This window comes from Dolichospermum heterosporum TAC447, assembly GCF_024584745.1.
Classification (GTDB): domain Bacteria; phylum Cyanobacteriota; class Cyanobacteriia; order Cyanobacteriales; family Nostocaceae; genus Dolichospermum; species Dolichospermum heterosporum.
This window is the reverse complement of the sequence record NZ_CP099464.1, coordinates 1,038,087-1,095,757: the sequence shown is the minus strand read 5'-3', so window position 1 is coordinate 1,095,757 and position 57,671 is coordinate 1,038,087. Positions and strand designations below refer to the sequence as shown.

The window sequence follows — 57,671 nt, the reverse complement described above, 5'->3', positions numbered from 1 at the left end:
GTGAGAACGACTAATCTTATGTTCTGTGTGGGTTTAGAAGTTATCCTTGTGGCTAAATAAGGAAAAAAAGTGGATTTTAAGACATTTATTTTCAGATTTAAGTTCCTCAACTCTTAATCATTACTGATTTTTTCGCACAATTCCGGAAACAACGGGAAAATAAAATTGAATAACAAGAATAACAATATCCCCGACTTCTTAGAGAAGTCGGGGATATAAAGAAATTTTGATTTAAGGAATTAGCAAATAAATTCCCCAAATAGCCATAGCGCGGAGATAGGTACTAGCGCGGAAAGTGCCATTAGCGGTGATAGCTTCCGGGGTGCGGAATTGTAAGCCATTGTCGTAAATTTGCTTAACTACAGCCTCAGTTAACCGCATGGCTTCATTTTTCATGTCCATTTGCACCAAGAAGGCTGCTAGACCAAAATTGATGCCTGTCCAAACTTCCAAAGGATGGGTAGAATTGGGATTTTCTGGTAAACCATTGGGAAGAACACCGTTAGCAGCGCCAAATTTACCATTTTGGAACTTGAGAAAACAGGCATCATATACTTTTGTTAAGGAGGATAAAGCGCGATCGCTGGGGACAATATCTGGTAAACTCAATAAACGAGCGTAGAATTGCCCACACAATTGGTCAGCCATAACTACATCAGAACCACTTTCACTATCCAACCGGTAATACTCACCATTCCAAAGCTTCTCCTGATAAATTGGTTTTGATTGATTTAACCAACCTTGATAAATAGACCCTTGTACCTCTACCTCTGTGTCCTCTGCGCCTCTGTGGTTCGTTAAAATCTTAGAAATAGCAATAGCAGCTTCCAAAGCAGCTAACCACAAACCACCACAATAAGCGCTGACACCTTGCAAGCGCCAATCATCGAAAGTTTGGTCAGGTGCGCCAGAATTTTCTGGTATACTGTCGCCGTCGAGATCAAAAGTTTTCACATAATCGAGAGTTTGGACAATAGCATCCCAACAATCTGCTAAAAACTGGGTATCATTTGCACCGGTAAACAGAAAATCTCGATATACCTGCAAAACAAAGTCACAACCTAAATCTTTCCAGAGGTTGCAGTCTTGATAACTAGTATAATTAGTTTTTTCCCAAACGTGTTCATTGGGTGCGCCTAAATCGTGGGGTGTTGCACCGGCAATTTTCCGAACTGCGTTAGGACTTTCCGATTTGATAGTCAGATAATAACCGATAATTCTAGTTTTGTCATCGCTTTGGGGAATTGCTCTAGCAAAGGCGCGAATTACGGACTTTTCCAATTCTGGGAATAACATCAATAATCCAAAAGAACCGTATAACCGCACATCGAGACTTTCGTACCAACGGTAATCTAAACATTCTAACACGGCAAATTGACCAACGGGATCAATTTCCGAGGCGGCACTCCAGAGAGTTCCCCCGCTGGTTAAATCGTAGAGTTCGTTGAATAAAGCCATTTTGAACCAGTCAGGTAAGTCTGATTTTTCTAAAATGGGGTTTTGCCAATTTTCGATGAGCGATCGCCAATTCTGATATTCTTTAAGAGCAGTAGTGGCAATCTGCCAAGCATTCTCACCATTACAACCAAAAAAGTCTGTATATCTGCGGTAATAGTTCACCCCCGCTGCAAATTCCGTAACGGGGAAATCCCAACTTAATACAAAAGGAACGTCCAAACTTTCCCCAGGTTGCAAAGTAAAACGCACCGCAATTGCTGCACCTAAACGAGTATTTTCATCTGCGGGAGTTTCATCTAGATAATTAGGTAAAGAACCATTTGCAGAGAAACTTTGCCAAATATCTTCACCATTACCCACAGGATTAAATCGGGAATGATGAAATATTTCCACTTGGGGATTTTTAGTAGTCGCAATACACCAAGTTCCATCTCCTTCTTGAACAGTTCGACTATTAGAAACTTGACCTAAAACGCAACCAAAATATTGATGATCTTCTGCTAAACAATTATAATTTCCTTGACTTTCTCCCCAACGTGGTAGATATTCATAAACTGGACTACCATCATCTCTAACTCTAACTTCGGGAGATTTCAAAGTATTGGTAAACCAACCCACCATATTTTCCCAAGTTAGCATAATGCTAATAGTAATTGGTGCATTTGTAGGGTTGTGCGCTTTCCACAAAAAAACCGCAACCGGATAACTTGCTTCTTGATAATTATCTGCCCAAATTGGCGAAAATTGCTCACAAGTTAATTGAGTTTTCAAAACATTTTCATAAACAAACCAACTGCGGGGATAAAGTGCATGATATGTACCTGACCCCAATCCGTCCAGAGAGAGGGGAGACTGTGGATACCATTGCCAAGATTGCAGTGTATGATCTTCTGGGGGTTGGGTAGATAATGCGTAAGCTTGTCCCGATTCAAAAATACTAAATTGACAAGCGGGAACGGTTTTGAAAGTATGTTCTCCCCCGTCAATGTGCCACAGGTTAAAGTCTCCCCGTGAAGAACGTCCTATACACCCTGCACCAAAGCCACCAAGAGGCATTCCGTGCCAGGGACCATCATCTATATTACTGGGATAACGGACGGTGTAGGGTTTCTCCCAGCCTAAGCCAATGGGACGTTTCCAGGTACAGGGGGGTATTTGGGGGTGGTTTGTCATGGTTTGAGTTTCACGGGTTGACGCTATGAAGACTAGCGCGATGTGTGATTTTTCTCAAGTCAATCATGAAAATATTTTTATTTCGCTGAAAATTTCCTAATGTTACTAGGAGGTTAGGAAATAAGTAAATTGTCTGATAACATAGCGTGGCGCAAGCTATATTAGGGTATCCACCGATTAGAGGATTAACAGGATGTTTTTTAGGAAATATAGGTTTTTGTGAATGATAGAAAATATATTTTCCTCTGAATCATAATCTATAATCATTAACTATTCACAGAAAATCTATAAATAACAATCCTGTACATCCTAAAATCCTGGTTATCCTGATTCTGACAACCACCACAAACAATCTCCAAATAAGAAGCCAGGGAATTAATTCCCTGTCTAAAAGCTCAAGTCGGTTTAAACCGACTATTGGGAATGATGGAATATTACATTTATTTTCATCAGGTAAAAAGGGCGATCGCTAATAAAATTCTATAAATCTTAACATCATCTAGACGATAATTTTAACTATTTTCAAGTATTATGTTATAATCAATTCAGAGTTAGAAGAGTAAAAATATCATGATTTTAGCTATTAAAAATGCTCTTTCCACAATTGCACCTAAGTTAACTTATGATGTGTTGATTGAAAATCAAGCAGATGGTACTGTGAAAGCGACATTATTAAGTTTACCAGAATGTCAAGGTTTAGGGAATACAGAAACGGAAGCAATAGAAGAATTAGATAAGATTTTACAAGTTCGTTTAGGAAATGCTAAGATTGTCACTTTAGAAATTAAATCTCCTCAAATTGAAAATCCTTGGATGAAAATAGCAGGTAAGTATAAAGATGATCCACACTTTGATCAAATGTTGGAATATATAGAAGAATATCGTCGTGAATTAGATGCAAATAATGAATAAAGATAAGTAAAGCAGTGAATAATTTAAGAATACTAGACACTGATCATCTATCATTATTGCAAAGAGGAAATACATTGATCAGACAAAGATTAAATATGTTTAATCCTCAAGATATTGCCATAACTATTGTTACAGTTAGTGAACAAATAAGAGGACGGATGAATATTATTAGTAGGGCTGATTCATCAAGTGAATTAGTATTAGCTTATGCTAGGTTAGAGGATACATTAGAAGATATTAATAGTCTGAATGTCCTGCAATTTAGCGAAGCTGCTGGCAATATTTACAGTGAATTAAAGACAAAAATCCGCGTTGGTACTCAAGATTTACGCATTGCTGCAATTACATTATCAGTCAATGGGATTTTAGTAACTCGTAATTGGAAAGATTTTGAAAAAGTGCCTAATTTGCGTTTGGAAGATTGGAGTATATCTTAATTTATATAAGTATTAAAATGTCAGAATCAGGATTTACAGGATGTTATTTTGTCTGAATCAGGATATCCAGGATGAGAGGATTTACAGGATGTTTTTTATGAAATAAAGGTTTTTATGCAGGATCAAGAATATGCTTTTATCTGAATCAGAATTTATCATCATTAAATATTCACAGAAAATCTACAAATAACAATCCTGTACATCCTTAAATCCTGGTTATCCTGATTCAGACAACCACAACCAACAATCTCCAAATAAGAAGCCAGGGAATTAATTCCCTGTCTAAAAGCTCAAGTCGGTTTAAACCGACTATTGGGAATGATGGAATATTACATTTATCTTCATTAGGTAAAAAGTCAATCAAATCCTGTACATCCTTAAATCCTGGTAATCCTGATTCTGACAATCACGTTAATACACTTTCTTTAATTTCCAATTTATTGATAATACTTTCTTCCAAGAGATGATAGAGAAAATGAGGAGTGTTTAAATTAGCTGAATGTAATAAGTAGTGAGACAGAATTAATTACACAATGTCATTGCAAATGGAACGAAGTGAAATGAAGCAATCGCAAGGGTTGTGATTGCTTCCCTTCGCTCGCAATGACTGTAAATATTTTTGTTCAATTACTTAGATTTTGATAAACTCGACACGCTGATACATCATTTAAAATCCGGCTGTGAATAATTCTTGTCCATTCAGGTGCTGTTACCATTAATTGTGGAACGACTTCAATAAATGCTGTAATTTGTTTTTCCATATCAAAAGATTCCAGAAAATGAATTAAGCTAAACATCACTTCTGGCTGTTGACATTGATCATCTAAAATTAGATGATAGGCAGATAATTTATTTTCATCAGGATTTTCAGCTATTTCAGCTAAAGCATTTTCAAAATTTGTAACTTGTTCTTCTGTTTGCATTAAGCGATTTTCTTGCAAGGTTGCCAATAAATTATTTTGATTCATTGTTTTGTCCATAAAATTGGCGATCGCTAATAAAATTCTATAAATCTTAAAATCATGCAGATGATAATTTTAACTATTTTTAAGTATTATGTTATAATCATTTTAGAGTTAGAAGAGTAAAAATATCATGATTTTAGCTGTTAAAAATGCTCTTTCCACAATTGCACCCAAGTTAACTTATGATGTGTTGATTGAAAATCAAGCAGATGGTACGGTTAAAGCTACACTGTTAAGTTTACCAGAATGTCAAGGTTTAGGTGCGAATAAAGAAGAAGCTTTAAATAATCTGATTCAACTTTTTCAAGCCCGAAAACCAGAAATAGTAACTTTAGAAATTGAACCAGATAAAACAGAACATCCCTGGCTGAAATTTGCAGGGATGCACAAGGATAATCCTCTTTTTACTGAATCACTAGAAGATATAGAAAATGAAGGTAATGCTTGGGATGTGCTAGAGGCATTAACAGGAACTATTGAAGCACCAAGTGATTGGTCAAGTCAACATGATCACTATTTATATGGTAATCCTAAACATGACAATGAGATCAGAGAATGAATCAGGAAAGACTATTTTTAGATACGGTATTTATTCAGGCTCTATTAAACAAGAATGATCAATACCATACTCAAGCAAAAGCATTATTACCAAGGGTGAAAAATGCCGTTGAAGTATGGATAACAGAAGCAGTTTTAATAGAAGTTGGTAATGCTTTAAGTGCAGTGAACCGCACAGCATCAGTTCAGTTTATTAATCAGTGTTATCAAACAGATAATATCAAAGTTGTCAGTGTAGATACACCGCTTCTTATGGGTGCGCTGGAACTTTATCACAGTCGTCAAGATAAAAATTGGGGTTTAACAGATTGTATCTCATTTATTGTGATGCAAGAACAGGGTTTAATTTATGCTGTAACGGCTGATATTCATTTTGTTCAAGCTGGTTTTGTGGCTTTATTAAGCAAGTCGGGGAATAAGTAAATTGTCTGAATCAGGATATCCAGGATTAGAGGATTAACAGGATGTTTTTTACCACTTATGGTTTTTGTCCGAGAGAGAATATATGTTTATTATTCAATAAATATCATCATTAAATATTCACAGAAAATCTATAAATAACAATCCTGTACATCCTTAAATCCTGGTTATCCTGATTCTGACAACCACAACCAACAATCTCCAAATAGTGAAAATGTAATTTTACCTATTTGTTAATAACTAAAAACTTGAGAGGAATCTTATTAGCTTCCCAGTATTCTTTGGCTAAATTTAAAATATCCAATGCTATTTGGTACTGTGTCGGTTCAGCTTGAGCAAAGATATCAGCATGATCATATAATATGACATATCTTTGAGCCGGACACCATGTTAAATCGGTGATACATTCATCAAAAGCATCCCAGTTATTGCCGAAGTATGTAGGAAATTCCATTGCTTCAGCAGCTTGTTTTAAAAATGTTTGTTTGCTATTTATTTTTTTACCATCAAGATAAAAAACTTTATGATTCATAGATTTATGGTGAGGAAATAGGTTAGTAAAATTGTCAGAATCAGGATGTCCAGGATTAAAGGATTTACAGGATGATAAAATAGACGATTGCTAACAAAATCCTATTAATGACTACTTTAACCGCCAAATCTTGATAGTGTCGTCACTACTCCCACTAGCCAAGGTTTGACCATCGGGGCTGTATGCTATTGACTCAACAAACCAAAAATGACCTTCAAGGGTTTGCAGTAGCTTTCCTGTGGTTTGCAGTAGCTTTCCTGTTTTTACATTCCACAGTTTGATAGTATTGTCAATACTCCCACTAGCCAGAGTTTGACCATCGGGGCTGTATGCTACTGAAGTAACCGAGCTAGAATTACCTTTAGCCAGGGTTTGACCATCGGGGCTGTATGCTACTGAAGTAACCGAGCTAGAATTACCTTTGAGGGTTTGCAGTAGCTTCCCCGTTTTTATATTCCACAGTTTGATAGTGTCGTCATAACTACCACTAGCCAGGGTTTGACCATCGGGGCTGTATGCTACTGAACTAACCGAGCTAGAATGACCTTTGAGGGTTTGCAGTAGCCCTCCCGTTTTTACATTCCACAGTTTGATAGTGTCGTCATAACTACCACTAGCCAGGGTTTGACCATCGGGGCTGTATGCTACTGACCAAACCCAGTTAGAATGACCTTTGAGGGTTTGCAGTAGCCCTCCCGTTTTTACATTCCACAGTTTGATGGTGTTGTCAATACTCCCACTAGCCAGGGTTTGACCATCGGGGCTGTATGCTACTGACCTAACCGAGTCAGAATGACCTTTGAGGGTTTGCAGTAGCCCTCCCGTTTTTACATTCCACAGTTTGATGGTGTTGTCAATACTCCCACTAGCCAGGGTTTGACCATCGGCGCTGTATGCTACTGACCTAACCGAGTCAGAATGACCTTCAAGGGTTTGCAGTAGCTTTCCCGTGTTTACATCCCACAGTTTGATAGTCTTGTCATTACCTCCACCACTAGCCAGGGTTTGACCATTGGGACTGTATGCTACTGAACTAACCGAGTCAGAATGACCTTCAAGGGTTTTTTCTAAAGAGATACTACTAGGTAAATTTGCAATTATAGATATGGGATTGACTGGAAACACGCGATAACGTGCATAGCCATAGATTTGAGTTCCCATTAATCCCAGTATGGCGGCAGTTCTTAGTAATGGAAATAGAAACTCCGGGTCGATATTCTTTGCAAAAGACTTTATTTGAAGCGTTTGAGTGATGACAGTTTGAATTAGACGTTTATAAACTGGTGTTTGAGAGACTTGATGAGATAGATTTCCAGACTGATTAGTTGGCGAAACTTGAGATTGATTTTGCTGAACTAAAGATGAAGTATTTGTAGTAGATGTTGCTGTTACTTGGGTGATGACAGGTTGACTCGGAGGTTTAGAAATTGGTGGTGGCGAAACCTGAGATTGAGGTTGCTGAACTGAAGATGAAGTATTTGTAGTAGATGTTACTGTTACTTGGGTGATGACAGGTTGACTCGGAGGTTTAGAAATTGGTGGTGGCGAAACCTGAGATTGAGTTTGCTGGACTGAATATGGAGTAGCGATAGATGCTGCAACCTGCCAAATCTTGATAGTCTTGTCATCACTCCCACTAGCCAAGGTTTGACCGTCGGGATTATATGCTACTGAAATAACCGAGTTAGAATGACCAGTGAGGGTTTGCAGTAGGTTTCCCGTCTTCACATTCCACAGTTTGATAGTCTTATCCCCACTCCCACTAGCGAGAGTTTGACCATCGGTGCTGTATGCTAATGACCTAACCCAGTTAGAATGACCAGTGAGAGTTTGCAGCAGCTTTCCCGTTTTCACATTCCACAGTTTGATAGTGTTGTCATCACTCCCACTAGCAAGAGTTTGACCATCGGGGCTGTATGCTACTGACCTAACCCAGCTAGAATGACCAGTGAGGGTTTGCAGTAGGTTTCCCGTTTTTACATTCCACAGTTTGATAGTTCTGTCACTACTCCCACTAGCCAGGGTTTGACCGTTAGGTCTGTATGCTACTGAAATAACCGAGTTAGAATGACCAGTAAGGGTTTGCAGTAGGTTTCCCGTCTTCACATTCCACAGTTTGATAGTGTTGTCACTACTCCCACTAGCCAGAATTTGACCATTGCGGCTGTATGCTACTGACCAAACCTGGTTAGAATGACCAGTGAGGGTTTGCAGCAGGTTTCCCGTCTTCACATTCCACAGTTTGATAGTGTTGTCACCACCTGCACTGGCGAGGATTTGACCGTCGGGGTTATATGCTAATGAATTAACCCAGGCAGAATGACCAGTGAGGGTTTGCAGTAGGTTTCCCGTCTTCACATTCCACAGTTTGATAGTCTTGTCATCACTCCCACTAGCCAGGGTTTGACCATCGGGGCTGTATGCTACTGAAATAACCGAGTAAGAATGACCAGTGAGGGTTTGCAGTACCTTTCCTATGAACTCATTGTCAATAATTTGCACCTGTGATGTTGATTCAATAACAACAGATGAATTTGCTTTCACAACACCAGGAAAAATATCAACACCAAGATTTGTAGAGCGATCGCACCAATAACAATTACCAAAAGTTCTACTATAATAATGACTATCTACCCTGCCACAAATAGTTAAATTATCATTCCCTGTTCTTAAAGCCTCCAACCACTCCCTAGCTGTGGGGCGTAAATTGGGATTTTTATGACCATCATTAAAGCATTTGAGAAAACATTCCCGAATTGCTGGATGAACAATTATCATGGGAATTGTTCTCGCTACAGGTTCAATCAAACTATTTGGTGAATACAGCCATAAACCCCGACGAATAATTTCATCAGGTTCTGGAGGTTCCCCCGCACCTGTCCATTTTCCCTGAAAATGATTATTACCACCAAATAATAATTGATAGATAATTACCCCTAACCGGAATCTATCATGTATTTCCGTTTGTTCAATAATATCAAAATCTTTTCCCATTAATTCCGGTGGTGTATAACCTGGTGAACCAACTAAACAACGATAAACCTTACCATTTTTCGGATTTTTTACCTGAAAAGAATCTGTATCAATAATTGAAGGTAAAGCCCGATTATTAACTAAAATATTTTGTGGTTTAATATCTCCCAATACATAACCAGCAGCGTGCAGTGCTTCAATAATTGAGACAATATTCAGCGCCGTTGTGTGCAGAAACCGCCAATCAATCTCAAGTTTCAAAGCTTTGCGACGACGGGGATTATAAACATCAAGAAGTTCTTTTCCATCCTTAATTTCTGGCATCAAAAAGCCCACACAATCACCCTGAGCATTTTTCAACGCCGACTTAGGCCAAGCAAAAGAAACATGATGAAGATGGGAATTTGGTTCTGTGGGTGGATTTGCTATCATTACCGCTAACTTCCGCACCCGTTCAGGTGTTGGAGAATGGTAAATTTTCGCTAAATAACCATTTTGATTAGTTCGCCAAACTTTCGCTTCACCACTATTAGCAATCTCTTCACCCAACAGAGTAATTGATTTTCCCGTACTGGCACAGGTAAGAACTGTCATATAATTTTAATTAGATAGGTTAAATTAAATATCAAATGGTATTTGAAAAGTTGCAAAATCAATTTTTAACCCCTCTCCAAACCTCTCCCCTTGCAGGGGAGAGGCTTTAAAATGCCCTGTATGAAAACTCATTTTCTCTTGTTCCCTCTCCTCTTAGGAGAGGGTTAGGGAGAGGTTCTTGAAAAATACCCATACAAGGACAGAGGCTTTAAAACCCCTGCATGAAAACTAATTTTTTCATGTCCCCTCTCCTCGTAGGAGAGGGTTAGGGAGAGGTTTTCAGAGTGATAGGTTAATTTTCAAAACAACACAAAAGCAAAGTTTTATCATCATCAGTACGAGAATTTAACCTTTCAGAATTGAGAAAATCCATAATATAATTATCATCATTTCCTCCTGGTTTATCTGTTTCTCGCAAATATTCCTCCAAAGGTTTAAAAAATGGCGCATGAGGTTTCCAACCACTCAAACGAATTGCCACTTTTTCTAATCCATCAGTAGAAGCACAAATAAACTCTTGTTTTCCTGAAATTACCTGTACCTGCATTTCCTCCAGCGCATTAGCTGAAGTTACAAAAGTTGTCTCGTTGAAAAATTCCCCCTTATCTGGTTCAAACAATAATTTATATTCTGCATCTTGGGAACGCACCACCATAAATCCATCCCCAATTTGCATAGCTGCAACCCATTCAGGAGTCGCTATAAAAACTAAAAGAGTACAAGCTAAATCATGAACAGAATAATCATTATTATCTGCTTTTTTGTTTAATGCAGTAATAACATCCTTGACAAACTTAGTAAAAACTTCCTTAGCTTCCATTTCCGAAAGTGGTTGAGTAAAACCTTGTTTATCGGGAAGTTCATTAATATCAGCAAAGCATTTAATTACAGTTTCTACCGCCAATTCAGCACCAAAATGAGAATATTTAGCACTTCCAGCACCATCAGCAACTGCGCCCACAATCACATCCTTAAAAATGCGACAATTTCCGCAGTCTTGACAACGTATTTTTTGCTCTTGATGACTCGTTCCCACAGCAGAACGCGCTATAGCTTTCCAACCCACAATAAATAAATCCTCAAAATCTAATCTTTCTCCAAAAACCCTCCTCTATCTCCCCCTACCTACAAAGGAATGGGGGTTTCAAAGCCTCTCCCCGTTGCGGGGAGAGGTTTGGAGAGGGGTTAATTAAAGTATTGAAAACATTTCAGACACCCTCTAAGTAGTAATTTGCCCCCATCCCACCGGCGGTAATGCTACAGCTTCCCCTACTTTGCCACTAGAAACCCGTTTCATGGAAGTGGAAAGCCAAACAAATAAAGAACGAAAATCTAAGCCATTCAGGGTCACTGGAGGACGTTCTGGAGGGGCAATTTGTCTGAGTTTATTCATATCTGCACCCTGAACACCAACAGTAAAAAACAACATTCGGCGCTGTGCTTCTTCTTCACTCACCCTTTGCGCTGCACCTTGCCAATAATCTGTAGGCGCACCATCGGTAATTAAAAACACCCAAGGACGATAATAATGGACACCGTTATCTTTATAAGTCTGTTTGCGGGTTTCTAATAAATCCAAAGCGTATTCAATGGCTTCACCCATTGGTGTGACACCTTCTGTTTCTAGCTTGGGCGGTGTAAAATGGTCTATAGTGACAAAATCTTGCGTCAGTTTCACCGGTCCAAAGGTGACAATAGCCACTTCTACACTTAAAGAGGCTTGAGCATCTTTCATCACATCTTCCTTGAAAGCCGCCAAACCTCTATTTAACTCCTGGATAGGTTCTCCTGACATTGAGCCGGAAGTATCTAGCAAGAGAATTACCGGACAACGATTTTCTGGGTTTTCCACAAATTCAGGCAACCCTACTGGCATTTTTGATACTCCTGGTTAATCAAGGTGAGATGCAAAATGTATAAACTAGATGTTACTTGTTACTACATAGCTTAACATGGATGTTTGTACGGAATCAATACCCATAATGTCTAAATATTTAGTTTCATATTTATTTTTTCCCAATATCATGGATAACGTTGCTAATAGCATTTTCACAAATCATCAGTCATCTTATTTGATACGAACCACAGAGGCGCAGAGGACGCAGAGGTGGAGAGAAAGGAGATAAATATAGAACGCAATTTACCATAACATACTAGATATAGCCCGGCATCCTGTGGTATGATGAATTGGGTATTTTATGATTATTTTAACTGAAAATACAATTAAAAATGCCCATAATCACTAAAATCCAACGTCTCATTTTCTCTTTTATCTCCCTTGGTGCTGTCCTCACTTGCCAAGCTGTATCAGCTACTGTCACCGTACCCCTCCACACTAAAAAAGGGATGGTTGTTTCCGCCAATCCCTTAGCCAGTGAAGCCGGACTTTTAATGTTAAAAAAAGGCGGAAATGCGGTAGATGCAGCAGTAGCTACAACCTTCGCTATTTCGGTTGTTGAACCTTTTTCTGCTGGGATTGGTGGCGGTGGTTTCTTACTATTACATTCTGCAAAAACAGGGGAAATTAAAGCTTTAGATTTTCGAGAACGCGCACCGATAAAAGCTACTAAAAATATGTATTTAGATGCTAATGGAAAAGTGCGCCCTGGTGCGAGTATTACTGGTTATTTAGCAGTAGCAACTCCCGGAACTGTAGCGGGAATGTATGAAGTCCATCGTCGTTATGGTAAGTTACCTTGGCAAGAAGTTGTTAAACCAGGAATTGCACTTGCTAAAAATGGTTTTATGATTAGTAATAGAGTTTCCTGGCGTTCTTTTCCAGCTTACGAAATCCGTAAACAAGCAATACTAAATAACCCAGCCGCTAAGGAAATATTTACTCGCAATGGTGAATATTATCAACCAGGAGAAAAGCTCATACAGCGAGATTTAGGTAAAACTTTAGAAGCGATTGCTGAGAATCCCCAAAGTTTTTACACTGGGAAAACTGCCGAAATCCTTGCCGCAGATATGGCAAAAAATGGCGGTTTAATTACTCTCGAAGATTTAAAAGCTTACAAACCAATTTGGCGAACTCCTGTATGTGGAAACTTTCGCAAGGCTAAAATCTGTTCTATGCCACCACCATCATCAGGAGGGGTTCATTTATTGGAGATTTTAAATATTATCGGTGATACAGATTTACAATCATTAGGATGGCATCATCCCGACGCTATACATTTAATGATAGCAGCAATGAAAATTGCTTATAGCGATCGCGCAAAATATTTAGGTGATCCTGATTTTGTGAAAGTCCCCGTTTCTGAATTAATTAGTCCAGCTTATGCTCAAAAACGCCGCCAAGAAATTAACATGAATATGGCGACACCATCAACAGAAATAAAACCTGGACTCAAAACTTCAAAATTTCATGAATCAACAGAAACGAGTCATTTAAATGTAGTTGACGTAGACAGAAACGCTGTTAGTTTAACTTTTACAATTAATCTCGGCTTTGGTGCGGGGATTGTCACACCGGGAACAGGAATAGCTTTAAATAATGAAATGGATGATTTTTCTGCTGCACCAGGAGTACCAAATGCTTTTGGATTAGTGGGGAATGAAGCTAACAGTGTTGCTCCCAGAAAAACGCCTCTTTCTAGCATGACACCCACCATTGTTACTGAAAATAATCGCTTGCTGATTGCTGTTGGTGCGCCTGGTGGTAGTACGATTATTACTCAAGTATTGCAAATTATTGTGAATGTTTTAGAATATAAAATGGATGTGGGTGCAGCGGTTTTTACCCCACGGATACATCACCAGTGGCTACCTGATGAATTGCGAGTAGAAGCATGGGGTTTAGATGCTTTAACTTTGGCAGATTTACGCCGTCGGGGACACACAATTAAGGAAACTATACCTTGGGGTAATGGAAATGCCATAACAGTTAAAGAAGATGGTACTCTGGAAGGAGCAGCAGATCCTCGTGGTGATGGTTCTCCTAGAGGGTATTAAGGAAGAAGAAGCCAGAAGCAGCCAGAAGAAGAAGCCAGGGAATAAATTCCCTGTCTAAAAGCTAAAGTCGGTTTTAACCGACTATTGGAAATGACGAAATATTACATTTATCTTCATCAGGTAAAAAATCAATAAAATCCTGTACATCCTTAAATCCTGGACATCCTGATTCTGACTTATTTACTAAAAATCTGATAGTACAACCAGGTACTAAATTCTTTGATGGGAAATAGGATATAAGTCAAAGGATTTACTGTGACAATAATATTTCTGAAATCCCGTTTGGCAAAAAATACAATTCCCTTGGCAACCTGATTTGCTGACATGACACCATAGGGATTTAATTGACTTTTGAATGGTCCTAAAATTAATTTGCGAATGACACAAGTTTGATCTAATCTTTTGAGGGTGACAATATCCCCTAATGCTCTTTTGCTGAGTTCATACAAGGGACTTAATGCTGGGGAAACTTCCGCTTCTGAAGTATTTACCCAAATTTCTTTGCTGGCTTTGTCTTGGGGTCCTGTGACAGTTGCAGAAAAGACATCTATCAGTTCCAACGCGGAAAAAGTGTTAACTTGATAGGAATTGTGAATGGCACTAGAAGTTCTATCTCCATACACATTTACGCCATGATTGATAATGAGAATGTCAACTTTATTTAAACTTTCTTTTAGTTGAATTTCATTACCTAATTCCCATTTTACAATTTTGACCCGCTCTTGAATTGCGATTTTTTCAGGATTGGTTGTTAATGCCACAACTTTGGCATTATGCTTTAATAGTTCTGCTGCTAATGCTTGTCCTAATGCACCAGAAGCACCTGTTAATGCTACGGTTTTACCTTTGAGAGAAAGTCCTGTTCCTAGTATTTTATCCACTAGGGGAAATACACCACTATAGTAAGCATTAACATCATCAAAATGATGCCGCCAATGATAGGTTCTATTTACCCACCAAACGGAAGGAATTTTGTCTAATGCTCCGGGTAAATGATTGTAGTCTGTGTCTATTGTTCCTTGGAAATATCGGAGTGATGCACCGTATAAAAAAGTAACAGCATAAGCGACTCCTAACCATAATCCCCATTGATGCGCTAGTAAGGCAATTATTGTTAAGATGATTACTAGGATGACTGATTCGACGATATCGTGATACAACTGGGAATCTACGTAGGCTTTTTGCGAAGTTAAAGTTAAATCTCGACGGTACACAGCATGATGTTTATTGTGCCATTTTGCTAACCATGTTATTTGGTGGCACAAAGCATGATAAGCATCTCTGACAACTTCCGCCAGTAAGAGGGAGGAAAATCCCCAGGTTGTGAACTGGATACAGTTGTTTACTAAAACCGAGTCAATAGTTAAGCTTTGAGCCAAAATCATCATCTTTCTGGTGATACCTCTTTTTCTTAATTAAACCAAGTTATTAGTACGTTTGTGTATTTTTCCGTAAGTATTCAGTTATAGCACTCCTGTATACCCAGATCCCCGAGTTCTGACATTAATTTATAATTTGCGGACACAACAAATAAAAGAAGTCGGGGATCTTAGATTTTTCCTGATCTATATCAATGGTTATATCAATCCCTAATTTGCTCAACTAATCGCTGTTCTAGTAAATCTAACAATTCATCTACATTTTTTCCCATTTCCTGAAAACAAGTTTCTGGTGATGATTTAGGTGCAAATTGAATTAACTTAATTTCTCCTTTCCCAATGCCAATCATAACTACTTCTGTTTCAGGTTTGTTATTATCAATAATTCCTAAAATTTCTTGGAGACGATTTTCAACTCGTTCATTTAATTTTTCTATTTCGGTTTGGGGACAATAGACAAAATGGGGAGTTGGTTGTAAATCAATCCCAATAGTTCCCTGACTATTACCATTTTCTAACCACAATCCCCAAAAAAGTGCGGCTAGTTCTGGTTGATTGTTTTTGACAAATCTGTCTAACTGTCCTCGCCATTTATTCTCTGCTGTTTCGGGTTGGGGAATACTAAACATGATGATTAATTGGTAATTTTATTTTTTCTATTTTAACCGAGATTGCACACACTAGACTTGGCAATAAATCATATACAAGTAGGGTGTGTCAGACATAAAAATCTGTGGATATTAAAAAATATTATAACTCTGACGCACCCTACAAGATATTTTTGAGATGACATTTATTTTAACCCAGATTGCACACGCCAGAGACTTGTATAAATGCCATTTTTCTCTAATAGTTGCTCGTGAGTTCCGGCTTCGACTAATTTGCCATGTTCCATGACATAAATGCAATCAGCATTACGAATGGTGGAAAGACGGTGAGCGATCGCTATTGTGGTACGATTGACCGTAATCCGTTCTAAAGAACGCTGAATTGCGGCTTCGGTTTCATTGTCTACCGCTGAGGTGGCTTCATCTAGGATGAGAATTGGTGGATCTTTTAATACTGCGCGAGCGATCGCAATCCGTTGTCTTTGTCCTCCAGATAACTTTTGCCCCCGTTCTCCCACAATTGTCTCATAACCTTGGGGCAAACTCATAATAAAATCATGAGCTTCGGCTATTTTCGCCGCCATGATAATATCTTCGTTGGTAGCGGTAAAAGTGCCATAGGCAATATTTTCCCCCACTGTACCATGAAATAAAAACACATCCTGACTGACTAAACCAATAGCGCGGCGTAGATCTCGCAAATTTAATTGTTGTAAATCAATCCCATCCAAAGTAATTTTTCCATTTTGCACCTCATAAAATCGCAGTAATAGTTTAACTAAGGTGCTTTTTCCTGAACCAGTTGCACCCACAATCGCAATTGTATGTCCTGCGGGAATTTCCAAAGATAAATTGTGAATAATTGGGTTTCTGTTGTGATAAGCAAAACTCACATTTTGAAATTCCAAAGTCCCGCGAATCATATCTACAGGTAAATCAATATTTCCGGTATGAATTGCCATCGGAGTATCCAACAAATCCATCACTCGATTAGTAGAAGCCATTGCCCTTTGATATAAATCAAAAGTATCTCCCAACCTGGTTAATGGCCACAGTAAAAGCTGGACTAAAAACACCAAAGAACTATAAGCACCTACAGCCAATCTGCCTTCTACTGCTGCCATCCCGCCAAATAATAGCAAGATGGTAAAAGCGATTAAAATGAACATCCGAATAATCGGAATATAACCCGCAGATAAGGCGATCGCCTTAGCATTACTTTGACGATAAGCATTACTTTCTGATTCTACCCGCGCGGCTTCATAAGCTTCTGCTGTAAAACTTTTAATAGTGGTAATCCCACTCAAATTATTAGATAATCTGCCATTTAGTAACCCTACTTTTTCCCGAACTTCTGCATAGCGAGGAGCTAGAAATTTCTGAAAAATTATCGAACCAAAGAGAATAAATGGCATAGGCAAAATTGCCATCCCAGCCACACTAGGAGCTAAAATAAAAAACGCAGTCCCCACAATAATAATAGTAGTAGTGACTTGGATAATATCATTTGCGCCCACATCCAAAAACCGCTCCAATTGGTTAACATCATCACTGAGAATAGACATTAAACCACCGGTACTGCGTTCTTCAAAATAAGCTAATTCTAATTCTTGTAAATGTTTATATGCGTCCAGTCTTAAATTATGCTGAATATTCTGCCCCAAATTGCGCCATAGTAACTTATAGGCATATTCAAACAATGACTCCAACACCCAAGTAATCACCGTCAACAAGGATAAAATCAGAAATTGCCCATAAATATCTTTTACACCTAACCGGGCAATGATAGAATCTTGTTGCTTAACAACCACATCCACCGCAATCCCAATTAATACAGGGGGTGCTAAGTCAAAAACTTTATTGAGGATAGAAGCACCAATAGCCAGACGAATTTGTTTAACATACTGATGTCCATATTTAAATAGACGCTGGAGGGGACGAACAGAATGTTCACGCCTTTTTGATAATCGGAGAGATTTAAATGGCATAGCCACATTAATTAATAATTACTTGCAGCTAATACTACCATATAATTGAGTTAATTTCTTATCAATATTGAAGCAATAGATACAGTTATCTTCCTTTAGGAACAGCAGAGATAATTTTGAGAAATTGGTAACTTGTAATTTGGCAAACTTCACTTTTGGGAATTATATTAGAAAATATTGTCGCTAAAATTATTGTTCCCAGCCGCAAACAGCAGGGTATAATAACCTTGTCAATCAACCAGATGTGCTAATTTTCAGTGAAGACTACCAATACAGCAAAAATTCCTACTAAAACTCAGGGAATATGCCATATCAATCTTGATTTTGTTCAAAAATGCCACTAACGTGAGCAAATCCCCCTCCCGAAACCAGAACCAGACGTAAAACTAGACAAATCAATATTATGTCTACTCCCAATCATCAGCAACTCTCACTCCCAGAAGCCAAGAAAATACTCAACAAATTTAACTGTCTGGATATTGCCCCCATTCTTAAACCGTCAGAAAAAGTTCCCACTCGTGAGGCATTAATTTTTCTCACCAGCCTTACCGATTATCAAATCTTAGGTATTTGTGCTGATACAGCCGAAGAGGGAATTTTAGCCATGAAAACCTATTCTCGCGCTTTGGGTTATCAAGCACCAACTGATTTACCACATCCAGAAGGACCAGTTTATATCAAATTAAATGGCAAAAATGGCTTGTGTTATCTCGATTCCTATTCTGGGCATCATCGGGGAGTGTTAGTATCTTGCCAGTCCTATCAAGAGGGAGGAGTTAACGAGATGTATGGACATTTACCCCTCGATTTATTTGTCTAGGATTTCATTGACAATCATCTGTAGGGTGGGCATTGCCCGCCCTCTTCTTAATCACTAATTACCGCATAATATGAGCATTGTTACCTTACAATCAGTTAAGAAAGATTTTGGAATTAAAGAACTTTTAAAAGACGCTAATTTTAGTCTAGATACTAATGACAAAGTTGGTTTAATTGGCACTAATGGTTCTGGGAAATCAACTCTATTAAAAATGATTGCTCGGTTAGAATCAATTGATAGTGGGCAAATTTTAGTTAATTCTGGGGCAAAAATTGTTTATTTACCCCAACAACCAGATATGGACGAAAATCACACTGTTTTAGAACAGGTATTTGCTGACAGTGGTGAACAAATGAACCTCGTCAGAGAGTATGAAGAATTATCTGATAAATTGGCACATTATCCCGATGATAGTCAGTTAATGTCTCGTCTTTCTAGTGTAATGCAGCGGATGGATGCGACGGGTGCTTGGGAAGTAGAAACCAACGCCAAAATCATTTTAACAAAATTAGGAATTGCTGATTTTGATGTGAAAGTTGGCACATTATCAGGGGGATATCGCAAGCGGATTGCTTTAGCAGCAGCCTTGATATCAGAACCAGATTTGTTGTTAATGGATGAACCAACAAACCATCTTGATGCTTTATCAGTAGAATGGTTACAAAGTTATTTAAATCGCTATCGCGGCGCACTTTTATTAATTACTCATGATCGTTATTTTTTAGATAAAGTTACTAATAGAATTATCGAAATTGATCGAGGTGATATTTACAATTATACAGGTAATTATTCCTATTATTTAGAAAAGAAAGCCTTAGCTGAAGAATCTGCCGTTAGCACTCAACGGAAACATCAAGGGATTTTACGGCGGGAATTAGAATGGTTAAAAAAAGGACCCAAAGCTAGAAGTACCAAACAAAAAGCCAGAATTGAACGCGCTCATGCACTGCGAGATACTGAGTTTAAACAACTTAATGGCAAAGTTGATATTTCTACCGTTGGTAGGCGGATTGGTAAGAAGGTTATTGAACTCAAAGATGTTAGTAAAGGCTACAATGGTAGAACTCTAATTAAAGATTTTACATATCAATTTAGTCCAGAAGATCGGATTGGCATTATTGGTGGTAATGGTGCAGGAAAATCTACTTTAATGGATATTATGACTGCCAAAATTAAACCAGATTCTGGTAGTGTGGAAATTGGGACTACAATTCATATTGGTTATTTTAACCAACATTCAGAAGAATTGTTAACGGCGGTAAATGAAGATCAACGAGTGATTGATTATATTAAGGAAGAAGGGGAATTTATTCAAATATCCGACGGTACGAAAATCACGGCTTCCCAAATGTTAGAGAGATTTTTGTTCCCAGGAAATCAACAATATGCACCCATTAATAAACTTTCTGGGGGAGAAAAACGCCGTTTATATTTATTGCGTATTCTCATTAGTGCGCCCAATGTGTTGATTTTGGACGAACCGACTAATGATTTAGATGTCCAGACCTTGGCGGTATTAGAAGACTATCTAGAGGATTTTAATGGTTGTGTAATTGTAGTTTCTCATGATCGTTATTTTTTAGATCGGACGGTAGATAGAATTTTTGCCTTAGAAGAAGGTGGAGGTTTACGTCAATATCCAGGGAATTATTCCATTTATTTAGATTATAAAAAAGCTGAGGAAGCAGAAAAACAAGAGACACAAAAAACTGTAATTGTCGAAGAGAAAGTTATTTCTCCAGTTACAGAGACTAAAAAACGCCGCAGATTATCCAATTGGGAAAGACGGGAATTTGAAGAATTGGAAGGAAAGATTGCCAAGTTAGAAGCAGATAAAACAGCAGTAGAAAGGAAATTAGCAACTCTAGCTGGAAACTATAGCCAAGTGCAGAAGTTGTACGAAGAGGTAGAAATGCTGAAGAAAAATATTGATTTGTCCACAGAACGCTGGTTGGAATTAGCAGAAATGGATTCTTAAGTTATCTCGTTCCCAGTCTCCGACTGGGAATGCCATTTAGAGGCTCTGCCTCCATAATTTAGTAGTCAATGAAGGCAGAGCCTTCCGTAATTCATTCCCATACAGAGTATGGGAACGAGAACATTTTTGTGTAGGATTTATTTATGCAAATGTGTTTATAGTGAATTGTCCACAGAACGCTGGTTAGAATTAGCGGAAATGGATTCTTAAGTTATCTCGTTCCCAGTCTCCGACTGGGAATGCCATTTAGAGGCTCTGCCTCAATAATTTAGTAGTCAATGAAGGCAGAGCCTTCCGTAATTCATTCCCATACAGAGTATGGGAACGAGAACATTTTTGTGTAGGATTTATTTATGCAAATGTGTTTATAGTGAATGATGACGAATAAAATACCCCATTTTAATTTTATTAAAAATGGGGTTTTGTCTATTCTACGGTCAGTTAAATACTGATGCTGTTGAGGATAAGTCTGGGTTGTAGGTATTCGTAATTTACTAAACGTCCCTTGTTGCTCAACTCAATTTTTCTTTGCACCACATTCAATTCTTGCTGGAATTTATTCACAACATCGTCAGCATTGGGGTCTTCAAATTCTTCCTCTTCATAATATCCTAGTCTGTCATAACGATAGGCTGAGAGTGTGAATACAGTTGTTAATTGGCTACTTGTTGGTTTGGCAGCTGGTAAAAAATCTATCAGTTCCTTGCGGGTACAAACCCCTTCTTTTTTAATTGGTTGATAAGCAGCCAGAGGCATATTGGGAATGAAACCCATGTATTCATATTGGGGGAAATTAACAGCAGAATGCAGGGGTCCACAAGTGTAAATGATAGTAGTAACAATCTCTACTAATTGTTTCAAAGTATCAATGCGATCGCTCATCCCCTTGACTCTACCACCATCCTGAGCCACTAATTCCCGCGCCCAAGCTTGTAGTTCGACATCTGCTGTCAAGTCTGCGGGACTCTTGTAGTAAAGCTCCAAATAGTTAAACACAAACTTGTTAATCGCGTTCCACAACAAGATCCCATCGTCCCGATAAGGATAGTGGGGCAAATTTTTCACATCATCCACACCGCGATTTTTGAGTTCTGTTGGTAGCGCAAACTGATCCAATCTCCAATCTGTATAAGCGTCTAGAACAATTTGCAGTGATTCTTGCAGAGTTCCCGCTAATAATTCATCAACAGGACCGCCTCTATTCACCAACCGCTGACGACCTAAATCATTGTTAGCCAACATGAACCGGAAATGGGGTTTTAGTAATATTCTCAGCGGATGGTTCTGGGCTAATTGACGAGGGGTAACAACAGCAAAAGGTTCCATTACAAAGTGAGTCCGGCATAAATGGCTACTCATTTCATGATGATTAGCATCAGCAATTTGCACACAGGACTTGGCATAAAACCAGGTAGAAGAGTCATCAAAAGGGGTCAGCAAGGGGCTGGCTTTTCCTTCCTTAGGATTGATTTGAATCGCTATAGGTACTAATTGACCACGATCTTGAAAGCCTGAACTCCGCCAACAGAAGAAGGCTAGTGGTGCTGGTAAATACTTTTTCCCTTTGGCAAAAGTGCCACCTCGAATGAACGCCAAAGGTCTATAATCAGCTACATAGAGATTTCCGGTTGCCAGTCTTTCTCTTAAATCAATAGAGTTGCCAAACTTAGCTTGCAATTCTTCGATGGTAAAGGCAAAGTTGACGGGCATTTGCTTAATCTGCCGTAAAACCACAGGATTCACGCCACAAAGCCGTTGTTCGGCGAAGGAATCATCTGTTTCATAATTTTTCATCACATTAGGTTTTTGCAAAACTGGAAAAAAGTCTTCATAGTCTTGCAATTCATCTAAGGGGTCCCACATAGCATGGGCTTTGACAGCCATCATATTGCTAGGAAGTTCTGCTGTCTCTATTGTCCGTTCAGCAATATACTTGGTAGAAAAATTCTCAGAGGGAGGTACGTTTTTGAGCATCGCCATAGGAGGCAAAAAATCATACCTAAATTCATACTCTTTGCGACCTTTCTCTAGGGAAGATTGTCGTTGTGTGGGATTTGGGTCATTTTGAGGTAAAAATGGCTTCATTGGTGTTGATATCAGTAATTTAATTGACAATCTACTATGCTATTCTGCAACCAAATATACTAAACTATTTGATGTTATAGTGACGAATATTAGCTGAAATTTAATAAAACTTTAACTATTTTGGATAAATATGGCGTGGACGGACATAAAAGCACACAAGAACCAGAAATTTTAACTGCTAAGGAATAAGTGATATTGCTAAGTATTAATTACTACATCTTCATAAACATCTGCCATTGTCAAAGTTAAATTAACTGATTCTAAATGTAATTTATCATCTGTTCCTAATACTTCTGTTGACCAATTTCCTTGATCATCTTGACGATAAACTTCTACTTTCACTTGATTTTGGTAAACTAGAATATATTCTTTTAAACTGTCTATAGTTTGATAATTAATGCGTTTTTCGCGTTTGTCTGTTGTTGCAGTTGAATTAGATAAAACCTCTATAATTAAATTAGGACGAGTTTTAAAGTACCTTTCGTTATCTTCAGGATCACGAGTAACAATCAGATCAGGATAGTAGAATATATTAGCGTTTCTGATTTTGAGTTTTACTTTCATATCTGAGACAAAAGCACGACAGGAACTCCCGCGCAAATGGGGACGTAGTATAGCGTAAATATTACCAGCTATCAGGTTATGTTCTTCGCTTGCACCCGCCATTGCAAAAACTTGTCCGGCTACATATTCATGGCGAATATCGCTAGATTTCTCGGCTTCTAAGTATTCTTCAACGGTGAGAATATTTAATGGAGATTGCATAGTTTTGAGATAATTTTTTACGGAATGTAGTATAGATTTATTATAGCAATGTTCAAGATGCTCAGATCCCCGACTTCTTGAAGCAGTCGGGGATCTATATTCTGTTATATTTAAGTAACTTATATTAAAAAACTCCCATGAGCCAAACTGCGATAAATCTGATTGCTATCTCTGTTTTTCTGATGACTTTTTCCAGCCTGTTAGGACCATTAATACATCTTTCCCCAACGATACCTGCTTTAGCTACAGTGACTTTTTTAGGAATTGCAACTTTAGATAATTTCAGCTTTCAAGGCAAAGGAGGAACGATAGTATTAGACTTAGTAGCGCGATTTTCTCCAGAATATAAAGAACGGATTTTACATCATGAAGCTGGTCATTTTCTCGTGGCTCACCTATTAGAAATTCCGGTAACTGGTTACACTCTTAGCGCTTGGGAAGCTTGGAAAAAAGGACAACCAGGACAAGGGGGAATAACTTTAGAAGATAGTGAGTTAACAGCACAAATAGAAAATGGAAAAATTAGCGCCCAAATGTTAGACCGTTATTGTACTATTTGGATGGCGGGAATTGCGGCGGAAACTTTGGTTTTTAATTCGTCTGAAGGTGGTAATGATGATAAAAGTAAGTTAACTGAAATTTTACAAGTTATTGGTTTTTCGGAAGCAGGTTATCAGCAAAAACAGCGTTTTCATTTGCTTCAGTCTAAAACTTTGATTCAGGAGAATTGGGAGAGTTATCAAGCTTTGGTGGTAGCAATGAGAGAACGGGTTTCTGTTGTGGAGTGTTTGCAAATAATTATCTCACGCAGAGGCGCAGAGGCGCAGAGAGAATCTGGAGAGGTTTCATGAAATGTCTCTGGACTTGTAGAATATAGGTCTTTCACCTGTAAAATTATTTTTGTAATTACTCATGTCTTCAACTCCCCAGTTTCTTAGCGGTAACGATATTCGTCAATTATTCCTCGATTTCTACACTCAACGGGGACACCAACCGCTTCCAAGTGCTTCTCTTGTTCCTGAAGACCCGACTGTGCTACTGACGATCGCAGGTATGTTACCGTTTAAGCCGATATTCCTGGGACAACGGACACCGGAATTTAAACGCGCTACGACTTCACAAAAGTGTATTCGTACCAATGATATCGAAAATGTAGGACGCACTCACCGTCATCATACATTTTTTGAGATGTTGGGGAATTTTAGCTTTGGTGATTATTTTAAACCACAGGCGATCGCTTGGGGTTGGGAATTATCTACTCAAGTCTTTGGTTTCTCTCCTCAAAATCTGGTTGTCAGTGTGTTTGAAGATGATGATGAAGCTTTTACCATCTGGCGCGATACCATTGGTGTAACGGAAAAACGTATCAAGCGCATGGGTGCAGATGATAATTTCTGGGTATCTGGTGCTACTGGTCCCTGTGGTCCATGTTCGGAAATTTATTATGATTTTCACCCAGAACGCGGTGAAGATAATATTGATTTAGAAGATGATACCCGATTTATCGAGTTTTATAACTTGGTATTTATGCAATATAATCGGGATGCGTCAGGAAATTTAACCCCGTTACAAAATAAGAATATTGACACGGGAATGGGTTTGGAAAGAATGGCGCAAATCCTGCAAAAGAAGCCGAATAATTATGAAACAGATTTGATTTTCCCGATTATTGAAACTGCGGCAAAAATTGCCAAAATTGATTATCATCAAAGTGATGAAAATACGCAAGTTTCCCTAAAGGTAATTGGTGATCATGTCCGTTCTGTGGTTCACATGATTGCTGATGAAATTCGCGCTTCTAATGTGGGAAGAGGTTATGTTTTACGGCGGTTGATTCGTCGCGTCGTTAGACATGGCAGATTAATCGGAATTTCTGGAGAATTTATTAACCAAGTTGCAGAAACCGCCATTTCTCTTTCGGAATCAATTTACCCCAATTTGCGACAAAGAGAAGCTGCTATTAAAGCGGAATTACAAAGAGAAGAAAGTAATTTCTTGAAAACTCTTGATAGAGGAGAAAAGCTATTAGCAGAAATTATCCAAGAGGTAAAACAAAAAGGATTAACTTCTATTAGTGGTGAAAGTGCTTTTACTCTCTATGATACCTACGGTTTCCCATTAGAATTAACCCAAGAAGTTGCTGAAGAAAATCACATTACTGTTGATGTTGATGGTTTCAATGCAGAAATGCAAAAACAAGTAGAACGCGCAAAAGCTGCACACGAAACCATAGATTTAACTGTACAAGGTTCTTTGGATAAACTTGCAGAACATATTCACTCTACACAATTCATTGGCTATACCCAATTAACAACAACTGCAAAAATCGAAGTTTTATTAGTTGCTGGTGTTTCTGAAGAAGCAGCAGAAGCAGGAACAGAAGTGCAAATTGTTCTCGATAAAACGCCTTTTTATGCTGAATCTGGCGGACAAATTGGTGATAAAGGATATATATCCGGTGATGGTATTTTAGTCAGAATTGAAGATGTGAAAAAAGAATCTGATTTCTTTATTCATTTCGGACGCATTGAACGGGGAACAATTAGAGTTGGTGATGAAATTACCGCCCAAATTGATCGGGGTTGTCGTCGTCGCGCTCAAGCTAATCATACAGCAACTCATTTATTACAAGCTGCTTTAAAGAAAGTTGTTGATGAAGGAATTTCTCAAGCTGGTTCTTTGGTTTCTTTTGATAGATTGCGCTTTGATTTTAACTGTCCCCGCGCTTTAACTGCTGAGGAAGTTATCCAAATTGAAGAATTAGTAAATAGTTGGATTTCTGAAGCTCATCCTGCTACAATAGAAGAGATGCCTATCGCCGAAGCGAAAGCTAAAGGTGCAGTGGCAATGTTTGGGGAAAAGTACGGTGATCAAGTGCGGGTGATTGATTTCCCTGGCGTTTCTATGGAATTATGTGGGGGAACTCACGTTAATAATACTGCGGAAATTGGCGTTTTCAAAATCATTGCTGAAGCTGGAGTTGCTTCTGGAGTGAGAAGAATAGAAGCGGTATCTGGGGCGGCGGTATTGGATTATTTGAATGTGCGTGATATAGTTGTAAAGGATTTGTGCGATCGCTTTAAAGTCAAACCCGAAGAAATCCCCGACAGAATCACAACTTTACAAACCGAACTTCGCAACAACGAAAAAGAAATTCAAAGCCTGAAATCACAAATAGCAATAGTTAAATCTGACAGCTTATTACAAACTGCGGAAATCATCGGAGAACATAAAATTATTGTTTCTCAACTGGAAGATATTGACGCAGAATCATTAAAAGACGCTGCGGAAAGATTGCTGCAAAAAATCGGTAATGGTGCTGTAGTTTTAGGTTCTATTCCCGAAGCCGGAAAAGTGAGTATCGTTGCAGCTTTTAGTTCTGAAGTGAATAAAAAAGGTGTCCAAGCTGGGAAATTTGTGGGAACTATAGCTAAAATCTGTGGTGGTGGTGGTGGTGGAAAACCCAACCTCGCGCAAGCTGGGGGACGTGACGCAAGTAAGTTACCGGAGGCTTTAGAAACTGCGAAAACTGAATTGCAAACATCTTTAAGTTAACACCTTGTGGGGTAGGCATCTTGCTTACCCTGTATTTTGCTATACTGTTTTTTAACACCTTTTCAAGTGCATCAACGCAACATCCTGACCTATATTTTATGACTATTGACGCTTTTGTTGATAATGGGTATGCCCCAGATAGAGAATTTTCTGAGCAATTCCTTTTAAGTCCTGAGTTTACTCTTCAAAGCCTCCAACCTATTTTACCAGGTTCAAGTCGGCTTAAAAAAGCTGAATTAGCAGCAGAGATAGCCAACGCACTTGAAAAAGGTATTCTTACTCCATCTAACAAGTTACTTGAACATCACTGCTTCGATATGCTTTTATGGTTTTTATGGCGTTTAAAGCATTAAGCCACCCAGTCTTTACACAATAATTCTGCCTGTTCTAAAACTGTGGAGGTGGCTTTCTCCTGTTTATCTGGGGGATAACCATACTTTTTGAGTAATCGTTTAATTGTCACTCGTAATTTAGCACGGACATTTTCTTTCACTGTCCAATCAATGGTTAAGTTAGCACGAATCGCTTTGACCAAATCACGAGCGATCGCTTTGAGGGTATCATCTCCTAAGTTGATCACGGCACTATCATTTACCTCCAAGGCATCATAAAAAGCGGTTTCATCTTCAGTTAGTCCCAAGTCTTCACCCCGTCTTTGTGCCTCCCGCATGGCTTTTGCGAGTTCAATTAGTTCATTGATAACTTGGGCTGTTTCAATGGCACGGTTTTGATAGCGTTTGATGGTATTTTCTAACATTTCTCGGAAGGAACGAGCTAGAATTAAGTTCTTCCGAGAACTGATTTTTATGGCTTCATTAATTAATTTTTGTAAGGTTTCTAATGCCACGTTGCGATAGGGTAAACCCCGGACTTCTTCTAAAAATTCATCGGAGAGGATAGCGATATTTGGTTTATTTAATCCTGCGGATGTAAAGATATCTATGACTTGTTCACTGGCGATCGCTTTTGATACTATTTGTCTTACTGCTGCATCTATATCTTCTGAACTTTTACCATCAACGGTGGTATATTTTACCATTGCGGCTTTGATAGCTTGGAAAAATCCGACTTCATCCCTAATTGTAATTGCTTCATCGGTACTGCTAACTAAAGCAAAGGCTGTGGATAATTCACCTACTGCTTTAATATAACGTTGTTTACCATCTGCTAATCCTAAGATATGATTGAGGGCAGCAGGAATGATTGATACTCGTTCTGTGGGTTTACCTGTAAAGAATTTTTGGTAGTCAAAACGGTGATACATGGCTTTGACAATTTCGTATTTCTCCTGCATCACTGCTAGGGCAATATTAGTATCAATTGCTGTTTCACCTCTATCTCTTTCGGTATAATCTTTGAGGGCATCTTTGAGTTGTTCAGCAATACCTAAATAGTCAACTATTAACCCTCCTGGTTTATCTTTGAAGACCCGATTTACTCTGGCGATCGCTTGCATTAAATTGTGTCCCTGCATGGGTTTATCTACATATAAAGTATGCAGACTTGGGGCATCAAATCCTGTTAGCCACATATCCCGGACTATGACTAATTTAAAGGCATCATCGGCTTTTTTGAAGCGTTTAGCTAATTCTTTCCGGGCTTTTTTACTGCGGATGTGAGGCTGCATTTTTTTGTCATCAGCAGCAGAACCAGTCATGACAACTTTGATGATTCCTTGATTATCATCTTCACTGTGCCATTCTGGTTTCAGTTGCTTGATAGCATGATACAAGTCTGCACAGATGCGGCGACTCATACACACAATCATGGCTTTACCGTCTCTCAATTCTGGTGCTGCGGTGCGATTTTCAAAGTGTTCAACAATATCTTTGGCAATTTGATTAATTCTTTTTTCTGCACCAATTAAAGCCTCTAATCTTGCCCATTTACTTTTGAGTTTTTCTTTAATTGTCAGTTCTTCATCTTCGGTAATTTCTTCAAAATTGGGATCTATTTTGGGGCGTTCTGAGGGTTCTAAATCTAGTTTCGCTAATCGTCCCTCATAATAAATTTTGAGTGTAGCTTCATCTTCTACTGCCCTTTGAATGTCGTAAATATCAATGTAATCTCCAAATAAGGCAGTGGTATTTTTATCGTTTTGGGCAATGGGTGTACCTGTAAATCCGACAAAGGAAGCGTTAGGTATAGCGTCTCTTAAATATTTGGCGTAACCATATTTAATATAAGCTGATTCTAAATCATTTTCTGTTTGAATATCAGGTGTATAATTATTAGTTAATTGTGAATCATTTTCTGGTTGACTATCAGATTTATAATTAGTTGATTCTAAATTATTTGTTTGACTATTCAATTTATAAGTATTAGTTGATTCAGCTACTTTAAGTTGTGGTTTTTGGTGAGGGTTGAGATAAGAAACTTTTTTCTCATTTTTGGCAGATTTAACTACTACAACTTTAGCTTTTAATCCATATTGGCTTCTGTGTGCTTCATCTGCTATTAAAACTATATTATGTCGGGGGGAAAGTTCCTCATATTCGTTACCTGTTTCTGGGGCGAATTTTTGGATAGTTGTAAATACTATTCCCCCGGCTGCTACTTGGAGTAATTCTTTTAGATTTTCCCTATTTTCTGCTTGTACAGGATTTTGTCTTAATAAATCAATGCAGGATGAAAAGGTGGTAAATAGTTGATCATCTAAATCATTTCTATCTGTTAAAATCACTAAGGTGGGATTTTCCATTTCTGGTTGTTGAATCAGTTTCCCACTATAAAATGCCATTGTTAAACTTTTACCGCTACCTTGGGTATGCCAGACTACACCAACTTTTCTATCTCCATCTGTGCGGGTGGCTTTGATGGTGGAGGTAATGGCTTTATTCACGGCGTGGTATTGGTGATAACCTGCCATTTTTTTGATAATGTTGTCTTCGTTGACTTCAAAAACAATGAAGTATTGGAGTATATCTAATATAGTAGTTTGATTAAATATGCCTTTAATAATTGTTTCTAATTCTGCTTGTCCTTGAGGAATAATATTTTCACCATCAATAGAACGCCAAGGCATAAACCGTTCCCAATCTGCGGTTAATGTGCCGACTCTGGCTTTAGTACCATCTGAAATGACGAGAATTTCGTTATAGGGAAATAAACAGGAAATATCGTTTTTATAGGTTTGTAGTTGGTTGAATGCACCTTTAATTGTAGCGTTTTCATCTGTGGCGTTTTTGAGTTCAATTACGGCGATGGGTAAGCCGTTGATGAAGATAACGACATCAGGAATCCGGGCGGTTTTACCTGTTTCTTTAACCCGAAATTGATTAACTACTAACCAATCGTTATGACCTATTTTATCAAAATTAATTAGTTTGACTTTTTTGTATTGGGTTTCTCCATTTTGTTGATATTCTACATCTACCCCATCTGTTAAGTATTGATGAAAGCGGCGATTGTTTTCATAAAGTATTGGTGTTTCAGTACGGGTGATTTTTTTGATTGCGTCTTGGATGGCGTGAAAGGGAATATGGGGGTTTATGGTTTGTAAGGCATTTTGGAGGCGATTAATTAGTATAACATCGTTATATTCTTGGCGTTCTGTTTGGGGGGTATCAGGGGCGATTTCTGTACCATTTAATGAGGTGTAGCCGAGTTCTGATAGCCAGTCTAGGGTAGCTTGTTCAACAATTGATTCGGTGAATTTGTTCATTGATTTTTTGTAGTAAAAATATCTTATAATTCATTTATCTTTTATTGTTTTTCCCTCAAAAAATCATCAACGCTGAATGCTGTTAAAAATACAGATTCCAAAGTCCTATTTTCTACCTCTGGATTATTGTTTTTATCTATGTTCCAAGGCCAAATTCTGCATCTAAGATCCTTGGGGTCTTCAACCAACGCAATATGATTAATCTGAGGATTAATAGGTTTATACTTACAAAGTATTCCTGCATATAATCTTCTGTGTATGTGAGAACAAGCTCTAGTGTCTTGGTTACATATATTACATATAAATTTATCACAGATAATACCAGGGCTTAAATAATAACCTTTTCCAAACACTTGTTTAAAAAAAGTTTCTATGTTGTTAATCTCCTTTGAAATTTTCTCAATTACTTCTCCTCTAAAATTAGCTGAAACAAATTCTAGTCTATCCTTACAATCACATTTCTTTATCCATATTTCTTCAACTATTTTTTGCTTTTTGTGCCAAGTATTGTCTTGGGTTAGTTTTTCTAATTCAACATAATCTTGCATACCTTTAAATAAAACAAGGAGGCTATGCAGTACATAATAATCATTTTCACGATTTGTTAAAGAAAAAGTTTTTAGTGTTTTTTTATATTTTGCTATAAAAATAAAGCATAAAGTATCTGCTAAATCAAATTGTTGCTTTGACATCAGACGCAACCATGCCTTTACTAAATTTGATACTTCATTATTTATCAAATCTAATTCATCAAGATTATTATTGTTGTTTATCATTTTGGATTCCCTCTAACATTCGTATAAATTCTTGAGCATCTCCGTTATATTCAATAGAAGCCGAAGATATTTTACCTTCTAAAACTTTAATGCTGGCTTTAATAGTAGGTAATTCCGTATCTGCTTTGTTTTGTTTTATTGCCTCAGTTACTTTATCTCCTATAATTCGAGATACCAGTCCAATGAGTATAGGTAAGCAAGCATGATTCAATATCCAAATTACACCTAGTCTGATTTCAATACTTCGATTTGATGAAACTTTTGCTTTGATTCCCAAATCATAAGAAGTAGCGCATTTTACTTGTGCTTCTCTCAGCAACTTACTTAGATGGATAGCGTCATCAGTATCTATTAATTCAGAATAAGTAGGAGAATTAATATCATCTGAATAATTTTCGATATTTTGGGGAAGAACAAGAATTTGATACTTTTTGACAATATTTTCCCAATCAATACCCCATTTTATTACTTGTTGCAATTCATCTATTTGTGAATTACCTTCTTCGTTAAAGACTTCTTTATCGTTCAAATCTTCAACTGTCGAACAAGGGACAACAACAGTGTTAATTGATTCTCCAAGATCATTAAAAATTTCTAAAATATAGCCTTCCTCACCTCCTGCTGGATGCGGAACAGTATCAACTAAAGTAGCAATGTCCCCTTTTTTAAGGTTATATTCGGGAAAGTCGCGGTTTAATAAAACTCTTTGGTATAACTCAGGCATTGGTTTTTTTCTCCTTTTTAGGCTTGAGAGTAACAAATTGGAATTGATTATCTATTTTTCGTTTTAGCCAAACCGTTACAACGGATAAATTAAGTTAATTAACTCCTATTAGTTCTCCTTCAATTCTATAAAAAGTTCCATATTCATTGGTAATATCTTCTATAGGATCTACCGTTTCCATTAATTGGAGAATTGCCAATTTTAGTTTTTCTGGGTTATCTTCAGTAAATCCTGCTTGTGCTAAAAATTTCGATTTATCATCCTTGTCTCTATATTTTAATAGATAATTGCTAATTTTAGCATCAGGAATAATAGCATCTTGGGGCATTGTCATATCACCTTAAATTTCAAAGCCATTTCTGTAATTTCGGAAGTTTGCCATTATTCAAATGTTATCTATTTGGAAATTGTGGGGATTTTGTAATATAAACTGGTTGTTTTCTTTGACTAAATCTCCTGTAAAACTAATTGGTAAACGTTGTTGATAAGCCTTAATAGCTAAGATGTAATTTTGGTTATTTAGTTCGGTATGAATTTTTTGTAACTTTTGAAAAACAATTCCTAAAATAGTGATTTCACCCTTTAATTTATCAAAATTAGGTGTATAAATATCCATCACAATTCCCTGGGTACTAATATTAGGGATAATCTGTAAAAGTTCTGTTAAAATTTCTAGGCTAGGACGATTTTCTACAGTTGCTAATATTTCGATTATTTCTTGAATACGTTGGGGATAATCTGCGAGATTTTCTTGGTTAGGTAGTAAGATTTCAAAATCTTCTGGGGTTGCTGATTGATGCCAAATGGTGGCATGATTTAAAAAGGGTTTATTTTCCTGCCATCCGTGAGTTTGTAAGTAATTTCTGAGATTTTCCAGGGCTATATTTTGCAAGGTTTCTTGATCTTTGACAGTAATTTTCATGGTTGAACTCCTTGACTAATGTTGTGCATAATTGACTGTAAGGCACTAACTGTAAATTGATGACTTTTAGATAAGGTAATAGTGACAGCAGTTTTATTTTGTGTTTCTGGCATTCCTCTTAATGATACCCAATATCCACAATATCTAATACAAAGTTCTTCTTCTGACTGGGTTAACCAATCTTCTATTTTTTCAGGGATGACTACAATCACTAAAATTCTAGGAATGGCGAAGTTATCCATTCTTAAATCATTGTAGTTTTTGAGTTTGAGGGGATATTGAATAGAGTTATCTGTTTGGATATCCCTAGATGTACATTTTAACTGTAATTCTAAACGAGGTGATCTAACCCGACCAGTGGCACTTTTGGCGGCGATTCCCCAATCTATACTATCATCATCTATGGATGGTTTGTATAGTGAATAACCTGCTACTGTGGTTACTGCTTGTAAATAGGTGTTGCTAAATAGTTCTTTTCGTAGGTTTATATCCATATTTTTTAATATAATTTCTCCATAATTTTTTTTTGCCTGTCCTGGTAAACCTTCTTTACTAATTCGGTTACTGTGCAGAAAACGACCCAGTAAAACATCCCCAGTATTTATAAATATCACTTCTGTTTTATTTGAAAAATTGAACTTTCTAGAGATATTTTGAGCTAAATCACCAAGTTTTTTAACCTTCCATTCCTTCGGAATTAAACCCAAAGAAGACTCTTCAAACTCATCAGGGAATAAATCAGCCGTTGCTGCATCCATACCTGCGGGTTGTCTCCCTTCCATCTTGGCGCGTACAGGGTCAAAATCAACAAACCACGACTTAAAAATCGCCCTGGCCATTGCTTCTAGGGTTTCGTTCATCTGTCGGTTTAGTTCGATTTTATCATCAAGGGAGGAAAGGATGTGAGCGATCGCTTTTTGTTCAGAAAGTGGGGGAAGATTAAACTGAAAATCAAAAATAGATTTTAGAGTAATGCTTGCTTGATTTGCACTTCCTTGTGCAGTAGAAATTATGTAATTTTGAAAATCAAAATTTTTTAAGCGATAAAATAGAAATCTTTGTTCAATATTTCTATTAGAACGTAATCTAACAGCATTTTGATTTAGTAAAGCTCTATGTGCTTCTTTAGGAACTCTAATAACTTTCCCAACTACTGATTCTGGATTAGCAGGCCAAGAACCAACTGTTGCTATTACCACATCTCCAAAATTTAGACAGTATAATTCATAGTCTTTTACTTTATCGGGATGTAAATAGTTACAATCTTTCATATTAATTGAACTATCAGTAAAGTTAGTAACTCTAATAATAGGGTGTCCAATAGATTGATATTCATTAGATTTAAAAGCAAATCCTTTGCGATATTCAACCAAATCAATAAGTTTTAATAACTTCCATATATTATCAATAGGCTTATTATTCATACCCTAACTTAACCCCCTCATAAAATACACTCTCTCAACTTACTAAACTCTGCCATAATTTCCCTCATAACTCCTCCTCAACCTCCATATTTACCGCTTCTAACTGTTCAATAGTCAAGTCTTTAAATAACTAAATATCCAGAAAAATATCAACATCAACTTGAGCCTGTTTTAAAATACTTCGCAGTGTTCCCTCCTTAATTTCCCGATGATGAGGAATAGTTGTTTTTTGATTTGTTTCTGGATTAAACCAAATTTCATGATCTCCTTTAGCTGGGCGATAAAACTCAAAACCTAATTTTCCTAATTTTCTCGTAACTTCTCGATAAGAAAAACCGCCTAATCTTCCCATTATACCTCCAAGATTAGCGGATATTCAAACTGATTAGGTAAACCTTGAAAATGAAAAGAATGATTTTTTTCTTTTTCTAAATCCAATAGAACCTTAGCCACATCTGCCGCAATTTCTATAGCTTCTTGTACCGTTTTACCCTCAGCAACTAACCCCTGTAAATCATCACTGGTAGCCACAAAATACTCCTTTCCTTCCTCAATAAATTTTTCAATATTTAATCTAATTAGAGTTTGCATCTTTTGATATTCCCAAAGGTGGATAATTTGATTATAACATTATACTGTTGTTGGGTTGCGCTGTCGCTTAACCCAACCTACATTTATTAATCTGATTCTGACAAATTAGAGTTAACAAGCTGTGCAAATTCTTCTAACGAACTAACCCTAATTGCTGATACAAATATTTGTTCTAAAAAAGATGTATCATCAATTTGATTAATGCTTGTAACTAAGTTTTCAGGAATATCACCAAACCGCACTTGTACAAATTTGATAATATTTTCCTTTTGAGTTTCTTTCCGAGTTTCTTTCCGAGTTTTTTCTATAGCGCGTCTTTCAATGTTAGTTACAAGTGGCATTTTTCGCTCCTCCTGATAGTTAGCTAATTTTTGATCAAAACTTAATTGCAAGTCTTCAGATAAAGCCATCATTAAATCAATGACCTTGTATAAATCAATACTGTTGTTGGGTTGCGCTGTTGCTTAACCCAACCTACATTTATTAATCTGCTGCTGGTAAATTAGAATTAACAAGCTGTGCAAATTCTTCTAAGGAACTAACCCTAATTGTTGATAGAAGGAGTTGCTCTAGCAAAGATATATCATCAATTTGATTAATGTTTTCTAGCAAACTTTGAGGAATATCACCAAACCGCACTTGTACAAATTTGATAATATTTTCCTTTTGAGTTTCTTTCCGAGTTCTTTCTATAGCGCATCTTTCAATGTTAGTTACAAGTGGCATTTTTCGTTCCTCCTGATAGTTAGCAAATTTTTGATCAAAACTTAATTGCAAGTCTTCAGATAAAGCCATCATTCAATGACCTTATACAAATCAATACTGTTGTTGGGTTGCGCTGTCGCTTAACCCAACCTACATTTATTAATCTGATTCTGACAAATTAGAGTTAACAAGTTGTGCAAATTCTTCTAAGGAACTAATATTAATTGCTGATACAAATATTTGTTCTAAAAAAGATGTATCATCAATTTGATTAATGCTTGTAACTAAGTTTTCAGGAATATCACCAAACCGCACTTGTACAAGTTTGATAATATTTGCCTTTTGAGTTTCCTTCTGAGTTTCTTTCCGAGTTCTTTCTATAGCGCGTCTTTCAATGTTAGTTACAAGGGGCATTTTTCGTTCCTCCTGATAGTTAGCAAATTTTTGATCAAAACTTAATTGCAAGTCTTCAGATAAAGCCATCATTAAATCAATGACCTTATACAAATCAACAATTTCTTTACGGTTATAACCTCTTTCATAAAGTAATCTAGCTAAGTTCCATTTCCACTGTTCCCTAGCTGATAAATTGCTATTAGTGGCTTTAGTCTTTAAATGTGCCATTACCACTATAGCAAAAATATTATTACTTTGCTCTAACTCCTCCCATTGATAGTCTAAAAGTTTGACAATAGAAAAATTAAAGATTAATTGACTATTTCCTAAACCATACTGATAGGAACTAGGTCGCCAACTTTTAGTTTCATCTCCTAGTATAGCCAAACTAATTACAGGTTTTTGATATAAATCAAAAGCTCGATAGTTGTAGATAAACATTCTTTGGGAAAATTCTTTATCATATTGACTTTGTACTTCTACATGAATTAATATCCAAACCTCTTGATTATCTAATAACCACACTTGAAATAATTTATCAGCGTGGCGGGTTTTGCTGTCTCCAGATGCGGTAATCTGTTCTAATTCTTTATCTAGAGAAATGGGAGTTTTAGTCCAATCTATTTGTTGATAGATTTCTGGAAAAAAGAAGGCGAGAAATGAATCAAAATAATCTCCTATTACTTCTTTCCAGGTTTCATCATAGTTAGCTGTAATTTCCGTCATTGTGATTAAATTCAATATAGTTAAAAAATTGACCCATCCTCATCTGCGTTTATCTGCGTTTATCCGCGTTCAATATTATATCCCAAACCCCGCAAATTCTCCCGAATCATCGCTTCTAATTTAGCACTTTCGGTAAATTGTTTATCTAATTTCGCCGTCAGATGTAACATCTTTTCATCAAAAGATTCATCATCATCGTCTACTTCCTCAGCCCCTACATATCTTCCTGGAGTTAATACATAACCATGTCCTTTTATTTCTTCAAAACTGGCACTTTTACAAAACCCAGGAACATCTACATATTCTCCCTTACCACTACCGCGCCAATTATAATAAGTTTGGGCAATTCTGGTTATTTCTTCCTGTGTTAAATCCCGACCCCCAATTTCCGCCCATCAATAAATAAAGTCTCCCCTCGACGTTTACGGAACTTACCCCCAGATTTAGAACGAGTCAAAAACCATAAACAAGCGGGAATTTGAGTGTTATAAAATAATTGTCCTGGTAGTGCCACCATACAATCAACTAAATCAGCTTCAATCAAAGCCTTTCTAATCTCTCCTTCCGCAGATTGATTAGAACTCATTGAACCATTAGCTAATACAAAACCCGCATAACCAAGAGGGGCTAAATGACTAATGATATGTTGAATCCAGGCATAGTTAGCATTACCAGATGATGGTATACCATAAAGCCAACGTCCATCTTCTTGTAATGCTTCCCCACCCCAATCACTCATATTAAAGGGAGGATTTGCTAATATATAATCTGCCCTTAAATCTTTGTGTAAATCACTGCGGAAAGTATCAGCATTTTGTAAGCCAATATTCCCTTCAATCCCCCGGATAGCTAAGTTCATTTTGCACAGCTTCCAAGTTGTGGGATTAGATTCTTGTCCATAAATAGAAATATCCCCAACTTTGCCCCCGTGAGACTCTACAAACTTCTCAGATTGAACAAACATTCCCCCAGGAACCACAACATGACATTGAGTAAGTATAGCAGTGGACAGGGGGGTTAGAACATCAATTGATAATGAAACTCCCATTAAAAGTAAGTTTTACTACTGATATCATTTGCGCCTAAACACTTACGATAAAAATAATGCTGGTATTTGGGAATACAACAAATCTACAGATTCTATATCGTAACTAATTTACCAGAACAAATATGACTCCTGCTATAAGTCACTTTGGTAAATATTCACCCTGATTAACTTAATGCCATCTTAGAAAGGAAAGATAGCTCAAGAAATAACATTTACTAAAAAATTGTTAGAATAGTTAGTTTTATGGATACAAAAAATATGTCTGTAACAACAAACGAACTAAAGCCAGGTATCTAAAATCTAACAATTCAAAGATTAAAGAAAAAGGATCTAGAACCACTAAATAAAAACGACTATATCCAAGCTTTTGGACTTCTACCAGATTATATCCTCAAAGCTAATGGAATTATAATCTCTGAGGGACATGAAAGAGATTTAACAGTATTAATCAACTCCCATAGGGATGCTTTTAAAGCTATGAAGAAATGGCTCGTTCATTTTGATAGCACCACTAATAATAGCAAACCTTCTGACCCACCAGAATTAAAATTTAGCTGGGAAAATGACTACAAACCTCATGCAGAAGAATCTTGGTCTTTACTAAATTTAGATCACACGCTGAATATATTGCACAGTCTGATAGAGATTTTTGTCACCATATCTACGAAGATTACACCAAAAAGCAAAAACGCACTCTTAGACACATCCGTAATCATCCCGACTTCCAATTAAGTGCTTTGGAAAAAGACGGTTCTTTATTTGTAGGTGGACAGGGGAAACGAGGCCAATCTCAAAAGTCTTCTAAATCCAAGAAAGGGTTTTGTAAAGAAAAGTAACAATTAACGAAAAAGCCGCATAAAAGTAGATTTCTGCTTAATTATAACTTAGTTGAGAAACTTGTAGAAGCGATCGCCAACCCAACACCTCCTACTATCCTCTCGCTAATGTTGGGTTATGCCTTCGGCACGCTACGCGAACACTTTGTTCAACCCAACCTACGAAAATTAAATTAATATTTTATTCCATAAGTGGAGCGGTAGAACCATTAATAATTGCTCAAGAACGTTACGCTTAAGGATTATATTAGTAGACGAAAATCTTTTAAGGAAAGAACTCAAACAATCTTTTTAAGAGGATGTTTGAAAAGTATCAGAATTAATCGAGATCCCCCCAACCCCCCTTTGTAAGTGGGGCTAAATTCCTCAAAGTCCCGCTTTTCAAGGGGGATTTAGGGAGATCTGCGGGTGCCAGATCCCACACGAAAAAGTTTTCAAACAACCTCTAAAAAAATTAGGGGAAATATTCATTATTAAGAATATCTTCAAGACTAAAAGGACATTGCTTTGGAAAAATCTCACCAGGTAAACCTGTCTTTTGAATTGCTTGTCTTCTAGCTTTAGTATAAACCTGTTCTAAACAACTCAGGAAATAGTTGTAAAGTGTTTTGGAGCGAAAAGAAAATTCCAACTCGTCACGGAAGTTAGAGATTTCAATTTGCCAACCTCGTTGACAGGTTTCTTTTTCAGTTTCTCAATAACAACAAAGCAGAAGATGGATTAATAAATGCTTCAAATAACTTTCTACTTTGCGTCTTTCTTCTATTCCCAATGCTTCAATCTCTTCTGCTAAATGCTGCCAATCTAAATTATTAATATCTCTGTTTTCTAGCTGTTTGAGTGTGTTTTTTATCCACAGATAATGATCTGTTTCATATAGTGTTGATTGTAGATGTGTGGAAATTGTTTTGGTCATACTTTATCCTTTGGATAACAGACATAGTTATTTTAACGTAATAAGTTAAATTTAGTTCCTAACAAAGCATTATTCTCAATAATTATAACAATAGAAAGGTGATTTCTACAGAGTGCTATTTCTATTCCTTCGGTCTTATCAGGGATATGAAACCCGATGCCTGGGGCGATCGCTCCCCTCGCCATAATACTGGGAAATTTTTGCTTATACATATTAATTAAAATATATTCTAATGCAATCTAATTTAAGATTATATTTTCTTGCTTATACTAAACGGAGATGATGAAAATTTTTAAGAAGATGTATTGGAAAATTTTTTTATACTTTACAAGGTCACAATTTGAGCTTTTGCCTAAAGGGGATATATGGACGTAAAAACGCAAGTTATGACCTTCTCAAGTATAGTAGGGGCAATTCATGAATTGTCCCTATTTTTTTGATTTAGTTCCAAGTTTAATCTTCTTATAATCTTATCTAAACCATTCCTAAACCAAAACGATTCATTGTATCTAATACATCATATAGATTTTTATCTATATTTTGAGATTGTTTGTAAAAAAACACTTCTGGAGATGTCTAATACTTAGGCAAAGGAAAATTTTATGGCTTTCAATAATGTTGATTGATCTATCTAACGCTTACTAAAGGCAACGCCCAAACTGTAAAACTAGGTACGACCATTGGTAATATTGGGATTGAAGGTATTTCCTACGATCCTAAACAGTTTGTTCTTGCTTAGAATTTAATTAGCTCATCTGGGTTTAGCGCAATGCGTTAAGCCCATGATGGTTATTAATTAACAGATTTCCAACCTCTGACTATATTTTCTGTAATTAGCTGCTCGGCTAGTTCTTGGGCGCGGGTGGAGGATAAAGCATAGGAAACAGATACTTTTAACGGTTCTTTGCGCTTAGAAGAAAAATCTGTCCAGTAGACTAGATAGGGTATGGTTTGCTCACCACTGTTTTCTACTACCACTAATTTACGAACCATGTCTGTACCTTTGGTGTAAACTTCCCGCCGCAGAATTTTGGTTTCGGTTGGCGCGATAGCTTGTAATTGGGGTAACTGGGGACTGTTGATAATCTGCTCTAATCTAGCACCACCATTTTGTACTTGTTTATCAAGGCGCAGTTGGGTGAAGGTAGCAAAGGTAGGACGGGGACAGGGGTATAATCCTAAAAATTGATAATCACTGCCATCCCATGCCATTAGTTGAGTGAGATTGGGGCGATTGCTTCCAGGTACAATGGTTAGCAAATCTTCACCACTCAGTTCGACAACATATTCAGGTTTGACAAATTGGATTGTTCTGCCATCACTGTCGGTCATGGTCAGGGGATTTTCCACATGGATGGCACTAAACAGATTCAGAAATTGTAACCTCTGCTCATCGCTGAGGCCAGAACCAATGCGAACTAGGGTTTGCCAGTAGGTTTTGCTGTCGTCGGTTTTGGGATAGTTCATTGCCACCAGCAAGGAAGTCACACCATACATTCCTTCAAATTCTCCGGCTACATAGCCAATTACCACCGCATCTAAGGACAGACGGGGCTTAATTTTATAGGTTTCTGCCCGTTGCAATCGCCGTATCACCATGCCCTCTTCCCCAGCAGCGATCTTTTCGGCAAATAGGCGCAAAAGTTGATCTTCCGGCACAATTGCCCCTGATGGGCGATGATATGGGGCTGTGGGGTCACTACCAAATAGTTCTCCCAATAAATTCCAAGTCTGCTCAAATTGTGATTGATTGGCGCGTAGGTCTTTGCCATCGAGCATGATCACATCTAACATAGCTAGTTTGAGTTTATCTATCGCCCCAGCATCTTCACTAAAGGAAATCCTTAACACATCCCCAATGGTGGCACGGCGGTCATGGATTTGTTCCTGTAAATACAGTTCGGCTCTAAACAATCCTTTTTGGACAGTGGATTGGCGTAAAACTCCTTCTAAGGCATCAAGGGCAGGGAAATTAATCCGCACCCGTCCAGAGGGAGCATTAAAGCAAAAGCAGACATTTTTAGAGCGTTCAAAATAAATAAAAACCCCTTCACCATCAACTTTGGTAGTTTGCAATACTAGTTCGGTGGTGCCAAATCGTTTACCCAGTTTGTTTTGAGTCAATGCGATCATTTTGCGACTAACTTGGGTTTCGTATTGACTAGCGATTTCCAGCAGAGTTAAGTCCCTAACTGCACTACCAGTAGCAATCTGATAATTACCAGTTTTGGGAACTAATTTAGAAATATCAATATAGGTGTCGAGCATAGATGCCTCCCTAGTTTATTCGTCCACGATTTTTAGTTCACGATCGCTCAACAGTAGCAATAATTTATACTTACCTTCGTTTTCACCCTGACCAATTTCACCATACAAAAATCCGCGATAGGGACTACCCTTTTCCCGAATCACCAGTGGTTGATTACCTTTAGTACCAGCCCCCACCACGGCTACTTCCTGGTTTTGATGAAGTTCTTGGGCGATATTAAATAAAAATTCCATTGTCACGCCGTCTTCATGGACGATTTGATAGGTATACCGGAACACAAAGTCCGTAAATGCTTGGGTAATAGGGAGACGTTTACCTGTTTTAATAGGAAGGTGATCGTTGAGATTGGATTTACGAATCAGATGGGGGCGGCGTTCTTTTTCTTGTCCTTGCTGATCGTAAATAATATCAACAAATTTAAAGTCAGTGACGGGTTTGAGTCCATCCAGGCGATTACTAGAATTGTAATAAGCGGTGGAAATCATCTCTGTTTCCAATATTTGTCCTGCTCCCTCCAATTTTAATTCTGGGTCAAGAGCGATAAAATCTGACGGTTGAGCCTGAAACGGATCGATCATCGCATTAATGCCATTGATCAGTTTATAAGGCGTAATTGCCCCTACCTGAGTTTTTTGCTGAATTACTGGTTTGGGACGGCGGCGTGGCAACGATTGCAAGGATAGGCGGGCGGTTTTACCTTGATGTTCTAAGTGTAGAATAGTATCCATAATTTATACTCCTGATCATTAAAACATAGAAAAATTTAGTTCATCGTCTTCTTCTTCCTCAACTTCAGCATCAAAAAAATCATAGGCGATCGTCAACCCCACAAATGCCGTCTTTTTCATTTCCCCAATTAATAAAAACGCCTGTTCAGCTTTAACTAACAGATAAGCCTCTTTGGGAATATAGGTTTTGCGGTAATTAAATTGGGTAGAATATAGTCCCGCAGGTATATTTATTTCTGCTACCGGATAGACGTCAACCACATTAAACTCTGCCAGGGTAGATAAGGGTACTGGTTCTAAGGGATTTTCAATCTCAAAAGAACTGGGTTGTAGGATGGCCATTTCCCCTTCTATTAAAGCGATCTCCTCTGTGGCTGGTGTACCTTCAGGATCAAGGCGGGCATAGGATATTTGTTGGCGTGTTAGTAATCTTCCATCCGCTAGGAGATAACCACGAGTGAGGGGTTGATGATCACATTCAGCCACAGTTTTAGAAAAACCATATAAATCTTTTTTCTCCACCCGCGAGCCAAGTTTAGCGCTGACAACTTCTCCATTTAATGCAAAAGATATATCTTTCATTGGTAAGCTGAACTTATATCAACTTTACTATTTTACAGCAATTCCCAATTATTACATAAGATTAGCTTAGGCATTACCGGCATTACCTCATCTACACTCAAGTTAAATCAAGTTGGTGGAGATACTGCGATTGTCTTCAATAATCAAACTTTAGCGACTCTCACTGGGATTCAAGCTAGTAGTTTGAATTTGACAGATCCTAAACAGTTTGTCTTTGCTTAGAATATAATTCACTCCTAGTATACACTGGGGCGTAAGTTAATGATCATCATCTTTTTAGTGATTGAAAATGATTGGTTTATTTACGCCCTGTGGTACTTGTCTATAATCTTACTTGGTTACTTACTTTTGCTTGGTCAAAATAACCATATACTACCTGAGAAACTTGACGAATAAAATCTGTTCCTCTAGGATCATTATTTGGTCTTTGCACAAAAACTCCTGCTAAATAACGCTTACCTGATGGCGTTTCAATAATACCTGCATCTCCTAATATAAACCTGAGTGTCCCTGTTTTGTGCGCTATCTTAGCACCAGAACCTAAACCAGAAGGTAATAAACTTCTATTATGACAACCATTCATAATACCTATTACTTGTAATTGACTTATATTGGAAAGTAACTGATTATTTTCCATTAAAGCTGATAGTTTTACCAAATCTTTAGCACTGGTTTTATTAGTTCCTTGAAAATCTCCCAGGCGATTTCGCATCACAGTATTTTGCAATCCCCAACTGCGAAATTTTTGATTTAATTGAGTAATTCCACCCAAACGATCTATGATCATATTTGTGGCGGTGTTATCGCTAATAGTCATCATCCTAGTTGCAGTTTCTAAGAGACTAAACTTACTTCCTAACCGCGCATACTGCATATTTCCCGAACCACCAACAATATGTTTTTTACCCATAACCAATGTTTCATCTAGTTGAATTTTTCCAGCATCTACTTGCTGAAATAAAGCAACCAAAATTGGATATTTAATTGTACTAGCAGCCGCAAAAGATTTATCGCCATTAATGCTTAAATAATCTCCTGTATTCAAGTCCATAAAAAAGATACCAGGAGAAAGAAACTTGTAGCGAGCCATTAATGTTTTAATAGGAGTTTGTAGTTCCGAGATTTCTCTTCCCAAAGGAAATATACCAGTGAAGTTATGAGTATCTGTTGGACTGGTATTGCTGACAGAATCTGGAGGAATAAATTTAATTCCTGGCAATTGTACACTTGATTTATTTTGACTCCAGCTACTTGGGTTCTCAAGCTGGTTGTTATCAGGATTTGCTTTAACTGGTAGAGATAATAAAAGAGTAGCCGTGATACTAAATAAGATCAATGAATGTGGTTTCATGCAGTTGTATGAGGAGAGGATTGAATTGACTTACAAAAAAAGGGAACAGGGAGCAGGGAACAGATAAGAAACAAAAGTTACTGAGTTTATAGCTTCAGTCAAGAAAAAGATGTTTTTAAAAGATGCGTAGCACGAAAAAAAACAGTGTCATTATTTCAATCTCATGTTTTTAAACGTGAGTTTTTTCTGTTCCCTGTTGCTTCTTCCTCTGAAAGATATTTTCTAGATAAGTAAATGAAATCAGGATTGATTGATTTAGGTGTTGTTTTTAGAGGTCATTTTGGGTTATTTTTTTTGATAAGTAATCGGATGGAATTAATGACTCAACTGATTCTTCTGTTTCCCGTTCCCTATCAACTATTGTTGTTTAATTTTGCCCACTTAACTAGTGCGGGAATCTTTGCTAAAATGCCTTTTTTTAAAGGTTCTGGACGTTCTGACCAAGGCAATACACCATCATATTTTGTATAATACTGACTTGCACATTCTAGTACCGCAGATGGACTACTATCTACTGGTAAATCACCAAAGAGATAGGTTGATTTTCCTTCTGCTACAAAAGCAATCACGCAGGAATGACTGCAAGCGCTCATACATTCAACCCCCTGAATGCAGAATTGATTGTGCAATTCACTATCTTGAGCAAGTTCTTGAAGTTGTTTTAGTAGTTGTTCACCTTGACTTTCACCAACCCGCTTACCATCTTGCCACTTACTACCACAAGTAGTACAGACAAATAGATTATGTTTTTGATTGAGCATTGATTTAGAAATGATAATTCGGAAACGCAGACATAAGAGTTTTTACAATATGGCTACTGTAAAATGTGTAAAGAAGCATAATTAACCGCACACAAAAATGGACAAGATTCACTTGCTGTCATCTTTTCTATTATTGTCAAAATATATCTAGCGAAGATAGCAATAAGTCTCACCTATAAAAGCTTCCCACTTTCTTAAGTGCAGGATTGCAAATAATTAAATTGACGGTTAATAATCTCAGAACAGTACACAATTTGTAGGGTTTCTCTGGGGGTCTAAACTGATCAATTCCTATGGAAACATTCATCTAAACCTCCAGGAGACTTGACTTGACCACAGCAATACCTGACTCCTCTTCCTCACTTACCCGAAGGGAAGTGACGGGTGGTTGACGGTCTGAATCATCTGTACCACGCAGATGGATGTGAGTTTTTTGCTTTCGGCGGGCATTCTGACTTAGAGAATAAATCTCCTTACATCTGCGGGACAGTGCCGGATTTACACCAGACTTTTCCCCTTGCGTTTAATTACTGTTTCCCATTAAAACCGGTTTAGTTGCGAGAATACTATATTTTTTATGTCTTGTCAATAGACAAGGGAGGATAATTCTGTTTATTGTTTTGCCCAGAGGCTGAATGAAGTATCATTTTTTTATGCTGTTGAGTGAGAAGATAAAAAAGGGATTATTTACAGTAAATTGTTAATTAAACTCTTTGTGGAAATTAGATATGCAGCTTCAAGAAGCCTCTAACGTTGCCGTCATTGTTGGTGAAAATGCGGTTACTGTTGCTCAATTACCTTGTGTGTGGCAGGATATTGCTAAGGGCAGGGCAAATGTCAGATTTAGTAATCCACAAGTCTATGTAGAAATGGCGCAGTTGTTTCAATATAAACTGCAATATGGTGATGTTGATTTGTTTAATGACCGCCCCCAGTTATTTCGGCTAATACCTTCATTCTCTGAGTTATTTGGGCAACTGGCATGGGAAACTCTGGAATTCTATGGTCATGACTTTATGATTCACAACTATCCAAACTTTGAGGCAGTTTTGCATAATTGTGAGTCAAAAGGTTCTGAGTACAATAATGAGGTCAAGGTAGCTCGCATTGGTTTGGAACTTTTTGATGAGTTTGGATATGATTTACCAGCTAGTTTCTATCGTGTGCATTTAGCCCCAATTTATCGAGATCATGTGTTTGAAGAACGGGCTTTAAGATTTGATCAAAGAGACATAGAACATAAGCGCTCGTGGGATGCTATTCTACACGCAGGTAAGGTATTTGCAATGCAAATGAAGGTGCAAAGTATAGCATCTAAATACGGTTTTACTTATCAACATGGCTGTGGTTGTAACTCCCATTTATCTTCTATTGATAAATCTTCTGGTGCATTTGAGTATGAATTAAGTTTGGAGAAACGTCAACGCTGGATTCGGAGTTTTATCTGGACAGCTTGGTATGAATATGCAATGTTTCCCATTGTCCCGAATACTAGTTATCTTGTCTAAGTAGGGTTTGCTGAAACAGTTATCTGTGAAGGCAGGTATACTGAAAACGGTTCATAGTTTAACCAAATAAGTAGTGAGACAGAATTAATTACACAATGTCATTGCGTTAGCGCAGCGTGGCGTTAGCCATATATAACGCAGTGAAATGAAGCAATTCCCAGGGTTGTGATTGCTTCCCTTCGCTCGCAATGACTGTAAATATTTTTGTCCAATTACTTATGAAACCCCTCTGGTAAACCTCTCCAGTATTAAATGTTATTCCTTTTCCCTCTCCTCTTAGGAGAGGGTTAGGGAGAGGTGCAAAGGAGAGGCTTTGAACCTTGTTCTTTGTATGATAAAAAAGTCCAGCTTCTAGCCGTTTTGAGTATAAGTAGGTGAACACAATAAAACCAAACTGTGTAAAGAAACGTAAAATGGCTGAAAACTTCTTTACTCTTGCGTCTTGCCTTGCTATAACGACAATTTTCAACGCCAACCTACTTATTAGAGGCAGAGCCTCATCAACTGCATTCCTAGTCAGAGACTAGGAACGAGATGTGGTAGGGATTTAAGCGTGATACTTAATCAAGGAACAATCAAGACGGGACAGGGAGAAAGGTTAATTACCCGTGCGGTAACGCTATCAGTTGCGCCTTCATCCGTTAAGCCTATTCCTCGACAGCCCATGATAATTAAACTGGCTTCAACTTCATCAGCAACATCACAAATAGTAAAAGCTGGTTTACCTTGTCTTTCTAGTAATTCGGCTATGATTCCTTGTCCAGAAAATAAAGCCTGGGCATTTTCTAGGAGTTTGGCAACTGCTTCTGGAGATACCATAGGACTGGTAGCTGGTGCTTCTGAATCTGGCTCTTCAACGACTGAAAGCAGAATTAAGCGACTGCCATAGGTTTGCACAATATTGGCAACTATATCAGCGGCCTCTCTGGCTTCTCGACTTTGATCAATGGGAAATAGAACTGTTTTAAACATATCTCACCTCTGCACCCCTCACTCCGGTAAAATCTTGATGGTCATATTTTGAAGACAATAACAGAAAAGTAATCAGGAGAGTTTGGCTGTGTCTAAAAAAAGTTTAGCAAGTTTATCTGCGGCTGATATATCTGGAAAACGCGCTTTGGTACGGGTTGATTTTAACGTGCCTGTGGATGATCAAGGCAACATCACTGATGATACCCGGATTCGGGCGGCGCTGCCAACTATCCAAGATTTGACCCAAAAGGGTGCTAAGGTCATTTTAGCAAGTCATTTCGGTCGTCCCAAGGGTGTAGATGAGAAATTACGTTTAACTCCCGTCGCTAAACGTCTGTCTGAGTTGTTAGGACAAGAAGTTGTCAAAACTGATGACTGTATTGGTGATGATGTGGCGGCTAAGGTTGGCGCATTGGCAAATGGTCAAGTGCTGTTGTTGGAAAATGTCCGCTTCTACAAGGAAGAAGAAAAAAACGATCCCGCATTTGCGGAAAAATTGGCTGCTAATGCTGATTTTTATGTAAATGATGCGTTTGGTACTGCACACCGCGCCCACGCTTCTACTGAGGGTGTAACTAAGTTTCTGAGTCCTTCTGTGGCTGGTTATTTGGTTGAGAAGGAATTGCAATATTTACAAAGTGCGATTGAAGTACCTCAGCGTCCTTTGGCGGCTATTATTGGCGGTTCTAAGGTTTCTAGCAAAATCGGTGTGATTGAAACTTTGTTGGAAAAGTGCGATAAGTTGATCATCGGCGGTGGGATGATTTTCACCTTCTACAAAGCCCGTGGGTTGAGTGTTGGTAAGTCTTTGGTGGAAGAAGATAAACTGGAATTAGCGAAGTCTTTGGAAGCTAAGGCTAAAGAGCGTGGTGTGGCTTTGTTGCTACCTACAGATATTGTCTCCGCTGATAAGTTCGCTCCTGATGCTAATGCTACTACTGTCAAGATTGAAAATATCCCTGCTGATGGTATGGGTTTAGATATTGGTCCTGATTCTATCAAGGTTTTCCAAGCGGCTTTGGCTGATTGCAAGACTGTGATTTGGAATGGACCTATGGGTGTGTTTGAGTTTGATAAATTTGCTGCGGGTACAGAAGCGATCGCTCATACTCTAGCAGAAATTGGCAAAACCGGCGCAACTACCATTATCGGTGGTGGTGACTCTGTAGCGGCTGTGGAAAAGGTCGGTTTAGCTGACCAAATGAGCCACATTTCTACTGGTGGTGGTGCTAGTTTGGAGTTGTTAGAAGGTAAGACCTTACCTGGTATTGCAGCTTTGGATGAAGCATAATTGAAAAGGGTGAAGGATGAGGCTTTTGGGCTTTGTCCTTCATTCTTTTGTTAATTTAAAATTAGTACAGTGAATATTTGAGATTTATTATCATGGATAGAATTACATCAAGTTATTTGAAGACTTTTAAACAAGAACAATCTTTTTCTGAAGATTTAAACGAATCTATACTTTTTGAACATTTTGTTAACTACTGCATAGTTTCTAAAGAGTATAATGCACAATTTTTACTTGAAGATATTCATATTGGTGGTGGTGGGGACTTAGGTATAGATGGCATTGCAATTATTGTTAATGGTAATTTGATTATATCTTCTAAAGATTTTATTAAATATTGTAAAAAAAATGGAAGAAATTCTCTTTGATGATACTAAATGTAAGGATAGTTTCATCGAAACTACAGCTATTATTGATAATCTAGTAGATGAGGATTATAGTCGTGCAATTGCTAAAACAATAGGTTTTGCAAAAAAAGTAAAATCTTACTTTGGATGAAGCGTAATGAAAAGCGTAAGAAATGAACTTTTCGGCTTTGTTCTTAGTTTTCTGATGAGCGATCGCACAATTAAACAAAAATCATTTAGAATTGCTATATAGCTGCTAGTTTTAGCAGTACCACAGTTAGATAAGTGATAATGTGATGGCAACAATTGAAGAAATTTCTGTCAAAAACTATAAGGTTTTGCAAAATATTACCCTAAAAGATATTAAACCTTTTTCTGTTTTTCTTGGTCCTAATGGTAGTGGCAAAACTACCTTTTTTGATGTAATAGGATTTCTCTCAGATTGTCTCACTACTAATGTGAAAAAAGCCTTAGAAAAACGAGGAAGATTTCAAGAAGTAATTTCCCGTGATTGTGGAGGTCAGGAAATTGAAATTGTCATTAAATATCGTGAAGCGAGAAAAGCTGGCAAAAAATCTCCTATCATCACTTATACAGTTGCTATTGCTTTACAAAATGGAGTGCCAATAGTATCAAGAGAAGCTCTGAGATGGAAACGAGGCAGTCATGGACATCCCTTTGATTTTCTGAAGTTTGAAAATGGGGAAGGTGAAGTCATTAGTGGCGAAGAACCCGAAATTAACGACAAGAGAATTCATTATCAAATGGATGATCCAAGTTCTTTAGCAATTAAAACCATTGGGCAATTGTCAGATAACCCTCGCATTGCCAGTTTACGTCGTTTTATTGAAGGATGGTTTCTTTCATATTTTATCCCAGATCAAGCTCGTCAATTAGCAACTGCTGGTGCAATGGAACATCTCTCTCGTGAAGGAGACAATATTTCCAATGTAGTTCAATACCTTGCTGATGAACATCGAGAAACTTTATCAGAAATTTTGAAGTTATTAGCCAAACGTATTCCTAAATTAGAAAAAGTAGAATCGCAACCGACAATTGATGGTAGACTCGCTCTTTTATTTAAAGATGCACCTTTTAGTAACCCATTTCTAGCACGGTTTTCTTCAGATGGAACACTTAAATTGTTGGCATATTTGATATTATTAAATGATCCTAATCCCCCCCAATTGCTTTGTATTGAAGAACCAGAAAATGGACTTCATCATCGGCTTCTTGATCCTTTGAGTGAAGAGTTACAAGCTTATGCACAACGCGCACAAGTTTTTGTTTCTACCCACTCACCATTTTTTGTTAATACTATTAAAGATGCTAAACAACTATGGATTTTTCAACGAGATGATAATGGTTATGCAACTGTTACCAGGGCTGATAAAATTGAGGATGCTAAACATTTTATAGAATCCGATGCAGGTTTAGGTGATCTTTGGTCTGAGGGATATTTGAGAGGATTACCTTATTAATAGTACCAATTATGCACATAGAGTTTTTAGTAGAAGAATCTTCAACTGAAATTGCTTTAAATTTAATTGTTCCTAAAATTATAGGCAATATCCATACTTTTAATATTCATAACTTTCAAAATAAAAGTAGACTTTTAAAAAGCTTACCTGAACGTATGAAAGCCTATGCTAATTTTATACCTGATGACTGGCGAATTGTGGTTTTAGTAGACGAAGATAGATCAGATTGCCAAGAATTAAAGAAGAAACTCTGTGATGCTACTAGTATTGTAACCCAAAAAAAAGGAAATATTGTTCTTCATCGAATTGTTGTAGAAGAACTTGAATCTTGGTTTATCGGTGATGTAGCAGCAATCAGGGCTGAATATGAAAAAATTCCTACTTCTTTATCCCGGCAAGCCAAATTTCGTAATCCAGATGCTATTAAAGGTGGGACATGGGAAGAATTAGATAAAATTTTGAAAAAGTATGGCTATGAGACAGGGTTACAAAAAATGGACTTTGCTCAAAAAGTATCGCCTCACATGGATGTAGAAAACAACCAATCAAGAAGTTTTCAAGTTTTTCGTGATGGATTAAGAAGAATGATTAGCTAAAATTTAAGTAGTGAGACAGAATTAATTACACAATGTCATTGCGTAAACGTTGCGTGGCGTTAGCCATATGGAACGAAGTGAAATGAAGCAATTCCAAGGGTTGTGATTGCTTCCCTTCCCTCGCAATGACTGTAAATATTTTTGTCCAATTACTTATCTGATTATGATATAATCAATCAGATTTTATTAATTAAGATTTTGGTGTAGTAGTTTGGTTATAATTAAATGAAATGTGCAAATTAAATGAAATGTGCAAATAAAAATATTGTCAAGGAGAATAATATGGAAGTACAAATTCGCATACATACTTATACACCTGAAGAATATTTAGAACTAGAGGAAACAGCACTTTATAAAAGCGAATATCGGGATGGAGAAATTATTCCTATGACTGGTGGAACTGGTAATCATAATAAAATTACACTAGCTATTGCGGCGATTTTACTATATGCCATGAGACGCAAAAACAATGAAGTTTTTATGGGAGATATGCGTTTATGGATTCCCCAATTTAAAGAATATACCTATCCAGGTGTGATTGTAACTGACGGTCAGGCTAGTTATACAGGCAAAAATAATACTACTATTACTAATCCTTTATTAATTGTTGAGGTTTTATCTAAGTCTACAAAAAATTATGACCAAGGTGATAAATTTACTTTTTATCGTTCTATTCCCCAATTTAAAGAATATGTTTTAGTGGAACAAAATCAATATCAGGTGATGCACTATAGCAAAACTAATGAAGGAGAATGGATTTTTCGAGAATATAAATCTGAAAATGATATTGTTAAATTGCAACATCTTGATTTTGAAATTAGTTTAATTGATATTTATCAAGATGTGAATTTTGAGGATAGGGAATAAATAATGCTATCTATTCAAAAAATCGTTTAATAGACATCTCCAAAAAAGATTGTAGAGACGTTCCATGGAACGTCTCTACAGGGTTTTCAGGTCAAGTATCTTTAATTTTTGGAGATATCTAATGGTGAGTCATGAAAATCGAAAGTATCTATCTAAAAAACTTTCCAGCTTTCAAAAATGTGGAAATTAAAAAAATTCCTAAAATGTGCGAACAAAGATTATAGATGAACAATGGATACAAATTGCGATCGCTGATAATGGCGACGGAATACCAGTAAATGTGAAAAATCGCATTTTTGATCCATTTTTTACTACCAAAGAAATAAGTAAAGATACGGGAATGGGTATTGTTCCCTTGTCATAACGACAATTTCTAATGTCCACCTACTTAGCTATCGAATTATCACAGAAAAACATCATGGTAGATGAGAATATTTCTCTGATATTGGCAAAAAAACTGAATTTATTATCCAAGTTCCCATCAAACAAGCAGCTAATAAAATCACTTATTCAAATTAATGCTTCTTAATCAGCTAAATCTCTGGCAATACTAATATATAACGTATTTATTATTATATATAATTATTGAGTATCGCTAATACGAACAGTATAAACTACAAATCAAGTTTTTGTTAAATTTAGCTGAAGCATGGAAAATAAGACTTAATTTCCTGCCACCTTCTCCGTCAAAACACTAATATAAAATTACACATTTTGAAATATTGACCAAAAATAGGCAAAATCTTTCCCGAAAAGAAATCTATCTAAGGAAACATTTCGACAATTTATGGTATATAGGTTAAATGTTTGTAGTCCATAGTCAAAGAAGTTTTCATTAAAAGCATGATTACTTCAACGTTTTGACTAAAATCCTCACAACGCAAAAGCCATGAATTAATGCACCAAAAATCCATCTGGTTATTGGTTGGATGATTCTTAATATCTACTCTCTCAGGAATAGAGATAATTTTGCTAGTGACAAATTTTTATTTCCCAAGATATATGAAGCACCAATTCAGTTATGAAAAAATTAGAGGCTGCTAATTAATCATAAAAATCACTGATTCTCCCAGACTCATTTTTGACAAATTAGAAAATTTATAATTGTGGAAAATTAACCCTCAACAATGTCCTCAGCATGAACCAAGACTTAAAAAATTACTTTCAACATTTCTTCTACTCTTGCTAAAATCACAAATCTCGTTCCATGATGATTTCACAATTTATCAAAAAAGAGTATTTATAAAGAATCACAAATTTGCTATTCTTAACTGCAATATTAACCTGTGTCACAATTCCCCCCCCATTCTACTGATAGCAATAGCAGCACCACCGATGTCACTCCTGTAGTGGCACTCAAGGAACTTGTGTCCAGGCTGCATCGAGAACAAAATAAAATTCAAGACTTACTGAGTTCTTTAGGATTTGCCCTCAGAAGCTTTAATAATTTAAATCAGTTTTTGGAACTGATTCCCCTCATGGCTACCAGAGTCACAGATGCAGAAGGTAGCGCACTTTTTCTTTATAAACCCAATGGACAAATTAGATTAGAACAACTACATTGGCAGGATACTCAGCAAAGAAAAATTATTAGAAAAGCCCTAGAAACTGCTAGTAGTCAAATTACTCTTTTATCTAACTCAAGTCCTGCTGCTATTTCCACAGGGATTCTAGATGACCAAATGCACGCTGTTTTAGGTCCAGATGTGCAAATCTTTGGCACAGCTATTTTAGTCAAGCATACAGAAAGAGGTTGGCTGTATGTTTTGAGTCGAGATCCTGAATATAGTTGGACAGAAACCAGACAAAAATTAGTGCGGTTAGTAGCAGACCAAACAGCAGTGGCAATTGACAATGATGAACTGTCTGTAGAATTAAGAAAAAAAGAACGTTTAGACCAAGAGTTAGAAATTGGTGCAGAAATTCAACGCCGACTTTTACCGCGTCAATGTCCCAACATTCCTGGATTATCAATAGCCGCCCGTTGTAAACCGGCTAATCAAGTTGGTGGTGATTACTATGATTTTATTCCCACTAATCAAAACCAGTTAAAATCTAAAGCACAAGCTTCTCCAGAAAATGCTAGTTGGGGTTTGGTCATTGGGGATGTCATGGGTAAAGGTGTTCCCGCAGGTTTAATTATGACGATGTTGCGGGGAATGTTGCGGGGTGAAGTATTACATGGTAATTCCCCAGCCGGAATTTTACAAAATTTGAATCGGGTAATGTATGCGGATTTGGAAAATTCTCACCGCTTTGTCACCATGTTTTATTCCGAATATGACCCACAAACGCGGATTTTATCTTATAGTAATGCCGCCCATAATCCCCCCTTGTGGTGGCACGCAGCCACAAAAACTGTGAGTCAATTGGATACATTGGGGATGTTAATTGGTTTAGATGCCAATAGTGAATATGAAAATGCACAAGCACAGTTAGAAGTTGGGGATACAGTAATTTATTATACTGATGGTTTGACGGATGCAGCGGCGGCTGGAGGCGATCGCTTTGATGAAGATAATTTTGTTACATCCTTCAGAACAGCCTGTAAGTATTGCAACAGTCCCCAGGAAATTGTCGAATATCTATTTGACCAAGTTGAACAATTCATTGGTTCTGATAGGAGAAATACCGATGATATGACATTAGTTGTTATGCAAATTGTCTGATATGTTAGTGCCAAATTTTGAGAATATTAATATATTTGTATAAAAATTATTCAATTTATTAATCTCCACCAACTTTCATATAAACATGAAAAAGCAGAAATCAGAGAAATACATTTAGGGCTTGCTGAATAAGTTGTCTGTGAAGGCAGGGAACTCTTAACTGGGAACAGTTTTAAGTAGTGAGGCAGAATTAATTACACAATGTCATTGCGTAAGCGTGGCGTTAGCCATATGAAACGAAGTGACATGAAGCAATTCCAAGGGTTGTGATTGGTTCCCTTCCCTCGCAATGACTGTAAATATTTTTGTCCAATTACTTAACTGTCTGGATATCCTCAATTTTCCAAATCCGACAAAGAAAAATGCACCTATTTTGAGACAGTATTAGCCAAAACCTGGCACTTTTTTGTGGTAAAAATCCGCGAAACCCTTTGTTAATAAATGGTTTTAGGTTTATATGGCTAACGCCACACTACGCTATCAGCAAACCCTAAATAACATTCCCAGTCAGACACTAGTAGTCTGTCAAATTTATTTTGACGGGTAATGTCTTCCCTCCCCTACCTCCCCTACCTCTCCTACCTCCCCTACCTCCCCTACCTCCCCTACCCCCTGCCTGCCTTCACCCGTCATTTTCGGTTTGACAGACTACTAGGGGCAAGATGTGATTAAAATGGGTGGCCCGGGATTCGAACCCGGAACAAATCGGTTAAAAGCCGAGTACTCTACCGTTGAGTTAGCCACCCTTTTGCTGTTTTTCCAACTTTATCAATATACCATTAACAGCTATGGTTTTGTCAAGGGGGGTCTAGAAAAAATTTGCCGTTAACCGAAAAGAAGCAGTACAACTAGCTCCAGGAGATAACACAGTCAGGTTTTCGCCAGTGTTGAAAGCATTGCGGGTGGCGCTCCAAGGCTCTAGACAGTAGAAATCTTTGCCCTTGACAGTCCAAAACACTAGCCAAGTAGTGAAATCATCATAATCTAGGGTTAGCTTCAATTTGCGGCTGTTATCGGTTACAGATGTAGATGTCTTGGTTAGTTGTCCAAAAGCAAAATCAATTTCATCTTGGTTAAAATCAAACTTGCCATCAAAGTTGTGAAACTCCTTGGTTTTGTTATCTTGATATTGTCCAGAAGGAAGTTCCACTTCTAGCTGATTTTTATCACCACAGAGAAAATAAGGATGGAAACCAGCAGAAAATGGCATAGGAGTGGATGACAGATTTTTATATTCCTGACGCACTACTAAAGTATTACCTTGGAGTTCGTAGGTAAAAGCCAGTTGAAAATCAAAAGGATAAACTGCCTTTGTTTCCTCATTGCTGTTGAGAACCACAGTTACACTAGCTTTACCTTCGGTACTTTGTGCCGTTGCTGTCCAAGGCAATTCTCTCGCAAAGCCATGTTGTTTAATAGTATACGGTTTCCCGTCAACGCTGTAAGTATTATCAGGTAAATTACCGCAAAGAGGAAATAAAATGGGATTACCACCTCTAACGCTCAAATCAGGATGAGTAAAGCGTTCAGCGTCTAAGTAGAAGATTTCCTGACCTTGAACCAGCCAACGAGTAATGATACCACCTCTTTCTGGGACGACTTCTATTTGTGTACCAGCGGTTTTATCAGACAGGATGTAGGTTTTGTATTGTTGTTCTTGAATGTCAATGGTAAACATAATAGCCAGTAGATTGGTGTGGTAATTTGTGCTTATGTCCAGGCAAAAGGAAACAGGCAATACATAAGTAGTGAGACAGAATTAATTACACAATGTCATTGCGTTAGCGCAGCGTGGCGTTAGCCATATGGAACGAAGTGAAATCAAGCAATTCCAAGGGTTGTGATTGCTTCCCTTCCCTCACAATGACTGTAAATATTTTTGTCCAATTACTTATTGCGATTTTTCTACCTTTCTCCCCAATTGTAGGTTGTCATGCCAATAAATTCCACCATGATCATTTGATCTCAAATCTTTACCACATCTCGTTCCTAGTCTCTGACTAGGAATGCAGTTGATGAGGCTCTGCCTCCAATCTTATTGAAGGCAGAGCCTTCTAGAATTTATTCCCAGTCAGAGACTGGGAACAAGAAGATAAATTATATCGCTCAAGCTCCTTCTCTCTGCGCCTCTGCGCCTCTGCGTGAGAAAAATTCATACCTTCAATCACCAACGCTATTTATTTTGTAATATTCCCTAATTACCCATTACCCATGACCCAAATTAAACGTCTTCAGCAAAAATGAAGCGATATAACTCGCTAGGATCTGGTTCAGGACTGGTTTCAGCAAATCTCACAGCTTCGTCTATTACAGCCTGAATTTTCTTTTCCACATCTTTGAGTTCTGCTTCTGTTGCCAGATTTTGTT

At 37.4% G+C, this 57,671-nt stretch carries 55 protein-coding genes, 1 tRNA gene, 1 pseudogene and 1 riboswitch (1 of these 58 only partly in view); of the genes and pseudogenes, 21 read left to right on the top strand and 36 right to left on the bottom strand.

Annotation, left to right across the window (positions count from 1 at the left end; genetic code table 11):
- Positions 1 to 231 precede the first annotated feature (231 nt).
- Complete coding sequence (locus NG743_RS04930) at positions 232 to 2,631, bottom strand: GH116 family glycosyl hydrolase (RefSeq protein WP_257121624.1); 2,400 nt, start codon at positions 2,629 to 2,631, stop codon at positions 232 to 234.
- Positions 2,632 to 3,201: 570 nt separating this feature from the next.
- Between NG743_RS04930 and NG743_RS04925 the strand changes: the two genes are divergently transcribed.
- Positions 3,202 to 3,543, top strand: a complete 342-nt coding sequence (locus tag NG743_RS04925) for a hypothetical protein (protein WP_257121623.1) — start codon at positions 3,202 to 3,204, stop codon at positions 3,541 to 3,543.
- Between the two features lie 14 nt (positions 3,544 to 3,557).
- A complete protein-coding gene (locus tag NG743_RS04920) occupies positions 3,558 to 3,980 on the top strand; it encodes a type II toxin-antitoxin system VapC family toxin (RefSeq protein WP_257121622.1) in 423 nt (140 codons plus the stop codon).
- Positions 3,981 to 4,603: 623 nt separating this feature from the next.
- Here the strand turns inward: NG743_RS04920 and NG743_RS04915 are convergent.
- A complete protein-coding gene (locus tag NG743_RS04915; protein WP_257121621.1) occupies positions 4,604 to 4,948 on the bottom strand; it encodes an Imm30 family immunity protein in 345 nt (114 codons plus the stop codon).
- Positions 4,949 to 5,075: 127 nt separating this feature from the next.
- On the opposite strand from NG743_RS04915, the gene NG743_RS04910 reads away from it, so the two are divergent.
- Both NG743_RS04910 and NG743_RS04905 read left to right on the top strand, forming a co-directional pair.
- Positions 5,076 to 5,504 carry a hypothetical protein gene (locus NG743_RS04910; RefSeq protein WP_257121620.1) on the top strand — a complete coding sequence of 143 codons (429 nt, stop codon included), beginning with the start codon at positions 5,076 to 5,078 and terminating at the stop codon, positions 5,502 to 5,504.
- Entirely contained in the window at positions 5,501 to 5,926 is a 426-nt protein-coding gene (locus NG743_RS04905) for a type II toxin-antitoxin system VapC family toxin (protein WP_257121619.1), read from the top strand. Before NG743_RS04910 ends, NG743_RS04905 begins: the two co-directional genes overlap by 4 nt.
- Before the next feature lie 223 nt (positions 5,927 to 6,149).
- Here the strand turns inward: NG743_RS04905 and NG743_RS04900 are convergent, their stop codons facing one another.
- The 4 genes from NG743_RS04900 to NG743_RS04885 form a co-directional block, all read right to left on the bottom strand.
- A complete protein-coding gene (locus NG743_RS04900) occupies positions 6,150 to 6,455 on the bottom strand; it encodes a barstar family protein (protein WP_257121618.1) in 306 nt (101 codons plus the stop codon).
- Between the two features lie 111 nt (positions 6,456 to 6,566).
- On the bottom strand, positions 6,567 to 10,022 hold the full coding sequence (locus NG743_RS04895; RefSeq protein ID WP_257121617.1) for a WD40 domain-containing protein: 3,456 nt from the start codon (positions 10,020 to 10,022) through the stop codon (positions 6,567 to 6,569).
- Between the two features lie 292 nt (positions 10,023 to 10,314).
- Complete coding sequence (locus NG743_RS04890) at positions 10,315 to 11,088, bottom strand: PP2C family serine/threonine-protein phosphatase (protein WP_257121616.1); 774 nt, start codon at positions 11,086 to 11,088, stop codon at positions 10,315 to 10,317.
- Positions 11,089 to 11,241: 153 nt separating this feature from the next.
- Complete coding sequence (locus tag NG743_RS04885; protein WP_027404614.1) at positions 11,242 to 11,898, bottom strand: vWA domain-containing protein; 657 nt, start codon at positions 11,896 to 11,898, stop codon at positions 11,242 to 11,244.
- A gap of 353 nt (positions 11,899 to 12,251) precedes the next feature.
- Here NG743_RS04885 and ggt point away from each other — a divergent pair, with 353 nt between their 5' ends.
- Positions 12,252 to 13,979, top strand: coding sequence for a gamma-glutamyltransferase (ggt, locus tag NG743_RS04880; RefSeq protein WP_257121615.1), 1,728 nt, complete (start codon positions 12,252 to 12,254; stop codon positions 13,977 to 13,979).
- A 176-nt stretch (positions 13,980 to 14,155) separates the two neighbouring features.
- Here ggt and NG743_RS04875 read toward each other — a convergent pair whose 3' ends face one another.
- The 3 genes from NG743_RS04875 to NG743_RS04865 all read right to left on the bottom strand — a co-directional run bounded on the left by NG743_RS04875 (position 14,156) and on the right by NG743_RS04865 (position 17,954).
- On the bottom strand, positions 14,156 to 15,364 hold the full coding sequence (locus NG743_RS04875) for a bifunctional sterol desaturase/short chain dehydrogenase (RefSeq protein WP_257122121.1): 1,209 nt from the start codon (positions 15,362 to 15,364) through the stop codon (positions 14,156 to 14,158).
- A gap of 197 nt (positions 15,365 to 15,561) precedes the next feature.
- Entirely contained in the window at positions 15,562 to 15,987 is a 426-nt protein-coding gene (ccmS, locus tag NG743_RS04870) for a beta-carboxysome assembly chaperone CcmS (protein WP_257121614.1), read from the bottom strand.
- Between the two features lie 164 nt (positions 15,988 to 16,151).
- Positions 16,152 to 17,954, bottom strand: coding sequence for an ABC transporter ATP-binding protein (locus tag NG743_RS04865; protein ID WP_193962495.1), 1,803 nt, complete (start codon positions 17,952 to 17,954; stop codon positions 16,152 to 16,154).
- A 403-nt stretch (positions 17,955 to 18,357) separates the two neighbouring features.
- Here NG743_RS04865 and NG743_RS04860 point away from each other — a divergent pair, with 403 nt between their 5' ends.
- Both NG743_RS04860 and NG743_RS04855 read left to right on the top strand, forming a co-directional pair.
- On the top strand, positions 18,358 to 18,774 hold the full coding sequence (locus NG743_RS04860; protein WP_027404618.1) for a DUF1824 family protein: 417 nt from the start codon (positions 18,358 to 18,360) through the stop codon (positions 18,772 to 18,774).
- Between the two features lie 70 nt (positions 18,775 to 18,844).
- Positions 18,845 to 20,752 (top strand): ABC-F family ATP-binding cassette domain-containing protein, encoded by a 1,908-nt coding sequence (locus NG743_RS04855; protein WP_027404619.1) that lies wholly within the window; start codon positions 18,845 to 18,847, stop codon positions 20,750 to 20,752.
- A gap of 441 nt (positions 20,753 to 21,193) precedes the next feature.
- Here NG743_RS04855 and NG743_RS04850 read toward each other — a convergent pair whose 3' ends face one another.
- Positions 21,194 to 22,837, bottom strand: coding sequence for a lipoxygenase family protein (locus tag NG743_RS04850; RefSeq protein WP_027404620.1), 1,644 nt, complete (start codon positions 22,835 to 22,837; stop codon positions 21,194 to 21,196).
- A 198-nt stretch (positions 22,838 to 23,035) separates the two neighbouring features.
- Positions 23,036 to 23,602 carry a Uma2 family endonuclease gene (locus NG743_RS04845; protein ID WP_257121613.1) on the bottom strand — a complete coding sequence of 189 codons (567 nt, stop codon included), beginning with the start codon at positions 23,600 to 23,602 and terminating at the stop codon, positions 23,036 to 23,038.
- A gap of 137 nt (positions 23,603 to 23,739) precedes the next feature.
- Between NG743_RS04845 and NG743_RS04840 the strand changes: the two genes are divergently transcribed.
- From NG743_RS04840 to NG743_RS04830, 3 genes are all read left to right on the top strand, one after another.
- A complete protein-coding gene (locus NG743_RS04840; RefSeq protein ID WP_027404622.1) occupies positions 23,740 to 24,453 on the top strand; it encodes a hypothetical protein in 714 nt (237 codons plus the stop codon).
- A 61-nt stretch (positions 24,454 to 24,514) separates the two neighbouring features.
- Positions 24,515 to 27,157 carry an alanine--tRNA ligase gene (alaS, locus tag NG743_RS04835; RefSeq protein ID WP_027404623.1) on the top strand — a complete coding sequence of 881 codons (2,643 nt, stop codon included), beginning with the start codon at positions 24,515 to 24,517 and terminating at the stop codon, positions 27,155 to 27,157.
- A 98-nt stretch (positions 27,158 to 27,255) separates the two neighbouring features.
- Positions 27,256 to 27,510 (top strand): hypothetical protein, encoded by a 255-nt coding sequence (locus NG743_RS04830; RefSeq protein WP_257121612.1) that lies wholly within the window; start codon positions 27,256 to 27,258, stop codon positions 27,508 to 27,510.
- On the opposite strand, the gene NG743_RS04825 is transcribed toward NG743_RS04830, so the two are convergent.
- The 13 genes from NG743_RS04825 to NG743_RS04765 form a co-directional block, all read right to left on the bottom strand.
- Complete coding sequence (locus tag NG743_RS04825; RefSeq protein ID WP_257121611.1) at positions 27,507 to 30,821, bottom strand: type I restriction endonuclease subunit R; 3,315 nt, start codon at positions 30,819 to 30,821, stop codon at positions 27,507 to 27,509. The genes NG743_RS04830 and NG743_RS04825 overlap by 4 nt on opposite strands.
- A gap of 41 nt (positions 30,822 to 30,862) precedes the next feature.
- Positions 30,863 to 31,597 carry a hypothetical protein gene (locus tag NG743_RS04820; RefSeq protein WP_257121610.1) on the bottom strand — a complete coding sequence of 245 codons (735 nt, stop codon included), beginning with the start codon at positions 31,595 to 31,597 and terminating at the stop codon, positions 30,863 to 30,865.
- Positions 31,581 to 32,321 carry a DUF4926 domain-containing protein gene (locus tag NG743_RS04815; protein WP_257121609.1) on the bottom strand — a complete coding sequence of 247 codons (741 nt, stop codon included), beginning with the start codon at positions 32,319 to 32,321 and terminating at the stop codon, positions 31,581 to 31,583. The genes NG743_RS04820 and NG743_RS04815 overlap by 17 nt, the downstream gene beginning before the upstream one ends.
- Before the next feature lie 94 nt (positions 32,322 to 32,415).
- Positions 32,416 to 32,655 carry a DUF6883 domain-containing protein gene (locus NG743_RS04810; protein WP_236630646.1) on the bottom strand — a complete coding sequence of 80 codons (240 nt, stop codon included), beginning with the start codon at positions 32,653 to 32,655 and terminating at the stop codon, positions 32,416 to 32,418.
- A gap of 51 nt (positions 32,656 to 32,706) precedes the next feature.
- On the bottom strand, positions 32,707 to 33,243 hold the full coding sequence (locus tag NG743_RS04805) for a hypothetical protein (protein WP_027404625.1): 537 nt from the start codon (positions 33,241 to 33,243) through the stop codon (positions 32,707 to 32,709).
- The gene (locus NG743_RS04800; RefSeq protein WP_257121608.1) at positions 33,240 to 34,667 is read right to left on the bottom strand and encodes a DUF4365 domain-containing protein; all 1,428 of its coding nucleotides are present in this window, start codon (positions 34,665 to 34,667) and stop codon (positions 33,240 to 33,242) included. The genes NG743_RS04805 and NG743_RS04800 overlap by 4 nt, the downstream gene beginning before the upstream one ends.
- Before the next feature lie 130 nt (positions 34,668 to 34,797).
- A complete protein-coding gene (locus NG743_RS04795) occupies positions 34,798 to 35,019 on the bottom strand; it encodes a type II toxin-antitoxin system HicA family toxin (protein WP_193962248.1) in 222 nt (73 codons plus the stop codon).
- Positions 35,019 to 35,258 carry a type II toxin-antitoxin system HicB family antitoxin gene (locus tag NG743_RS04790; RefSeq protein WP_027404627.1) on the bottom strand — a complete coding sequence of 80 codons (240 nt, stop codon included), beginning with the start codon at positions 35,256 to 35,258 and terminating at the stop codon, positions 35,019 to 35,021. The genes NG743_RS04795 and NG743_RS04790 overlap by 1 nt, the downstream gene beginning before the upstream one ends.
- An 86-nt stretch (positions 35,259 to 35,344) precedes the next feature.
- Positions 35,345 to 35,671 carry a hypothetical protein gene (locus NG743_RS04785; protein WP_257121607.1) on the bottom strand — a complete coding sequence of 109 codons (327 nt, stop codon included), beginning with the start codon at positions 35,669 to 35,671 and terminating at the stop codon, positions 35,345 to 35,347.
- A 70-nt stretch (positions 35,672 to 35,741) separates the two neighbouring features.
- Positions 35,742 to 36,056, bottom strand: coding sequence for a hypothetical protein (locus NG743_RS04780; protein WP_193962250.1), 315 nt, complete (start codon positions 36,054 to 36,056; stop codon positions 35,742 to 35,744).
- Positions 36,057 to 36,122: 66 nt separating this feature from the next.
- Positions 36,123 to 37,085, bottom strand: a complete 963-nt coding sequence (locus NG743_RS04775; protein ID WP_257121606.1) for an RpnC/YadD family protein — start codon at positions 37,083 to 37,085, stop codon at positions 36,123 to 36,125.
- 59 nt (positions 37,086 to 37,144) lie between these two features.
- Positions 37,145 to 37,432 (bottom strand): N-6 DNA methylase, encoded by a 288-nt coding sequence (locus NG743_RS27070; RefSeq protein WP_503366673.1) that lies wholly within the window; start codon positions 37,430 to 37,432, stop codon positions 37,145 to 37,147.
- Positions 37,433 to 37,452: 20 nt separating this feature from the next.
- Positions 37,453 to 38,049, bottom strand: a complete 597-nt coding sequence (locus tag NG743_RS04765; protein ID WP_257121605.1) for an N-6 DNA methylase — start codon at positions 38,047 to 38,049, stop codon at positions 37,453 to 37,455.
- A 561-nt stretch (positions 38,050 to 38,610) separates the two neighbouring features.
- Here NG743_RS04765 and NG743_RS04760 point away from each other — a divergent pair.
- Positions 38,611 to 38,865, top strand: coding sequence for a hypothetical protein (locus NG743_RS04760; RefSeq protein ID WP_257121604.1), 255 nt, complete (start codon positions 38,611 to 38,613; stop codon positions 38,863 to 38,865).
- Between the two features lie 558 nt (positions 38,866 to 39,423).
- Here NG743_RS04760 and NG743_RS04755 read toward each other — a convergent pair.
- From NG743_RS04755 to NG743_RS04725, 7 genes and pseudogenes are all read right to left on the bottom strand, one after another.
- Positions 39,424 to 39,885: pseudogene (locus NG743_RS04755) on the bottom strand (DUF29 domain-containing protein).
- Between the two features lie 32 nt (positions 39,886 to 39,917).
- Positions 39,918 to 40,097: a hypothetical protein gene (locus NG743_RS04750; protein WP_257121603.1), complete on the bottom strand. Its 180-nt coding sequence runs from the start codon at positions 40,095 to 40,097 to the stop codon at positions 39,918 to 39,920.
- Positions 40,098 to 40,677: 580 nt separating this feature from the next.
- Positions 40,678 to 42,153, bottom strand: a complete 1,476-nt coding sequence (locus NG743_RS04745) for a hypothetical protein (RefSeq protein ID WP_257121602.1) — start codon at positions 42,151 to 42,153, stop codon at positions 40,678 to 40,680.
- 15 nt (positions 42,154 to 42,168) lie between these two features.
- Entirely contained in the window at positions 42,169 to 42,882 is a 714-nt protein-coding gene (locus NG743_RS04740) for a hypothetical protein (RefSeq protein ID WP_053540545.1), read from the bottom strand.
- An 18-nt stretch (positions 42,883 to 42,900) separates the two neighbouring features.
- Positions 42,901 to 43,464 (bottom strand): hypothetical protein, encoded by a 564-nt coding sequence (locus tag NG743_RS04735; RefSeq protein ID WP_039205256.1) that lies wholly within the window; start codon positions 43,462 to 43,464, stop codon positions 42,901 to 42,903.
- 322 nt (positions 43,465 to 43,786) lie between these two features.
- Complete coding sequence (locus NG743_RS04730) at positions 43,787 to 44,815, bottom strand: serine hydrolase (RefSeq protein ID WP_027404635.1); 1,029 nt, start codon at positions 44,813 to 44,815, stop codon at positions 43,787 to 43,789.
- A gap of 353 nt (positions 44,816 to 45,168) precedes the next feature.
- Positions 45,169 to 45,576, bottom strand: a complete 408-nt coding sequence (locus NG743_RS04725) for a DUF1636 family protein (protein WP_027404636.1) — start codon at positions 45,574 to 45,576, stop codon at positions 45,169 to 45,171.
- A 424-nt stretch (positions 45,577 to 46,000) separates the two neighbouring features.
- Positions 46,001 to 46,142, bottom strand: a riboswitch (cobalamin riboswitch).
- A 162-nt stretch (positions 46,143 to 46,304) separates the two neighbouring features.
- Here NG743_RS04725 and NG743_RS04720 point away from each other — a divergent pair.
- On the top strand, positions 46,305 to 47,084 hold the full coding sequence (locus NG743_RS04720; protein ID WP_193962256.1) for a hypothetical protein: 780 nt from the start codon (positions 46,305 to 46,307) through the stop codon (positions 47,082 to 47,084).
- A gap of 106 nt (positions 47,085 to 47,190) precedes the next feature.
- On the opposite strand, the gene NG743_RS04715 is transcribed toward NG743_RS04720, so the two are convergent.
- Both NG743_RS04715 and NG743_RS04710 read right to left on the bottom strand, forming a co-directional pair.
- Positions 47,191 to 47,553 (bottom strand): hypothetical protein, encoded by a 363-nt coding sequence (locus NG743_RS04715; protein ID WP_257121601.1) that lies wholly within the window; start codon positions 47,551 to 47,553, stop codon positions 47,191 to 47,193.
- A gap of 95 nt (positions 47,554 to 47,648) precedes the next feature.
- Positions 47,649 to 48,056, bottom strand: coding sequence for a universal stress protein (locus NG743_RS04710; RefSeq protein ID WP_027404639.1), 408 nt, complete (start codon positions 48,054 to 48,056; stop codon positions 47,649 to 47,651).
- A gap of 88 nt (positions 48,057 to 48,144) precedes the next feature.
- Between NG743_RS04710 and NG743_RS04705 the strand changes: the two genes are divergently transcribed.
- The 9 genes from NG743_RS04705 (at position 48,145) to NG743_RS04665 (ending at position 55,304) form a co-directional block, all read left to right on the top strand.
- The gene (locus NG743_RS04705; protein WP_257121600.1) at positions 48,145 to 49,347 is read left to right on the top strand and encodes a phosphoglycerate kinase; all 1,203 of its coding nucleotides are present in this window, start codon (positions 48,145 to 48,147) and stop codon (positions 49,345 to 49,347) included.
- A gap of 92 nt (positions 49,348 to 49,439) precedes the next feature.
- Complete coding sequence (locus NG743_RS04700) at positions 49,440 to 49,712, top strand: hypothetical protein (RefSeq protein WP_027404641.1); 273 nt, start codon at positions 49,440 to 49,442, stop codon at positions 49,710 to 49,712.
- The gene (locus NG743_RS04695) at positions 49,693 to 49,842 is read left to right on the top strand and encodes a hypothetical protein (protein ID WP_160170659.1); all 150 of its coding nucleotides are present in this window, start codon (positions 49,693 to 49,695) and stop codon (positions 49,840 to 49,842) included. Before NG743_RS04700 ends, NG743_RS04695 begins: the two co-directional genes overlap by 20 nt.
- A gap of 145 nt (positions 49,843 to 49,987) precedes the next feature.
- A complete protein-coding gene (locus tag NG743_RS04690; RefSeq protein WP_257121599.1) occupies positions 49,988 to 51,172 on the top strand; it encodes an AAA family ATPase in 1,185 nt (394 codons plus the stop codon).
- Between the two features lie 11 nt (positions 51,173 to 51,183).
- Entirely contained in the window at positions 51,184 to 51,768 is a 585-nt protein-coding gene (locus tag NG743_RS04685) for a DUF4276 family protein (RefSeq protein WP_027404643.1), read from the top strand.
- Between the two features lie 282 nt (positions 51,769 to 52,050).
- Positions 52,051 to 52,635, top strand: coding sequence for a Uma2 family endonuclease (locus NG743_RS04680; protein WP_027404644.1), 585 nt, complete (start codon positions 52,051 to 52,053; stop codon positions 52,633 to 52,635).
- Positions 52,636 to 52,840: 205 nt separating this feature from the next.
- A complete protein-coding gene (locus tag NG743_RS04675) occupies positions 52,841 to 52,999 on the top strand; it encodes an ATP-binding protein (RefSeq protein WP_236630648.1) in 159 nt (52 codons plus the stop codon).
- A gap of 12 nt (positions 53,000 to 53,011) precedes the next feature.
- Positions 53,012 to 53,164, top strand: a complete 153-nt coding sequence (locus NG743_RS04670; protein WP_257121598.1) for a hypothetical protein — start codon at positions 53,012 to 53,014, stop codon at positions 53,162 to 53,164.
- 757 nt (positions 53,165 to 53,921) lie between these two features.
- Positions 53,922 to 55,304 carry a PP2C family protein-serine/threonine phosphatase gene (locus NG743_RS04665; RefSeq protein WP_027404645.1) on the top strand — a complete coding sequence of 461 codons (1,383 nt, stop codon included), beginning with the start codon at positions 53,922 to 53,924 and terminating at the stop codon, positions 55,302 to 55,304.
- Between the two features lie 674 nt (positions 55,305 to 55,978).
- Here the strand turns inward: NG743_RS04665 and NG743_RS04660 are convergent.
- From NG743_RS04660 to pdhA, 3 genes are all read right to left on the bottom strand, one after another.
- Positions 55,979 to 56,050: transfer RNA gene (locus NG743_RS04660), tRNA-Lys, on the bottom strand.
- 62 nt (positions 56,051 to 56,112) lie between these two features.
- A complete protein-coding gene (locus NG743_RS04655) occupies positions 56,113 to 56,982 on the bottom strand; it encodes an aldose epimerase family protein (protein WP_027404646.1) in 870 nt (289 codons plus the stop codon).
- 543 nt (positions 56,983 to 57,525) lie between these two features.
- Positions 57,526 to 57,671 carry the 3' end of a pyruvate dehydrogenase (acetyl-transferring) E1 component subunit alpha gene (pdhA, locus tag NG743_RS04650; protein WP_193964707.1) on the bottom strand. Its footprint extends 892 nt past the window's final position, so 146 of the gene's 1,038 nt are visible here — the last part of the coding sequence; the start codon falls outside the window, past its right edge; it ends in the stop codon at positions 57,526 to 57,528.

Bases quoted from the DNA above. Each gene is read 5' to 3' on its own strand.
- NG743_RS04930 (WP_257121624.1), bottom strand. From the start codon at position 2,631: ATGACAAACCACCCCCAAATACCCCCCTGTACCTGGAAACGTCCCATT.
- NG743_RS04925 (WP_257121623.1), top strand. From the start codon at position 3,202: ATGATTTTAGCTATTAAAAATGCTCTTTCCACAATTGCACCTAAGTTA.
- NG743_RS04915 (WP_257121621.1), bottom strand. From the start codon at position 4,948: ATGAATCAAAATAATTTATTGGCAACCTTGCAAGAAAATCGCTTAATG.
- NG743_RS04910 (WP_257121620.1), top strand. From the start codon at position 5,076: ATGATTTTAGCTGTTAAAAATGCTCTTTCCACAATTGCACCCAAGTTA.
- NG743_RS04905 (WP_257121619.1), top strand. From the start codon at position 5,501: ATGAATCAGGAAAGACTATTTTTAGATACGGTATTTATTCAGGCTCTA.
- NG743_RS04900 (WP_257121618.1), bottom strand. From the start codon at position 6,455: ATGAATCATAAAGTTTTTTATCTTGATGGTAAAAAAATAAATAGCAAA.
- NG743_RS04895 (WP_257121617.1), bottom strand. From the start codon at position 10,022: ATGACAGTTCTTACCTGTGCCAGTACGGGAAAATCAATTACTCTGTTG.
- NG743_RS04885 (WP_027404614.1), bottom strand. From the start codon at position 11,898: ATGCCAGTAGGGTTGCCTGAATTTGTGGAAAACCCAGAAAATCGTTGT.
- ggt (WP_257121615.1), top strand. From the start codon at position 12,252: ATGCCCATAATCACTAAAATCCAACGTCTCATTTTCTCTTTTATCTCC.
- NG743_RS04875 (WP_257122121.1), bottom strand. From the start codon at position 15,364: ATGATTTTGGCTCAAAGCTTAACTATTGACTCGGTTTTAGTAAACAAC.
- ccmS (WP_257121614.1), bottom strand. From the start codon at position 15,987: ATGTTTAGTATTCCCCAACCCGAAACAGCAGAGAATAAATGGCGAGGA.
- NG743_RS04865 (WP_193962495.1), bottom strand. From the start codon at position 17,954: ATGCCATTTAAATCTCTCCGATTATCAAAAAGGCGTGAACATTCTGTT.
- NG743_RS04860 (WP_027404618.1), top strand. From the start codon at position 18,358: ATGTCTACTCCCAATCATCAGCAACTCTCACTCCCAGAAGCCAAGAAA.
- NG743_RS04855 (WP_027404619.1), top strand. From the start codon at position 18,845: ATGAGCATTGTTACCTTACAATCAGTTAAGAAAGATTTTGGAATTAAA.
- NG743_RS04850 (WP_027404620.1), bottom strand. From the start codon at position 22,837: ATGAAGCCATTTTTACCTCAAAATGACCCAAATCCCACACAACGACAA.
- NG743_RS04845 (WP_257121613.1), bottom strand. From the start codon at position 23,602: ATGCAATCTCCATTAAATATTCTCACCGTTGAAGAATACTTAGAAGCC.
- NG743_RS04840 (WP_027404622.1), top strand. From the start codon at position 23,740: ATGAGCCAAACTGCGATAAATCTGATTGCTATCTCTGTTTTTCTGATG.
- alaS (WP_027404623.1), top strand. From the start codon at position 24,515: ATGTCTTCAACTCCCCAGTTTCTTAGCGGTAACGATATTCGTCAATTA.
- NG743_RS04830 (WP_257121612.1), top strand. From the start codon at position 27,256: ATGACTATTGACGCTTTTGTTGATAATGGGTATGCCCCAGATAGAGAA.
- NG743_RS04825 (WP_257121611.1), bottom strand. From the start codon at position 30,821: ATGAACAAATTCACCGAATCAATTGTTGAACAAGCTACCCTAGACTGG.
- NG743_RS04820 (WP_257121610.1), bottom strand. From the start codon at position 31,597: ATGATAAACAACAATAATAATCTTGATGAATTAGATTTGATAAATAAT.
- NG743_RS04815 (WP_257121609.1), bottom strand. From the start codon at position 32,321: ATGCCTGAGTTATACCAAAGAGTTTTATTAAACCGCGACTTTCCCGAA.
- NG743_RS04810 (WP_236630646.1), bottom strand. From the start codon at position 32,655: ATGACAATGCCCCAAGATGCTATTATTCCTGATGCTAAAATTAGCAAT.
- NG743_RS04805 (WP_027404625.1), bottom strand. From the start codon at position 33,243: ATGAAAATTACTGTCAAAGATCAAGAAACCTTGCAAAATATAGCCCTG.
- NG743_RS04800 (WP_257121608.1), bottom strand. From the start codon at position 34,667: ATGAATAATAAGCCTATTGATAATATATGGAAGTTATTAAAACTTATT.
- NG743_RS04795 (WP_193962248.1), bottom strand. From the start codon at position 35,019: ATGGGAAGATTAGGCGGTTTTTCTTATCGAGAAGTTACGAGAAAATTA.
- NG743_RS04790 (WP_027404627.1), bottom strand. From the start codon at position 35,258: ATGCAAACTCTAATTAGATTAAATATTGAAAAATTTATTGAGGAAGGA.
- NG743_RS04785 (WP_257121607.1), bottom strand. From the start codon at position 35,671: ATGATGGCTTTATCTGAAGACTTGCAATTAAGTTTTGATCAAAAATTA.
- NG743_RS04780 (WP_193962250.1), bottom strand. From the start codon at position 36,056: ATGATGGCTTTATCTGAAGACTTGCAATTAAGTTTTGATCAAAAATTT.
- NG743_RS04775 (WP_257121606.1), bottom strand. From the start codon at position 37,085: ATGACGGAAATTACAGCTAACTATGATGAAACCTGGAAAGAAGTAATA.
- NG743_RS04765 (WP_257121605.1), bottom strand. From the start codon at position 38,049: ATGTTTGTTCAATCTGAGAAGTTTGTAGAGTCTCACGGGGGCAAAGTT.
- NG743_RS04760 (WP_257121604.1), top strand. From the start codon at position 38,611: ATGAAGAAATGGCTCGTTCATTTTGATAGCACCACTAATAATAGCAAA.
- NG743_RS04750 (WP_257121603.1), bottom strand. From the start codon at position 40,097: ATGTATAAGCAAAAATTTCCCAGTATTATGGCGAGGGGAGCGATCGCC.
- NG743_RS04745 (WP_257121602.1), bottom strand. From the start codon at position 42,153: ATGCTCGACACCTATATTGATATTTCTAAATTAGTTCCCAAAACTGGT.
- NG743_RS04740 (WP_053540545.1), bottom strand. From the start codon at position 42,882: ATGGATACTATTCTACACTTAGAACATCAAGGTAAAACCGCCCGCCTA.
- NG743_RS04735 (WP_039205256.1), bottom strand. From the start codon at position 43,464: ATGAAAGATATATCTTTTGCATTAAATGGAGAAGTTGTCAGCGCTAAA.
- NG743_RS04730 (WP_027404635.1), bottom strand. From the start codon at position 44,815: ATGAAACCACATTCATTGATCTTATTTAGTATCACGGCTACTCTTTTA.
- NG743_RS04725 (WP_027404636.1), bottom strand. From the start codon at position 45,576: ATGCTCAATCAAAAACATAATCTATTTGTCTGTACTACTTGTGGTAGT.
- NG743_RS04720 (WP_193962256.1), top strand. From the start codon at position 46,305: ATGCAGCTTCAAGAAGCCTCTAACGTTGCCGTCATTGTTGGTGAAAAT.
- NG743_RS04710 (WP_027404639.1), bottom strand. From the start codon at position 48,056: ATGTTTAAAACAGTTCTATTTCCCATTGATCAAAGTCGAGAAGCCAGA.
- NG743_RS04700 (WP_027404641.1), top strand. From the start codon at position 49,440: ATGGATAGAATTACATCAAGTTATTTGAAGACTTTTAAACAAGAACAA.
- NG743_RS04695 (WP_160170659.1), top strand. From the start codon at position 49,693: ATGGAAGAAATTCTCTTTGATGATACTAAATGTAAGGATAGTTTCATC.
- NG743_RS04690 (WP_257121599.1), top strand. From the start codon at position 49,988: ATGGCAACAATTGAAGAAATTTCTGTCAAAAACTATAAGGTTTTGCAA.
- NG743_RS04685 (WP_027404643.1), top strand. From the start codon at position 51,184: ATGCACATAGAGTTTTTAGTAGAAGAATCTTCAACTGAAATTGCTTTA.
- NG743_RS04680 (WP_027404644.1), top strand. From the start codon at position 52,051: ATGGAAGTACAAATTCGCATACATACTTATACACCTGAAGAATATTTA.
- NG743_RS04670 (WP_257121598.1), top strand. From the start codon at position 53,012: ATGTCCACCTACTTAGCTATCGAATTATCACAGAAAAACATCATGGTA.
- NG743_RS04655 (WP_027404646.1), bottom strand. From the start codon at position 56,982: ATGTTTACCATTGACATTCAAGAACAACAATACAAAACCTACATCCTG.